Annotated in this window: 48 protein-coding genes, 1 tRNA gene, 1 other RNA gene and 1 riboswitch (1 of these 51 running past the window's edge); of the genes, 7 read left to right on the top strand and 43 right to left on the bottom strand. The window is 58.5% G+C overall.

The window, feature by feature from the left end; translation table 11 throughout:
• The 6 genes from alaS to WMO64_RS06965 form a co-directional block, all read right to left on the bottom strand.
• Positions 1-504, bottom strand: partial view of an alanine--tRNA ligase gene (gene alaS, locus WMO64_RS06990; protein ID WP_349231510.1) — the start only. The gene continues 2,172 nt to the left of window position 1, outside the view; the window shows 504 of its 2,676 coding nt (coding positions 1-504); it begins with the start codon at positions 502-504; its stop codon lies off the left edge, out of view.
• A 51-nt stretch (positions 505-555) separates the two neighbouring features.
• Positions 556-1,215 carry a class I SAM-dependent methyltransferase gene (locus WMO64_RS06985; RefSeq protein ID WP_349231509.1) on the bottom strand — a complete coding sequence of 220 codons (660 nt, stop codon included), beginning with the start codon at positions 1,213-1,215 and terminating at the stop codon, positions 556-558.
• 416 nt (positions 1,216-1,631) lie between these two features.
• Positions 1,632-2,723, bottom strand: coding sequence for a DUF4340 domain-containing protein (locus tag WMO64_RS06980; protein WP_349231508.1), 1,092 nt, complete (start codon positions 2,721-2,723; stop codon positions 1,632-1,634).
• Positions 2,723-4,126, bottom strand: a complete 1,404-nt coding sequence (locus WMO64_RS06975; RefSeq protein WP_349231507.1) for a DUF7088 domain-containing protein — start codon at positions 4,124-4,126, stop codon at positions 2,723-2,725. Before WMO64_RS06975 ends, WMO64_RS06980 begins: the two co-directional genes overlap by 1 nt.
• Positions 4,127-4,130: 4 nt before the next feature.
• Complete coding sequence (locus WMO64_RS06970; protein WP_294517011.1) at positions 4,131-4,835, bottom strand: ABC transporter permease; 705 nt, start codon at positions 4,833-4,835, stop codon at positions 4,131-4,133.
• Positions 4,832-5,821: an ABC transporter ATP-binding protein gene (locus WMO64_RS06965; protein ID WP_294517013.1), complete on the bottom strand. Its 990-nt coding sequence runs from the start codon at positions 5,819-5,821 to the stop codon at positions 4,832-4,834. Before WMO64_RS06965 ends, WMO64_RS06970 begins: the two co-directional genes overlap by 4 nt.
• A gap of 374 nt (positions 5,822-6,195) precedes the next feature.
• On the opposite strand from WMO64_RS06965, the gene WMO64_RS06960 reads away from it, so the two are divergent.
• A complete protein-coding gene (locus tag WMO64_RS06960) occupies positions 6,196-9,864 on the top strand; it encodes an S-layer homology domain-containing protein (protein WP_349231506.1) in 3,669 nt (1,222 codons plus the stop codon).
• 73 nt (positions 9,865-9,937) lie between these two features.
• Here WMO64_RS06960 and pepT read toward each other — a convergent pair whose 3' ends face one another.
• Positions 9,938-11,155, bottom strand: coding sequence for a peptidase T (pepT, locus tag WMO64_RS06955; protein WP_349231505.1), 1,218 nt, complete (start codon positions 11,153-11,155; stop codon positions 9,938-9,940).
• Positions 11,156-11,336: 181 nt separating this feature from the next.
• On the opposite strand from pepT, the gene WMO64_RS06950 reads away from it, so the two are divergent.
• Positions 11,337-12,275 carry an alpha/beta hydrolase gene (locus WMO64_RS06950; RefSeq protein ID WP_349231504.1) on the top strand — a complete coding sequence of 313 codons (939 nt, stop codon included), beginning with the start codon at positions 11,337-11,339 and terminating at the stop codon, positions 12,273-12,275.
• Positions 12,276-12,319: 44 nt separating this feature from the next.
• Here the strand turns inward: WMO64_RS06950 and WMO64_RS06945 are convergent, their stop codons facing one another.
• Complete coding sequence (locus WMO64_RS06945; RefSeq protein WP_349231503.1) at positions 12,320-12,823, bottom strand: SLOG family protein; 504 nt, start codon at positions 12,821-12,823, stop codon at positions 12,320-12,322.
• 162 nt (positions 12,824-12,985) lie between these two features.
• Positions 12,986-13,129: riboswitch (FMN riboswitch) on the top strand.
• Between the two features lie 95 nt (positions 13,130-13,224).
• Between WMO64_RS06945 and WMO64_RS06940 the strand changes: the two genes are divergently transcribed.
• Positions 13,225-13,932 carry an ECF transporter S component gene (locus tag WMO64_RS06940; protein WP_349231502.1) on the top strand — a complete coding sequence of 236 codons (708 nt, stop codon included), beginning with the start codon at positions 13,225-13,227 and terminating at the stop codon, positions 13,930-13,932.
• A gap of 139 nt (positions 13,933-14,071) precedes the next feature.
• A complete protein-coding gene (gene dinB / locus WMO64_RS06935; RefSeq protein ID WP_349231501.1) occupies positions 14,072-15,316 on the top strand; it encodes a DNA polymerase IV in 1,245 nt (414 codons plus the stop codon).
• Positions 15,317-15,374: 58 nt separating this feature from the next.
• On the opposite strand, the gene WMO64_RS06930 is transcribed toward dinB, so the two are convergent.
• The 5 genes from WMO64_RS06930 to ffs form a co-directional block, all read right to left on the bottom strand.
• Positions 15,375-16,505, bottom strand: a complete 1,131-nt coding sequence (locus WMO64_RS06930; RefSeq protein ID WP_349231500.1) for a DUF362 domain-containing protein — start codon at positions 16,503-16,505, stop codon at positions 15,375-15,377.
• A 76-nt stretch (positions 16,506-16,581) separates the two neighbouring features.
• Positions 16,582-17,118 (bottom strand): FUSC family protein, encoded by a 537-nt coding sequence (locus WMO64_RS06925; RefSeq protein ID WP_294517032.1) that lies wholly within the window; start codon positions 17,116-17,118, stop codon positions 16,582-16,584.
• Between the two features lie 64 nt (positions 17,119-17,182).
• Positions 17,183-17,530 carry a YbaB/EbfC family nucleoid-associated protein gene (locus WMO64_RS06920; protein ID WP_349231499.1) on the bottom strand — a complete coding sequence of 116 codons (348 nt, stop codon included), beginning with the start codon at positions 17,528-17,530 and terminating at the stop codon, positions 17,183-17,185.
• Positions 17,531-17,570: 40 nt separating this feature from the next.
• Positions 17,571-19,376: a DNA polymerase III subunit gamma/tau gene (gene dnaX, locus WMO64_RS06915; RefSeq protein ID WP_349231498.1), complete on the bottom strand. Its 1,806-nt coding sequence runs from the start codon at positions 19,374-19,376 to the stop codon at positions 17,571-17,573.
• 101 nt (positions 19,377-19,477) lie between these two features.
• An RNA gene (gene ffs / locus WMO64_RS06910) (signal recognition particle sRNA large type) lies at positions 19,478-19,742 on the bottom strand.
• A 469-nt stretch (positions 19,743-20,211) separates the two neighbouring features.
• Between ffs and WMO64_RS06905 the strand changes: the two genes are divergently transcribed.
• A tRNA-Ala gene (locus WMO64_RS06905) sits at positions 20,212-20,288 on the top strand.
• A gap of 46 nt (positions 20,289-20,334) precedes the next feature.
• Here WMO64_RS06905 and WMO64_RS06900 read toward each other — a convergent pair.
• Positions 20,335-21,933, bottom strand: coding sequence for a recombinase family protein (locus WMO64_RS06900; RefSeq protein ID WP_349231497.1), 1,599 nt, complete (start codon positions 21,931-21,933; stop codon positions 20,335-20,337).
• A 253-nt stretch (positions 21,934-22,186) separates the two neighbouring features.
• The gene (locus tag WMO64_RS06895; protein WP_349231496.1) at positions 22,187-23,263 is read right to left on the bottom strand and encodes an AAA family ATPase; all 1,077 of its coding nucleotides are present in this window, start codon (positions 23,261-23,263) and stop codon (positions 22,187-22,189) included.
• Between the two features lie 122 nt (positions 23,264-23,385).
• Between WMO64_RS06895 and WMO64_RS06890 the strand changes: the two genes are divergently transcribed.
• Positions 23,386-26,415: an RNA dependent RNA polymerase gene (locus tag WMO64_RS06890; protein ID WP_349231495.1), complete on the top strand. Its 3,030-nt coding sequence runs from the start codon at positions 23,386-23,388 to the stop codon at positions 26,413-26,415.
• Positions 26,405-27,289: a hypothetical protein gene (locus WMO64_RS06885; protein ID WP_349231494.1), complete on the top strand. Its 885-nt coding sequence runs from the start codon at positions 26,405-26,407 to the stop codon at positions 27,287-27,289. The genes WMO64_RS06890 and WMO64_RS06885 overlap by 11 nt, the downstream gene beginning before the upstream one ends.
• A 63-nt stretch (positions 27,290-27,352) precedes the next feature.
• Here the strand turns inward: WMO64_RS06885 and WMO64_RS06880 are convergent, their stop codons facing one another.
• From WMO64_RS06880 to WMO64_RS06745, 28 genes are all read right to left on the bottom strand, one after another.
• Positions 27,353-28,519 (bottom strand): iron-containing alcohol dehydrogenase, encoded by a 1,167-nt coding sequence (locus WMO64_RS06880; RefSeq protein ID WP_349231493.1) that lies wholly within the window; start codon positions 28,517-28,519, stop codon positions 27,353-27,355.
• 14 nt (positions 28,520-28,533) lie between these two features.
• Positions 28,534-29,166, bottom strand: a complete 633-nt coding sequence (locus WMO64_RS06875; protein ID WP_349231559.1) for a flavodoxin family protein — start codon at positions 29,164-29,166, stop codon at positions 28,534-28,536.
• A gap of 16 nt (positions 29,167-29,182) precedes the next feature.
• The gene (locus WMO64_RS06870) at positions 29,183-30,316 is read right to left on the bottom strand and encodes a flavodoxin (protein ID WP_349231492.1); all 1,134 of its coding nucleotides are present in this window, start codon (positions 30,314-30,316) and stop codon (positions 29,183-29,185) included.
• A gap of 64 nt (positions 30,317-30,380) precedes the next feature.
• On the bottom strand, positions 30,381-31,232 hold the full coding sequence (locus tag WMO64_RS06865; protein WP_349231491.1) for an aldo/keto reductase: 852 nt from the start codon (positions 31,230-31,232) through the stop codon (positions 30,381-30,383).
• A 17-nt stretch (positions 31,233-31,249) separates the two neighbouring features.
• Entirely contained in the window at positions 31,250-31,648 is a 399-nt protein-coding gene (locus tag WMO64_RS06860; protein WP_349231490.1) for a cupin domain-containing protein, read from the bottom strand.
• A gap of 13 nt (positions 31,649-31,661) precedes the next feature.
• Complete coding sequence (locus WMO64_RS06855) at positions 31,662-32,507, bottom strand: aldo/keto reductase (protein ID WP_349231489.1); 846 nt, start codon at positions 32,505-32,507, stop codon at positions 31,662-31,664.
• Between the two features lie 122 nt (positions 32,508-32,629).
• Positions 32,630-33,163: a flavodoxin family protein gene (locus WMO64_RS06850; RefSeq protein ID WP_349231488.1), complete on the bottom strand. Its 534-nt coding sequence runs from the start codon at positions 33,161-33,163 to the stop codon at positions 32,630-32,632.
• 84 nt (positions 33,164-33,247) lie between these two features.
• Complete coding sequence (locus tag WMO64_RS06845; RefSeq protein ID WP_349231487.1) at positions 33,248-33,949, bottom strand: flavodoxin; 702 nt, start codon at positions 33,947-33,949, stop codon at positions 33,248-33,250.
• A gap of 27 nt (positions 33,950-33,976) precedes the next feature.
• Complete coding sequence (locus tag WMO64_RS06840; RefSeq protein WP_349231486.1) at positions 33,977-35,119, bottom strand: alpha/beta hydrolase; 1,143 nt, start codon at positions 35,117-35,119, stop codon at positions 33,977-33,979.
• 16 nt (positions 35,120-35,135) lie between these two features.
• Positions 35,136-36,146 carry an aldo/keto reductase gene (locus WMO64_RS06835; protein ID WP_349231485.1) on the bottom strand — a complete coding sequence of 337 codons (1,011 nt, stop codon included), beginning with the start codon at positions 36,144-36,146 and terminating at the stop codon, positions 35,136-35,138.
• A gap of 80 nt (positions 36,147-36,226) precedes the next feature.
• A complete protein-coding gene (locus WMO64_RS06830; RefSeq protein WP_349231484.1) occupies positions 36,227-37,342 on the bottom strand; it encodes an iron-containing alcohol dehydrogenase in 1,116 nt (371 codons plus the stop codon).
• Between the two features lie 110 nt (positions 37,343-37,452).
• Positions 37,453-38,349: a LysR family transcriptional regulator gene (locus WMO64_RS06825; protein WP_435412056.1), complete on the bottom strand. Its 897-nt coding sequence runs from the start codon at positions 38,347-38,349 to the stop codon at positions 37,453-37,455.
• Between the two features lie 120 nt (positions 38,350-38,469).
• Positions 38,470-39,618 carry an aldo/keto reductase gene (locus WMO64_RS06820; RefSeq protein ID WP_349231483.1) on the bottom strand — a complete coding sequence of 383 codons (1,149 nt, stop codon included), beginning with the start codon at positions 39,616-39,618 and terminating at the stop codon, positions 38,470-38,472.
• 90 nt (positions 39,619-39,708) lie between these two features.
• Entirely contained in the window at positions 39,709-41,121 is a 1,413-nt protein-coding gene (locus WMO64_RS06815; protein WP_349231482.1) for an S-layer homology domain-containing protein, read from the bottom strand.
• Between the two features lie 39 nt (positions 41,122-41,160).
• Positions 41,161-42,684 (bottom strand): flavodoxin, encoded by a 1,524-nt coding sequence (locus tag WMO64_RS06810; protein WP_349231481.1) that lies wholly within the window; start codon positions 42,682-42,684, stop codon positions 41,161-41,163.
• A 23-nt stretch (positions 42,685-42,707) separates the two neighbouring features.
• Positions 42,708-43,583: an alpha/beta hydrolase gene (locus WMO64_RS06805; RefSeq protein ID WP_349231480.1), complete on the bottom strand. Its 876-nt coding sequence runs from the start codon at positions 43,581-43,583 to the stop codon at positions 42,708-42,710.
• Positions 43,584-43,693: 110 nt separating this feature from the next.
• Positions 43,694-44,371, bottom strand: a complete 678-nt coding sequence (locus WMO64_RS06800) for a DUF4405 domain-containing protein (protein WP_349231479.1) — start codon at positions 44,369-44,371, stop codon at positions 43,694-43,696.
• Positions 44,372-44,402: 31 nt separating this feature from the next.
• A complete protein-coding gene (locus WMO64_RS06795) occupies positions 44,403-45,299 on the bottom strand; it encodes a prolyl oligopeptidase family serine peptidase (RefSeq protein WP_349231478.1) in 897 nt (298 codons plus the stop codon).
• 369 nt (positions 45,300-45,668) lie between these two features.
• The gene (locus tag WMO64_RS06790; RefSeq protein WP_349231477.1) at positions 45,669-45,959 is read right to left on the bottom strand and encodes a DUF6809 family protein; all 291 of its coding nucleotides are present in this window, start codon (positions 45,957-45,959) and stop codon (positions 45,669-45,671) included.
• A gap of 231 nt (positions 45,960-46,190) precedes the next feature.
• On the bottom strand, positions 46,191-47,258 hold the full coding sequence (locus tag WMO64_RS06785) for a recombinase family protein (RefSeq protein ID WP_349231476.1): 1,068 nt from the start codon (positions 47,256-47,258) through the stop codon (positions 46,191-46,193).
• Positions 47,259-47,289: 31 nt separating this feature from the next.
• Positions 47,290-49,929, bottom strand: coding sequence for an ATP-binding cassette domain-containing protein (locus WMO64_RS06780; RefSeq protein WP_349231475.1), 2,640 nt, complete (start codon positions 49,927-49,929; stop codon positions 47,290-47,292).
• On the bottom strand, positions 49,926-50,909 hold the full coding sequence (locus WMO64_RS06775; protein WP_349231474.1) for a TIM barrel protein: 984 nt from the start codon (positions 50,907-50,909) through the stop codon (positions 49,926-49,928). The genes WMO64_RS06780 and WMO64_RS06775 overlap by 4 nt, the downstream gene beginning before the upstream one ends.
• Positions 50,906-51,811 carry an energy-coupling factor transporter transmembrane component T gene (locus WMO64_RS06770; protein ID WP_349231473.1) on the bottom strand — a complete coding sequence of 302 codons (906 nt, stop codon included), beginning with the start codon at positions 51,809-51,811 and terminating at the stop codon, positions 50,906-50,908. The genes WMO64_RS06775 and WMO64_RS06770 overlap by 4 nt, the downstream gene beginning before the upstream one ends.
• A gap of 16 nt (positions 51,812-51,827) precedes the next feature.
• Positions 51,828-52,679, bottom strand: a complete 852-nt coding sequence (locus tag WMO64_RS06765; protein WP_349231472.1) for a DUF4430 domain-containing protein — start codon at positions 52,677-52,679, stop codon at positions 51,828-51,830.
• A 12-nt stretch (positions 52,680-52,691) separates the two neighbouring features.
• Complete coding sequence (locus WMO64_RS06760) at positions 52,692-54,164, bottom strand: S-layer homology domain-containing protein (protein WP_349231471.1); 1,473 nt, start codon at positions 54,162-54,164, stop codon at positions 52,692-52,694.
• Positions 54,165-54,375: 211 nt separating this feature from the next.
• Positions 54,376-54,855 (bottom strand): S-layer homology domain-containing protein, encoded by a 480-nt coding sequence (locus WMO64_RS06755; RefSeq protein ID WP_349231470.1) that lies wholly within the window; start codon positions 54,853-54,855, stop codon positions 54,376-54,378.
• Positions 54,855-57,176, bottom strand: coding sequence for a VirB4-like conjugal transfer ATPase, CD1110 family (locus tag WMO64_RS06750; protein ID WP_349231557.1), 2,322 nt, complete (start codon positions 57,174-57,176; stop codon positions 54,855-54,857). Before WMO64_RS06750 ends, WMO64_RS06755 begins: the two co-directional genes overlap by 1 nt.
• A complete protein-coding gene (locus WMO64_RS06745) occupies positions 57,169-57,501 on the bottom strand; it encodes a PrgI family protein (protein ID WP_346012651.1) in 333 nt (110 codons plus the stop codon). The genes WMO64_RS06750 and WMO64_RS06745 overlap by 8 nt, the downstream gene beginning before the upstream one ends.
• Positions 57,502-57,671: the final 170 nt, after the last annotated feature.

The following is a 57,671-nucleotide window of genomic DNA, read 5'->3' as shown; positions in this document are numbered from 1 at the left end:
GTTGTCCTCCTTGCCGAACTTGAAGATCCGGTCGGCGGGGATGCCGATCTCCTCATTCCAGATGCGGAAGGCCTCATCGTCGGCGGGGGTGGTCTCGTTGCCGGCGAACACGGAGGGATAGAGCCGCTGGGGGTCCAGGCCCACCCACTCGGGGCTGGTCAGGAATTCCCAGGCCCAGTGAATGGCCTCCTTTTTGAAGTAGTCGCCGAAGGAGAAGTTGCCCAGCATCTCGAAGTAGGTGCCGTGGCGGGCGGTGTGGCCGATGTTCTCAATGTCGCCGGTACGGATGCACTTCTGGCAGGTGGTCACACGGTGGCGGGGGGGCTCCTGCTCGCCGGTGAAGAAGGGCTTCATGGGCGCCATGCCGGAGTTGATGAGCAGCAGGCTGGCGTCGTTCTGGGGGATGAGGGAGAAGCTGGGCAGGCGCAGATGGCCCTTTGTCTCAAAGAACTTCAGGAACATCTCGCGCAGCTCGTTAAGGCCGTAAGCCTTGGGGTTTTTCATGGGAATCTACCTCCACATTTGAATTGCTGATTATTTTCAATTCTGATTTTTTCAATTCTGCGGCGGTGGGGCCGCCGAGCCATCTATCTGTGTCAACTCGATCAGACCGGCGCAGTCGGAATGGCGGGTAAAGGTGAGCCATGGAAACTGCTCTTTCAACCGGTCCACCACGAAATAGATCTCGTCGTCGTCCCAGTCGGTTCCGGCCTTCTCCCTGCACCGCTCCAGTTCCTCCTGTGTGGCAAAGGCCACATCGCCGATATAGATACTCCCGCCCGGGTTGAGCAGGGGGAGCAGTTCTCTCAGGAAATTGGCTTTCTGGCCGTCGGTCAGATGGTGTAGGGAGTAGGTGGCAACGATCGCGTCGTATTTCTGTGCTGACAGCGCGTCAACCAGGCCCTTGCTCAGATCGCCCTGATACAGTTCCGCCTCCGGCATCTTTTCCCGTGCCCGAGCAATCATGTGCGGGGAAAAGTCCTGTCCCCAGATTCGGCAGCCCCGGCCATAAAGCCGCGTAGTCAGTGTCCCTGTACCGAACCCCAGGTCCAGCACTCTGGGGGCCTCGTCACCCCGACGGGAGAGGATGCGGTTGTAAATATCGTTCAGTATCTCCCGATATCCAGCAAAGGGATATCGGTCGGATTCGTCGGACAGTCCCACATCCCTGTCATAGTCGTCCGCCCACAGATCAAATCCCTGGCTGTCAAGCATTCATACACCCCCTGTTCGGTCATAAAAAAAGCCCCGCCCCACGTCAGGGGCGGAGCAAATTCACTCCACGGTACCACCCTGATCTGCCCCAAAACGGAGCATCTCATGTCATCCGGTAACGGGGATGAGGCGTCCCGCTCGTCGCGGGCGGCTGGTGAAGTGGCGCGCGGGTCCGTGTCGCGGAGGGCTCTCACCGTCCCCTCTCGCTCGTCGCGGCGTGGCCCGCTTGGCTTCGTCATGGCTTTTAGCTTAGATATTGTATCACAAACTGTCCGTTTGTCAACACCCCCGCCGCCCTCTTCCGCCGCTTTTCGCCCCGGTTTGCCAGGATTTTTTCCTCCTGCCCGGAGAAATTGTCCACAAAAAGGCGGACGCAGTGGATAACCATCGCGTCCGCCTGTGGGATCATATTGGAATCACTCCGCGCCGCCGTCTGTCTCCGCAGGGCTGTCGGTCGTCTCAGCCGCAGCCTCCGTCTCGCCGGAGGTATCCTCCGCCGTCTCAGACTCGGCCGCTCCCGCCTGGGCGGCGGCGTCGGCCTCCGCCTGGGTCTGGGCGGTCAGCAGCCCCAGCAGGCTGTCCGGCGTGGCGGCGTACATCAGGTTCACCTGCTGGGAGCCCTCCAGCTGGGCGTAGTAGTAGCCGTTCTCGTCAGTGCCGCCCAGCAGCAGGGTGACGCTCCCGCCCTCATAGGTTATGGTGATCCTGGCGGCGGTGTCGTCCAGACCGCAGGCGGTCAGGGTGTCCTCGCTGGGCTTCCAGTAGGCGCAGGAGGTGAAGGACAGCCCGGCCAGGGCGTCCACGCCGTCCTCCAGATTGCTGTCCTCACTGTACAGCGCCTCCCCATCCCGGCTCCAGACATAGGAGGTGGTCTCGTTGCCCTCCTCATCGGTATCGGTGACGGTCTCCTTGGTAAACAGGGTGGTGACGCCGCCGGAGGTGATCTCCACCGACTCCACGCTGGACTCGGTGACCGTGGGGATGGTGTCCAGATCGATCATCTCCATCAGACCGTACTCGGTCTGGTTCATCAGCGCGGCGGAGATGGTATACACCTGGGTGTCTCCAGCGGGACGGGCGTAGTAGTTGCCGTCCACCTCGCTGCCCACGGTGAGCTCCACGCTCTCCCCGTCAGCGGTGGCGGCGGTGAGGGTCAGGTCGGGGGCGTCCAGCCCGTAGGAGGAATCCTCCTCCGGGTCCGGGATGACCTTCACGGCCGAGAGCTGGGAGAGGGTGGTCTCCACGGCGGTCAGGTAGCTCTGGTCCAGGGGGAAGTCGGCGTCAGAGGCGTCGTGCCACTGGCCGTCCTCATCCTTCTCAAAGGACAGGGTCTCCCCCGACCGCTGCCAGGCGAGGGCGGTGATGTCCTCCAGCCGGGCCAGATAGGTGCTGTCGTCCACCTCCCGGTCCTCGGCGGTGTCGTTCCACCAGCGCAGGCCCAGATAGGCCGCCATGCACACCACCAGCACGCCCACCAGCACATACATCAGCTTGGTCGCCTTGTTCATTACAGTTTCCTCCTGCGCAGCCAGTACACCAGGCCCACGATCAGGGTGATCACCGGGATGACGGCGATGAAGAGCAGGCTCCAGCTGCCGGCGTTCTGGATGGTATTATAGGTGGTCTCCAGGCTCTTGGGCTCAATGGAGATGTTGTCGATGTCCTCAAAGCCGTCGGTGACCGCGTTCATGAACACGTCCAGGTTGACGCCGTTGGGGATGGTGTTCAGGATGCTCTCGTCCACCAGGGAGGCCGAGGAGATGACGGTGAGCCGCCCGGCGGCGTTCCCGTCCCCGTCGGTCTTCTCGCTCACCGCGCCCAGGAGATAGGTGCCCTGGGTCTGGGTGCCGTCCTCTGTGACGGCCACGCCGGAGGAGGAGGTCTCCAGGAAGGGGGTGACGGTCACGTTGTCGGGCAGGGTCTCCAGCTCGGTCATGCCCCGGACGTTGAGCATCAGGGTCAGGTCGTCGTCCGAGAAATCACTGGTGATGGAGCTGGAGGAGGAGAGCACCGGCGCGATGGCGTAGGCGCTGCCCAGCTGGGGATAGTACCGGGCGGTGTCGGCCACGTAGCCGTCGGCCAGGGTCAGGCCGTACTCCGCCATGAGGGCCTCCCAGTTGGGCAATTTTTCCTCGGTCTTGGCCAGGACAAACATCACCTGTCCGCCGCCGTCCAGATAGGTCTCGATCATGGACAGCTCGTCGTCGGTCAGGTCTTTGGACGCGCCGTAGCTGATGAGCAGGCTGCAGTCCTCGGGCACAGTGCCGGTGAGGAGCAGGCTGGTGCTGTCCAGGGTCAGGTTGGCCTTCTCGATGGCGTCGGTGACCTGGGTGGACAGGGCGGTCTCGCCGTGGTTCTCCATGGTGTAGATCACCGTGTCGTTGTCGCCGGTCACATAGTCCACGGCAGAGGTCAGCTGACCCTCGGCATCAAACTCGGTCTCATATTTCTGGCCGTACATATAGTAGTACATCTGGTCATAGACGATGATGTCGTCAAAGGAGATGGCCTTGGCCTTGCCCGTCTCCTCGCACCGGACCACCAGGGAGTTGACCGCCGCGTTGTAGCTCTCGGCGGCAGAGGGGTGGGCCACCGGGTCCACCTCCGTGACGGTGATATGGCCGGAGAGGGCGGCGTAGTTGTCCAGGAACTTGGAGATGCGCTCATCCACGCTGCTCTCCTCGGCCAGGACCACGATCTCCACGTCCTTGTCCAGCCCGGCCAGGAACTCCTTGGAGGTGTCGCTGACGGTGTAGAGCTGTTTGTCCGACAGGTCGAACTCCAGCAGATGGGTGGGCAGCTGGCCCACGATCAGGTTGATGAAAATCACGATGGCCACCACGATGGCGGTGGTAGCCGCCAGGTAACCGCCCTGGCGGAGCTTGTGATGGTTCTTCTTCAAAGCGGTCACCCCCTCAGTTCCAGCGGCGCTTCTGGAGCGCCTGCACGGTCAGAAAGACAAAGAGCCCGGCCAATGTCAGGTAGAGCACCACGCCCCGCACGTCGAACACATTATAATAGGCGAAGTTGTTCAGCACGGAGCTGAAGGAGAACAGCCCCAGCACATTGGACAGGGCGTCGGGCAGGAACTGCATCAGGCTGTCCCACAGGTACAGGGTCAGCAGGGCGGCGAAGGTGCCCACGGCGGCGATGATCTGGCTCTCGGTGAGGGAGGAGATGAACATGCCCACCGCCACGAACACGCACCCCATCAGGAAAAAGGCGAAGATGGATGCGTAGTCCGACAGGAGCTGGGACGTGCCGTTGGCGGCGATGATGAGGGGGCAGATGCAGGAGAGGGCCATGGGGATGGCCAGGATGGTCACCATGGCCAGATACTTGCCCATCACCACCCCGGTCACGGACACCGGCGCGGTGAGCAGCAGCTGGTCGGTGCGGCTGCGCCGCTCCTCGGCCATGGAGCGCATGGTGAGCACGGGCACCGCCACCAGCAGCACCACCATCACGTTGAGCAGGGTGGTGGCAAAGCCGGGGGCGCCGTAGTACAGGTTGTTGGCCATAAAGTAGATGCCGATGAAGAACACTACCACGGCGATAAAGAGATAGCCCGTCATGCTGGTGAAATAGGAGCGCAGCTCCCGTTTGTACACAGCCTTCATTCCGCCTCATCCTCCTCTTTTTCCCCGCGGGCTGCGGACGGCTCCGCAGGGACGCCGTCGTCGGCGGTGAGCTTGAGGAACACGTCCTCCAGGGTCATACCGGCGCTGCGCAGCCCCAGCAGGGCCACGCCCTCCGCCGCACAGGCCTGGAAGATCTTCTCCCGCAGGTCTCCCTTGCGGCTTTCCACCCGGAAGGTGCTCTCCCCTTCCGCCGCGCCGGGCCGGTAGGACACCGCCCCCGCGCCGGACACGCCCCGCAGCAGGTTCCGGCCCGCGGCCTCGTCCGCCTTCAGGGTGACCTCCAGGGCAGTGGTGCCGGCCAGCTGGCGCTCCAGCTCCTCCGGTGTGCCCGAGGCCACCATCTTCCCGTGGTGGATGATGAGGATCCGGTCGCACACCGCCTGGACCTCGGCCAGAATGTGGGAGCTGAGGATCACGGTGTGCTCCCTGGCCAGGTCCCGGATCAGGGTCCGGATCTCAATGATCTGCTTGGGGTCCAGGCCCACGGTGGGCTCATCCAGGATCACGATCTCCGGGTTGCCCAGCAGAGCCTGGGCGATGCCCACCCGCTGCTTGTAGCCCTTGGACAGGTTGCGGATGAGGCGGCCCGCCACATCGGTGAGCATGGTGCGCTCCATGACCCGCTTTACCTCGCCGCTCCGGCCTCTGGCGGGGACTTTTTTCAGCTCGGCGGCAAAGAGCAGGTACTCGGTCACCGTCATATCCACATACAGGGGCGGCTGCTCGGGCAGATAGCCGATATGACGCCGGGCCTTTTCCGGCTCATCGGTCATGCTGTGCCCGTCCACCAGCACCTCGCCCTCGGTGGGGCCCAGATAGCCGGTCATGATATTCATGGTGGTGGACTTACCCGCGCCGTTGGGACCCAGGAACCCGTACACCTGCCCCTGTTCCACGGTGAAGCTGAGGTGGTCCACCGCCGTGTGACGGCCGTAGCGCTTCACCAGGTCGCGTACTTCTATCATGCCATATCCTCCTTTGCTCTGCCGTCCCGGACAGGGACGGTACTCATGCAGAGCAGAGCATATCAGCCCAAGCTGAAACCAGACTGAAATACCCATGAACTTTTTGTTAAGACTTGCTCCACGCCTCCTCGCAACCTTTTTGACACCTTTCCAGTTCATGGATTTTACAGCTATACCAAACGGAAACACGGTTTTTATTGCAATAGTAATAAAATAGTAATAAATATCGTTTTTTCCTCTTGACCTTGTAACCTTCTCCTGCTATAATCTGTAGCAGCTTTCCAGATGACGGAATTTCAGAGAAACACCATGCTTTCCGGTATATCCCGCATATCCCGCCAATATCTACATTTTTAAAAAGGAGTTGTCTACACTTGAAGAAGAAACTCGCAACTTCCCTTCTGGCCGGCACCCTGGTGCTGGCTCAGGCCGCTCCCGCCTTTGCCGCCGGCGATACCGCGGGCCACTGGGCCCAGGATGCCCTGAACACCTGGCAGAACTACGGCGTTATCAAGGGCGACCAGAACGGCAACCTCATGCCCGACAGCGGCATCACCCGCGGTGAGATGGCCGTGATGCTGGACCGGGTCATGGCCTACCAGCTCAAGGCTCAGAACACCTTCACCGACCTGGATCAGAGCTGGTACACCGACGCCATCCTGGGCGCCAACGCCGCCGGCATCATCATGGGCATGGGCGACGGCACTGTCCAGCCCGGCGCGTCCATCACCCGGCAGGAGACCGCCGTCATGTTCGCCCGCGTGCTGAACCTGGACACCCAGTCCGCCCCCGACGCTGGCTTCCAGGACCAGGCCTCCATCCCCGACTGGGCCGTGGGCGCCGTCAACGCCATGGCCGCCGCCGGCTACATGCAGGGCAGCAACGGCCTGTTCCGCCCCGCCGACACCATCACCCGGGCTGAGGTCGTCACCATTCTGGACAATATCTTCAACGCCAACTACAACGCCTCCGGCGAGTACACCGGCGATGTGGACGGCTCCGCCGTCATCAGCGCCGACGCCGTGACCCTGAAGGACATGCACATCACCGGCGACCTGATCGTGGCCGAGGGCGTGGGCCAGGGCCACGTGGAGCTGAACAACGTCACCGTGGACGGCCGCCTGCTGGTCCGTGGCGGCGGCGCCAACTCCATCGTCATCAAGGGCGACTCCAAGATCGGCCAGATCATTGTCTCCCGCCAGGAGGGCAAGGTCCGCGTGGCCGTGGAGGACGACGCCCAGGTATCCGTGGTGATCGTGGACCAGGGCACCGACTCCGTGAAGCTGGAGGGCGACCTGGGTACGGTCAGCGTGGAGGGCGCCGGCGCCGCCGTGGAGATCTCCGGCCAGGTGGACACCGTCAGCATCACCGAGACCGCCGTGGACGCCACCGTCACCGTGAACAAGGACGCCGCCGTCAGCACCGTGACCACCGCCGCCGAGAACGCCACCCTGACCGTGGCCGGCAAGGTGGAGTCCGTGACCGTGGACGAGAGCGCCGACGGCACCGCCATCAAGACCGAGAGCGGCGCCAAGATCGACTCCGTCATCACCTCCGGCTCCAACACCACCGTGGAGGGCGCCGGTACCGTCAGCAATGTGGAGGCCCAGAACGGCGCCACCGGCACCACCGTCACCACCACCGGCACCAAGGTGGAGAACAACAGCGCCGAGTCCGTCACCACCGGCAACGGCTCCGTGGAGGCCGGCGACACCGCCGTCACCACCAAGCCCTCCACCGGCGGCTCTACCGGCGGCGGCTCCACCGGCGGCACTGTGGACTACGCCGCTCAGGCCAAGGAGGCCCTGAAGAACGCCGTCCAGAACGCCTATCAGTACAAGTATGAGGACGGCTATACTTACGCCGACGTCTACTCCGTGAAGCTGGACGGCGATGCCGCCGTCATCAGCGGCGTCTTCTCCATGACCCAGTTCGGCGACGGCACCGTGGCCATGAACGACGCTGCTCGCTACCTGGGTGCCCTGTACCGCCGGGATAACGGCGCCTCCGTCACCGGCATCGTCTACAACGGCACCGCCTACACCTGGAACGCCCAGGGCACCCTCAAGGGCTCCAACTGGCAGGACAGCGAGGGCAACACCTTGGTCTCCGCCATTGTGAGCGACTTCCAGAGCAAGGGCGCCGTCGGCGCGCTGACCATCAAGGGCAATTACGACACCTCCGTCACCCTGACCCTGGCCTTGGAGGTCACCGCCAACACCGAGGCCGAGCTGAAGGCCATGCTGGCCAGCGGTATGAGCACCGTCAAGCTGGGCGCCTCCTTTGAGGCCTCCGGCAAGATCACCGTCTCCCGCCCCGTCACCATTGACGGCAACGGCATGACCATCACCGCCGCCGAGGGCTGGACCGGCTCCACCAACAGCGACAAGCACCTGCTGGGCATCGAGTCCGACGACGTCACCGTCAAGAACCTGACTCTGAACAGCAGCAGCAAGGCCTACGGCCTGCAGGCCTACTGCGCGGCGGACGTGACCCTGGAGAACGTCACCCTTCAGGGCAGCGTTGGCGCCGGTCTGACCGTCAACAGCTCCTCCGTCACTGCCACCGGCCTGCACACCTCCGGCAACGCCTGGGGCGGCGTGAACATCGACATGAACGTGCCGGATCACGCCACCGTGCTCACCTTTGACGCCACCTCCACCTTCGGCGAGACTGCCGGGGTCTACAGCGACAACGGCGGCGTCACCGTCAACGCCCCCGAGGGCTACGCCTGCGTCCAGAACGGCGGCAAGTACTACTGGAGCCAGCTCTTTGCCGGCGGCTACGGCACCGCTGAGGCCCCCTACCAGGTCGCCACTGCCGCTCAGCTGAGCAAGCTGGTCAGCGGCAGCGACAGCCAGCACCTGGTCTACTACGTTCTGAACAACGACCTGGACCTGAAGGACAGCGTGGACTCCGGCGTGGAGCTGGTGCAGAACATCGTGTTCGACGGCGGCAGCCACAAGATCTCCTCCTCCAGCGCCGGCACCGCCCTGTACGGCGTGTTCCGCACCGTCCGCGGCACCACTGAGATCCGGAATCTGACCTATGATCTCACCAATCTGGACAGCAAGCCCTGGTCCGCCGACCTGGTGCCCCTGATCTACAACGCCGAGGGCACCTCCGCTGACATCAAGATCACCAATGTGCGCATCGAGGGCTCCCACAGCATCGACAGCAACAACGCTCCCTTTGTGATGAACGAGGCCCTGGTCAACTCTACCCTCACCCTGACCGGCTGTGAGATGGCCGCCTCCCTGTCCGGCGACGGCTACAACGCCTGCTTCATCGGCTGGCAGCTGCCCAAGTACGGCGCCGAGACCTGCAACACCAAGATCGTGCTGGACGGCTGCACCGTCTCCGGCGAGCTGAGCTGCCCCCGCGCCTCCATCGTGACCGCCAACGGCTCCAACGCCGCTGCCCGCACCTATGAGTACAAGGGCGACAACACCCTCACCGGCACGGTGCGGGGCACCCTGGTGGCCAAGTACTTCACCGCTGTGTCCGAGACCGACAAGACCGCGTTTGAGGACGCCGCCAAGGCCGGCTTCACCGTCACCGGCGGCCAGCTCTACGTGGACGTGAAGGACGACAACCTGGCCATCTCCATCGAGGAGGATACCGGCAAGCTGGTGGTGACTCCCTCTCAGGACGAGAAGGTGGCCAGCTATGAGATGCGCATCGGCCTGTACACCCACTTCTACACCGCTCAGGGCGCGGAGGGCGGCACCTGGAAGTTCTTCGCCAGCCAGACCGTGGACGCCGCCGACCTGGACAGCCTCGCCCTCTACAACTACCAGTTCGTGGACGCCGCCTATGACGGCCTGGGCGAGCTGACCAAGGACGCCGCCGGCAACGACATCGCCCAGCTGGACGGCAAGACCTGCTATGTGGTCAAGGATTACACCTATCCCGGCGATCCCGACCTGACCGGCTATGTGGGCTCCCCCACTGAGCCCGGCCTGCGCAGCGCCACCATCATCCAGGTCACCGCTTACGACGCCAACGGCGACATTCTCTACACCAGCTCCCTCAAGGGCTGATGCCCAGACAAAAAGCAAGAGGCCGGACCCCTGTGGGGTCCGGCCTCTTTATCGCATTTGCACTGTTGTGTTTTTACTCCTCCACCGTCACCAGGTTGATGAGCACCTCCACCATCTTCTCCAGGCTCTCCACGGGGATATACTCGTGGACGCCGTGGAAGTTGACGCCGCCGGTGGACAGGTTGGGACAGGGCAGGCCCATATAGCTCAGCCGGGCGCCGTCGGTGCCGCCCCGGATGGGCACCACCTGGGGCGTGACCCCCGCCTTCTCCATGGCCGCCCGGGCCCGGAGGATGAGGTACATATGGGGCTCGATCTGCTCCTTCATGTTGTAATAGGAGTCCTTCAGATAGAGCTCCACGGTACCCTCGCCGTACTTGCCGTTGAGATAGGCGGCCACACGGCCCAGGTACTGCTTCCGCTCCTCGAACTTCTCCCGGTCATGGTCCCGGATGATGAAGTGGAGCTCGGACTCGGTCTCGTCGCCCTTCATGGCGTGGAGGTGGTAGAAGCCCTCGTAGCCCTCGGTGTGGGCCGGGGTCTCGGCGGGCGGCATCATGTTCATGAACTCGATGGCCATCAGCAGGGCATTCTTCATCTTGTTCTTGGCCGAGCCGGGGTGGATGTTCACGCCGTGGATATAGACCCCGGCATTGGCGGCGTTGAAGTTCTCATACTCGATCTCGCCCAGCTCGCCGCCGTCCACGGTGTAGGCCACGGCGGCGCCGAAGCCCTCCACGTCGAAGTGGTCGGCCCCATGGCCCACCTCCTCGTCGGGGGTGATGCCCACGGCGATGCGGCCGTGCCGCACCTCAGGGTGGGCCGCCAGGTACTCCACAGCGGTAAAGATCTCCGCCACGCCCGCCTTGTCGTCGGCGCCCAGCAGGGTGGTGCCGTCGGTGACGATCAGGTTCTGTCCCCTGTAGCGGGCCAGGCTCTCAAACTCCGCCTCCCGCATGACGATGCCCTTCTCCTCGTTGAGGACCAGGTCGCCCCCCTCATAGGCCACGATCCGGGGCTTCACGCCGGCGCCGGAGGCGTCGGGCGAGGTGTCCATGTGGGCGATGAGGCCCACGCAGGGCACACCCTCACAGCCGGGGCTGGCGGGCAGCCAGGCGTACACATAGCCGTGGTCGTCCATATGGGCGTTCTGGAGCCCCATCTGGGACAGCTCGGCGGCCAGGGCCGCGCCCAGAATTTTCTGTTTCTCCGTGGAGGGTACGGTGGTACTGTTCTCATCAGACTGGGTATCATAGGCTACGTAGCGGAGAAACCGTTCTGCTGCACTCATGTTTCAGGCTTCCTTTCTGCATCCAGGTGCCCCGTCCGGACAGAGCGCCGGGGTTGTATATTGACGAACGTTCCCGTTCAGGATAGACTGGTATCAGGACCACATTTCTCTCCCGCCCGCCGTTCCTCCGGCGGGATACACAGGGTTGTTCTTATTTTAACACAAAAGGAGTGGATTTTCCATGGCGAATCTGCGTGAATTTACCTACCCCTCCAGCGACGGCATCCACCAGGTCCACGCCGCCGAGTGGACGCCGGAAAACGGCGGCCCCAGGGCGGTGGTCCAGCTGGTCCACGGTATTTCGGAATATATTCTGCGGTACGACGGCTTTGCCCGTTTTCTGGCCGACCACGGCTTTGTGGTGGTGGGCAACGACCACCTGGGCCACGGCGGCACCGCCACCGGTCCCGAGGAGTACGGTTTCCTGGCGGAAAAGGACGGCTGGGCCCACATCACCGACGATGTGCGCCTGCTGCGGGTGCTCACCGGCGAGCGGTACAGCGGCCTGCCCTACTTCCTGATGGGCCACTCCATGGGCTCCTTTGTGGCCCGCACCTACCTGATCCGCTGGCCCGGCACCCTGGACGGCTGCATCCTCTCGGGCACAGGCCAGGAGTCCGCCGCCACCGTGTCCTTCGGCAAGGCGGTGCTGGCCATGTTCGGCGCCATCCGGGGGTACCGCGTGCCCTGCAAGTTCTTCAACGACCTGTCCATTGGGATGTACAATCGGAAGTTCGCCCCCAACCGCACCGGCGCGGACTGGATCTCCCGAGACAACAACGTAGTGGACGCCTACGTGACCGACCCCCTGTGCTCCTTCCTGCCCACGGCCGGCATGAGCCGGGACATGATGGAGGGCCTCCAGTTCATCGCCGACCAGAACAACCTGGCCCGGATGGACCCGGAAACCCCCATCTACCTCTTCTCCGGCGACCAGGACCCGGTGGGCGCCATGGGCGAGGGCGTGCGGAAGGTATACGGCTTCTTCCAGGACGCAGGCGTCCGGGACGTGACCATGAAGCTCTACCCCGGCGGACGCCACGAGATGCTCAACGAGACCAACCGGGACCAGGTCTACCAGGACGTGCTCGCCTGGCTGGAGGACCACATGAAGGCATAAAACAGACAGCGGAGCACCGGAATTCTCTCCGGTGCTCCGCTTTGTCATGTCTCCACGTCCAGAATATTCACTTCCAGGCCCTTTTTCATGGCGTAGGACAGGGTGTACATGGTGCCGCCCAGCACGCCGCCGTATACCGCGATGATCATGGACGACCGGTCCACCATGTACCGGTCCCGCCGGAGCATGCAGCCCCTGTCGTAGTGGTGCTGGACCATGGTCTCATAGTCGCACTGGGCAACCAGCCTGAAATACCGGTTCCGGTCCCGCTCCTTCCAGTGGGCGGCCTGCTCCTCGCAGGGCAGGGCGGCCTCCACGGTGACCCCGGGCCGCCGCTCCCGCAGGGCCAGGACCGCCTCGCAGAAGTAGAAGTCCGCCCCCCGGGCCATGCCGCAGATGAAGTGGCGCATGCCCTTGTTATAGGCGTCCTCCAGGGCGGCTGCCAGCCGCTCCTTCAGCGCCACGCAGCGGGGGTCCCACTCGTCGTCCCGCCAGGGCAGCTTGTCGGGCCGGTGGCCCGTAAAACAGCAGGTGGTCTCTCGTTCCATGGCGCTCTCCTCACTGGCTTCTTCATTTTCGTCGTGTCCATTCTAGTATATCCAGCGGCCCAAGTCAACGCCATATTCGAACACCAGTGCGAAAACTTTTTTCAAAAAAGGCTTGCATTCTGTTTCACACACGCTATAATAGCCTTAGAACAACTGAACAGAAAATGTCTTCAGGGCAGGGTGAAAATCCCGATCGGCGGTATAGTCCGCGACCCGCAGCAATTGCGGCTGACCCGGTGCAACTCCGGGACCGACAGTGACGCGCACAACGCTCCATGCGCGAAGTCTGGATGGAAGAAGATGTGTTAATGCGATGGATGATACACCTCCTCCTTGATTGTATTTAACACCTGAAAGGCATTGCTTTTCAGGTGTTACTTTGCTTTCAGGAGTGTTTTTTTATGTCCGTTATGTCCTCTTCCCTCCCCAATTCCAGCGCCAAGCGGCTGGATGTGCGCACCGTCGTCTGCACCGGTATGCTCTGCGCCATCGCCTATGTGGTCATGCTCGTATCCAAGACCATCTTTGCCCCCCTCACCGTGGTCGGGTTCCTCACCTTCGACATGAAGGACGTGATCATCGCCATCGGCGGCTTCCTGTACGGCCCCCTCAACGCCCTGTGCATCTCCGTGGTCACCTCCCTCATCGAGATGGTCACCGTCAGTGACACCGGTCCCATCGGCCTGCTGATGAACGTGCTGTCCACCATCGCCTTTGTCTGCCCCGCCGCCTTTATCTACAAGCGCCGTCAGAAGCTCTCCGCCGCCGTGGTGGGCCTGGTCATCGGCGGCATCCTGATGACCGCCATCATGCTGCTGTGGAACTACCTCATCACCCCCCTGTACATGAATGTCCCCCGGGACGTGGTGGTCGCCATGCTGCCCACCGCCTTCCTCCCCTTCAACCTGGTCAAGGCCCTGATGAACGGCGCCCTCACCATGCTGCTCTACAAGCCCGTTGTCACCGCCCTGCGCAAGGCCCGTCTGGTCCCCGAGCATGAGAGCTCCGGTCAGGCCCACAAGCGCCGCACCATTGGTGTTACCATTGTGGCCATTATCCTGCTGGCCACTGCCGTGCTGCTGGGTCTGGTTCTGTCCGGCGTGATCTGAGCCCGCTTCTCTCTGCCCCGCCCGATCCTCTCTCCGGGCGGGGCATTTTTATAGGCCGAATATAGAACATAAGTTTGACTTTTTCCATCCCGGAGGTTATACTGTTCTTGAGAAAGGCGGTACGAAAGGGGTGAATGCCATGGACCGGACCATACTCCACTGTGACCTCAACAGCTTCTACGCCTCGGTGGAGCTGCTCTCCCTGCCCGAGCTGCGGGAGAGCGGAAAGCCGGTGGCCGTGTGCGGCGACCCCACCTCCCGCCATGGCATCATCCTGGCCAAGAACGAGCCCGCCAAGGCCATGGGGGTCAAGACCGCCGAGACCATCTGGCAGGCCAGGCAGAAGTGCCCCGATCTGGTGCTCCTCCCCGCCCACCGGGACCAATACCGGAAGTACTCCCGCATGGTCAACGCCATCTACGACCGGTTCACCGACCTGGTGGAGCCCTTCTCCATCGACGAGAGCTGGCTGGATATCACCGGCTCCATGCACCTGTGGGGCGGGGACGGAAAGGCCATTGCCGACCGCATCCGGGAGACGGTGAAGGCGGAGACCGGCCTGACCGTGTCGGTGGGGGTGTCCTTCAACAAGGTCTTTGCCAAGATGGGCAGCGACTACAAGAAGCCGGACGCCACCACGGTCATCACCCGGGAGAACTTCCGCCGGCTCCTCTGGCCCCTGCCGGTGACCGACCTGCTCTTTGTGGGCGGCGCGGCGGCCAAGGTGCTCCGCAGCTACGGCGTCCAGACCATCGGGGATCTGGCCCGGTTCGACCCCCAGGCCCTGGTGGCCATTCTGGGCAAGCAGGGCGCCGCCCTCCACAGCTATGCCGCCGGGACGGAGCACGAGCCGGTGATCCCCGCCCGGGACCTGCCGCCCCCCAAGTCGGTGGGCAGCGGCCTCACCTTCCGGCGCAACCTGCTGGGGCTGGAGGACGTGCGCACCGGCCTGTCCGCCCTGTCCGACGAGGTGGCCGCCCGGCTGCGGCGGCACGGCCTCAAGTGCACCACCGTGCAGGTCACCATCCGGGACCCCGGTTTCCGGGACATCTGCCGCCAGAAGCGGCTCCCCGCCCCCACCTATGTGTCCCGGGACATCGCCGACGCCGCCCTGGAGCTGCTGCTCTCCTCCTGGAACCTGAAGCAGCCTATCCGGGCCCTCACCGTCACCGGCCAGAATCTGGTGGACGAGGCCGACGCCGGGGAGCAGCTGGATCTGTTCGCCGCCAATGCCGCCCCCCACCGGGACAAGCTGGAGCGGCTGGAGCGGGCCATGGACAAGATCCGGGACAAGTACGGCGGCGGGGCCATCACCTTCGCCTCCACCGTCCGGGGCGAGGCCGGCAGCAGCCAGCGCCAGGACGACGTGCCCCCTGTGGACTGACAGAAAAACGCCCCGCCTGCCCGATATGGGCAGGCGGGGCGTCTTGTCTCAGGGGTTTTTACTTCACGGTGATCAGCTCATAGGAGCGGGTACCCAGGCCGATCTTCTCGGCGTGCTCCAGGCAGGCCTTCCACTCGGAGTCGGGCTCCAGGTTCTTGAAGTGGTCGTGGTGGTCGCAGAAGCCGGGGGCGTGCATCTTCTCATCCAGCTCGGAGCCGGGCAGAGGCTCCTGCCGCAGGCAGGCGTCGGCACAGGCCTGGTCCAGGGCCACCGGGTCAAAGGAGGCGAACATGCCCAGGTCGGGCAGCACCGGCACGTCGTTGCTGCCGTAGCAGTCGCACAGGGGGGACACGTCGATGACCAGGCTGATGTGGAAGTTGGGACGGCCGTCCACCACTGCCTTGGCGTACTCGGCCATCTTGCAGTCCAGAATGGCGTTGGTGTTATTCTCCAGGTTGGCAATGGCGTCAAAGTTACAGGCGCCCAGGCAGCGGCCGCAGCCCACGCAGCGGTCGTGGTCAATGCGGGCCTTGCCGTCGGTACCGTCAAAGAAGATGGCGTCCTGGCCACAGCTTCTGGCGCAGGCGTGGCACTTGCGGCACTTGCTCTCGTCCACCACCGGCTTGCCGGCATTGTGCTGCTCCATCTTGCCCGCACGGCTGCCGCAGCCCATGCCGATGTTCTTCAGGGCGCCGCCGAAGCCGGTGGCCTCATGGCCCTTGAAGTGGCTCAGGCTGATGAACACATCCGCGTCCATGATGGCACGGCCGATCTTGGCCTCCTTCACGTACTCGCCGCCCACCACGGGGACGGCCACGTCGTCGGTGCCCTTCACGCCGTCGCCGATGATGATGTGGCAGCCGGTGCTGAAGGGGCTGAAGCCGTTGGTATAGGCGGCGTTCAGATGGTCGTAGGCGTTCTTCCGCTGGCCCACGTAGAGGGTGTTGCAGTCGGTGAGGAAGGGCATGCCGCCCAGCTCCTTCACCACGTCGGCCACCACCTTGGCCCAGTTGGGACGCAGGTAGGCCATGTTGCCCGGCTCGCCGAAGTGCATCTTGATGGCCACCAGCTTCTTCTCAAAGTCAATGTCCCCGATGCCCGCGGTGCGGATCAGCTTCTCCAGCTTGGTCAGCTGGTTCTGGCCGGGCTTGGTGCGCATGCTGGTAAAATATACTTTTGCCTTCTCCATCACAATCTCTCCTTTATATCTCCGCCGGATGAGGCGGTCCCGGTTCCCGCTCCGGACCAGACCCTATCCGGTGTTGTTACTCCGTTTCCCCGGCGTCCTTCCTCCTGTCGGGCAGCAGATGGTTGATTCCCACCGCCACCACAATGCCCACAATGGTCTCCATCACCCGGAACAGGGTATAGAAGTACCGCTCCGGGCCGCCGTGGTTGAGAATCACCACGCACACCAGCACACTGCCGATGGAGCAGGCGCTCGGGCGGCGGATCAGATTGCATATCCACATGGTGAGAACAATGCCCATGCCGATCATGAGCCCCAGAAAAATAGGCTGCTCCACCAGGTCGTCCACAAACAGAATGACCAGGCCCACCAGGCCGCCGATACAGGTGCCGATGACCCGGGACACGCCCTGCCGCACCGACTGCGCCACCGAGCTCTGCATACAGATAACGGCCGCAATACAAGCGTAAAATGGTCCCACGTCTTTCAGCGGGTCATACTCCCCCACCGGCATTCTCAGCCAGAAGGGCAGAAAAATAAAGTAGCACAGCACCACAGCCACAGCGGTTTTCACCATGCGCATGCCTACGCCGGGGACATTGATTTTCTCCACAAAGACCTCCTTGAGAGTGCGCGGAGGAGACAGGAAGCCCCTGTCTCCTCCGTATGGCTCGGATTTAGAACGGCAGGTTCAGTCCGCCGGTAATCTGACGCATATTGTTGGCCATGTCGGTCTCCGCGCTGCGGATAGCCTCGTTCACGGCGGCCACGATCATGTCCTGGAGCATCTCCACGTCCTCCGGGTCCACCGCCTCGGGGTCGATGGTCAGGGACACCAGTTCCCGCTTGCCGGTGACCGTGGCGGAGACCACGCCGCCGCCGGCCTGGGCGCTGTACTCCTTGGCCTCCAGCTCAGCCTGCATCTTCTGCATGTTCTCCTGCATCTTCTGGGCCTGCTTGATCATATTCATGTTGATGCCGCCGCCCATGCCGCCCATTCCGGCGCGTCCAAAGCCTTTCGCCATGGTTCATTCTCCTTTCAGCCCGCCCTCCGGGCGGAAACTGTTATTTGATGATGATATTGTCAAACTGCTGCCCAAAGGCCAGCAGGTCGTCCAGCTTGTCGTGGGCCGGAGGGTCTGCCGCAGGTGCTGCCGGAGCGGCGCTCACCGGAGGCGCCTGGCCCACCGTCACCGTCACCCGCATCTGTCCCCCCAGCCGGGCGGAGGCCGCCTGGGCCACCACGCTGAGGATGCCCGGCTTGTTGATCATGGACCGGGTGAAATCGCTCTCTGCGTACAGGGTAATCATGCTTCCCTCCGCCCGGCCCTGCACCATGGCGGGGTTGGACAGGAAGGTATACTCCCCCATGGGGATGCGCCCCTTCAGGGAGGCGACCAGCTCGGGCCAGAAATCTCCCCCCGGAGCGCTCTGTGCCGCCGGGGCAGTCTGGACCGCAGTGGGCCGGGCCGGGGCGCTCTGTTGGGTCGGAGCCTGCCGGACCGGCTCCGCCGTCCGCTGAGGCTGGGCCGCCGGTCTGGCGGCTTCCTCTTCGGCAACCGGGTTTACCCGCTCTCCCGGCTCCTCCGGCAGAGGCGGGCGCTCCTCCTCCCAGGGAGGACGGTCCTCGCTCCGGGCAGGCGCCGTCTGTTTGGGCGGCTGCTGGGCCGCCGGGGCAGTCGTCTGCTTTGCCGGCGGGCTCTGGACCTGCTGTACGGGGATGGCTTCCCCCGACAGCCGCTCCTCCAGCCGGGTCAGCCGGGCATTCAGTCCGGCCGGGCTGGGGTCCAGGGTCTCGTCGCACAGCCGGATGAGGCACAGCTCCGCGTCGGTCCGCCGGTTGCCGCTGCGGGACAGGTCGGCGCTGGTGGCCTGGAGCTGGGTCAGGATCTGGGCCAGCCGGGCCGGCGTGAACAGCCGGTCCAGACGGCGGAGGGTGGTCTCGTCATATCCCCCTGTCAGCAGGGCGGTCCCGCTCTGGGGCGCGGTCTTGCGGATCAGCAGGTCCCGGGCCAGGGCGGACAGCTCGTTCAGCAGGCTGCCCACGTCCTTGCCTGCGCCGTACAGCCGGGCCAGGGTCTCCAGGGCTCCGGCGGTCTCCTTTTTGGCGATCTGCTCCATCAGAGCAGCCGTCTCCAGGTTGCCCGCCAGGCCCAGGGCGGAGAGCACCTCCGCCTCGCCAATGGTGCCCGAGGGGTTGACGCACTGGTCCAGCAGGGACAGGGCGTCCCGCAGGCCGCCGTCTGCCAGCCGGGCCAGCAGGGCCGCGCCCTCGGCGGTCAGGCCGATGCCCTCCTGCTCCGCCACATAGCTCAGCCGCCGGGCGATGTCCCCGGGCAGAATCCGCTTGAAGGCGAACTGCTGGCACCGGGACTTGATGGTGGCCGGCACCTTGTGCAGCTCGGTGGTGGCCAGGATGAACATCAGGTGCTCCGGGGGCTCCTCCAGAATCTTCAGCAGGGCGTTGAAGGCGGCGGTGGACAGCATGTGGACCTCGTCCACGATGTACACCCGCTTGCGGACTGCGGCGGGGGTGTATACCGCCTCATCCCGCAGGGCGCGGACCTGATCCACGCCGTTGTTGGAGGCGGCGTCCAGCTCCAGCACGTCCAGGATGGAGCCGTTCTCAATGCCCAGACAGGAGGGGCACTGGTTGCAGGGATTGCCGTCCACCGGGTGCTCGCAGTTGACCGCCCGGGCCAGAATCTTGGCGCAGGTGGTCTTACCGGTGCCCCGGGTGCCGGTGAAGAGGTAGGCGTGGGACAGGCGGCCGGTGGCCACCTGCCGCTTGAGGGTGTCGGTAATATGGCTCTGGCCCACCACATCGTCAAAGGTCCTGGGCCGCCACTTGCGGTAGAGCGCCTGATACATGTTCCTCCCACCCCTTCTGCTTTTCAGGATAAAAAAAGAGAGCGAGCGAGCCAAGTCGCTTCGCTCTCCGCACTGCCTTCCGCGTCCGGCGCAAGGCAAGGCCGCACACCGGCCTTTGGAGTCTGTGCTATGCCCGTAACCCTTACAGCCAGCTCGGAAACGGGAATTCCGCGGCACACGGGGCATTCCGTTTAGTGCTGCTCGGTTCCCCGCCTGACACGGTTCGCGGGGCCCCGTTGCGCGGGACCGATTCCTCATCGCCGCTTATAAGGAGCAGACGGCACAGCAGAGATCCGGGGGCCGGGATTCATCCCCGCTGTAGCGGATTGCGGGTACAGGGCACCGCTATCTCCCCGACTAGTGCGGCCTTGCCTTAGGCCGGACGGAGGTCGTCTAGTCATCGGAAGGCTGATACCGATTTATCATACATCATTTTTCCCGATTTATCAATATCCACGTTCCAAGTTTTTTGATTTGAATGAAAAAAATTTTCTTGCATTTTGCGAAATCAGTGCTATAATAATATGCGTGTCTGCCAGAGCTCTTTGCGGCAGTCCGATTCATATGGGCCTGTAGCTCAGCTGGGAGCGCACGCGGTACAGTTATATGCCCCCTCTTTTGGGCCGGTGGCTCACATGGCTCCCATCCGGTTCGCATCCCCTTTTATTAAAACTTCATACCATCATATATTTGGTCCGGTAACTCGCTTGACAGTCAACCGTGACAGATATATGGGCCCATAGCTCAGCTGGGAGCGCAAAGGGTTCGGTTTTCTGCCACATCTATAATTTCATATTGCTTTATTCTTCTGTTCCGCTTTTGGAACTGTTGATTTGGGCCCGTAGCTCAGTCTGGGAGAGCGTACGGTTCGCATCCGTAAGGTCGAGGGTTCGATCCCCTTCGGGTCCACCACACTCGGGAGATCTCGTTTTGAGATCTCCCGAGTTTTTTCATGTTTTCAGGATGCACGATAGTACACACTCTTGTCCCCTTCGGGATACAGGAAGTCGAAGAACTGTGTGACGCTGATTTTAAATTCCACTTCGATTTCAAAATTCTTTCCGATATTCACCCGCTCAATGAGCTGCCGCAGGATCATCTTCTTTCCCTCGATACTACTCCCCGCATATAGGTCGGCCCAGGACATAATCTTGTCATACTCCTTTTGGACGGCAACGGCAGAGCTCTTCAAATCAGCCGCTTTTTCCTTGGCCTGTTCCAATTCCTGGGCCAGCGCCGCCAGTTTGCTTCGGGTGTCCTCTATCATCTCGCCGAGGATATCCGCTCCAAAACTGCCAGTCCCATTGATGGTTTTGATGATCTCTTTCTTGTAGCTCTCCAGCTCCCGTTCTGCGGCGGCATGGAGTTTCTCCAGATTCGCCACTGAACTGTTTGCCAGTTGGAGTTCTTTTTCCCGCTGCTTTTGAATGAGCTGGCTCCTGGGTGCAGTCTTCATCCGCTCAAAGAGTTGAATGACGATCTTATCAATAATGCCGTCCAGTTTCTCGCCGGAATAGCCTGTCTGTCCGTCACAGTCCTGAGGATGGCGGATCTTGTAGTGGCAGGCGTATCGGATACGGGTTTCCCGTTTGGGCTCACCCTTGGCGCGTCTGCCGCTGCTTGTGGTCAGCACCAGCTTAGAACCGCAGTGGGCACAGTAGACCATCCCTGAGAGCAGCGCCTTCCCCTTGGAGTTAAAAGGCACCTCATTGTGGTGCATTGTCCTGGCTTCCATCAACTCCTGTGCCCGCTCATACAGATCCAGAGGAACGATTTGCAGCTCCGGAAAGATTTCTGAGCGTGTTTCCCCACTGCGCAGGATTCCCACATACATGATGTTCTTCAGCATTTTGATGATGGTGGTATTGGCGAAGTTGGTCCCCTTTCGGTTGAGATAGCCGTTGTTATATAGCCACCGGGACAACCGCTGTGCGCCGAATCCCTCATAGACATATTTTTCAAAGATGATGCGCACCACCGCAGCTTCATCCGGGTCAATCAGAATTTCGTTGACTTCGTGATTCTTTTTATTGAAGCGCCCCTGCTTTTCCAGGCGGTATCCATAAGGAACGATCCCGCCGCGGAACCTCCCCTCCTGCACGATTTGCGAAAGGCGTGTCTTTGTTCGGGCAGAGGTTTTGAGGCTCTCGCCGGAGGCCTGCCAGTAACGGATATAGTTCAGCAGTTTGTCGATATGATCGTCCATCTTCTGCTGCCCTTCCATTGCGCTCCACACTTCGATTCCGTTGCGGATGAACCACTCTACTACGAAGGGTGTCTCATCGTCCCGCCGCCCCAGGCGGTCGAACATGAACACCAGCAGGATGTCAAACTTCCGTTCCTCAGCGTCCTGGCGGATCTCTTGAATCGCGTCGCGGTCAGCGGCAGCCACCTTGAAACCCGAGACACCTTTTTCCGCAAATTCTTTGATGATCGTCCATCCCTGGCTTTCCGCAAATTCACGGCAGTATTGTTTCTGCATCGGGATATCATCTTTTTCTACCTGTCCTTTGGTAGAGACTCGATAGAGGCAATATACTCTCTTGTTTTTTTCCATGATTGCACCTTGTCCTTTCTGGTGTAGGACTGCGGTGCATATCTTTTTTCATGTCGTTTCCTCCAAACCGCAGATAAAGTGGGTCCGGGCTTCTGCCCGGAAATTATGCGGAAGGCGGGCGGCGGCTGTGCCGGTGACCAGACAAACGCGATGCTGGCCACCTCCAAGGAGGTGATTCTCCCGCGCCGAACACCCTCACTCCTCCTTCGGCCACAAGCGGCCCAACACGGCGTTTCTTTTGCCTTGCGGGAGTTTACTCGCCGCACCTGGAAACCGCCCGCAAATCGCCACACAGCGCCTTGACAGGGTCGATAGGGACGATTTCTCCGGCACCCTCCAAATCAACACTATCGGCACGACGCAGCTCAATTACTCGTTTTCCATTGCTGCGGCGAACCGTTGCCTGAATGCCGTTTTTTCTTAGGGCCTCAATGCTTTGCAGGATTAATCTTGAAATCTTTTTGGGCGTTACCCCTTCGATTCTGTCAGGGTCGATCTTTTCGGAGAGCTCCGTGGGAGTGCCGATAAATATTGTTCTGCTGCTCATAAACGCAGAGAGGAGAACAACGATTTGCCCCTCCAATTGTTCAGGCTGTGTCCGGCTGTCCGAAACCAACTCCCACACATTTTCACCGCCGCGTTCCAATTCCAACTCCCGGTATTCGATGTCTCGGCCCACGCATGTCAGTCTGGCCCTGCCGCTGCCCCACTTCTCTTCCACCAAGGTAAAGCTGGAATCCACTGCACCGCTGATAGCGGTGGTACCAGAGATCCGGTGGAACACATCCTCCGCCTTTTCCTTGCGCAGATGATGGATGAGCAGGATGGCGATGCCGTGCTTGTCTGCCTGCCGCTTGAGCACAGACAGATCCCGGTAGTCATTGGCGTAGGTGGCGTCGTGTACCGGTCGGACCATCTGCAGGGTGTCGATAATGACCAGCACGGTGTCGGGGTGTGCGGCGACAAATGCGTCCACCTGTTCCTCCAACCCTTGGCCGATGAGGGTGCACTCCGTGCAGAAGTGGACGCTGTCTGGTGCGTCCTCCGTGATTTCAAAGAGTCGATTCTGGATGCGGAGGACGGAATCCTCCAGACAGAGATAGAGGGTGGTGCCCTGCTTGGTGGTCATGTTCCAGACCGGTTCTCCCTTGGCAACTGTCACCGCCAGCCATAGAGCAAGCCAGGACTTGCCCACCTTTGGTGAGCCAGCCAGGATGTGCAGACCCTGAGAGATCAGGGTGTCCACCACAAAATTGGGCGGCTCCAGCGGACGATCCATCAGGGTTCTGCCGTCCACTGTAATCAGGGGATGGTTCATTTTGTTGTTCATGCTTGGTACCTCCATTTCAAGAATTTGAATACAAAAAGCTCCCACCTCAAAAGAAGTGGGAGTAGTATTCATTTTGATTTTGAAATGGTCTGTGGTAGAATAGAGCAAACGGAGGTGAGCCAATGACGACCTATCAGATCTACGAACTCTCTGCCCGGGCAGTGATGAGCTATGCCGCGGAGAAAGACGGCGTTTACACCTTTGCTCTGAACCGCAGTGCCACCGAGCACTGCAAGGTACCGGGTGCCAATCACGAGCAGGACAGCTGCGCCATGTTCCATCAGCTGATGTACCAACTCCACGGGAAGGGCTGGCGGGAGCGTGGCGAGGAGAAGGTAACGGCTCTCTCCGATGTGCTGTTCTACATGGACTTCGCCGGGATCTTTGACCGGCGTGGAACCGGAAGGACGCAGCAGACCCGCCGGGAGAAGGCCAGAGACATGTTCCGTCCCGAGGGGATCACACTGGACTTCGGCAGCGGCCCACACCGCTATGTGGCTTTTGAGCGCTCCGCCAGCATGAGCCGCCAGTCCCGTCTCTCCTTTATCCGGGCGGATCTGTATGAGCCCATGCGCCAACGGATCATGCTAAATATGGAACTGAGACGCTGCCAGCTCAGTAAACTCTACGCCTACAACGGTCTCATGTTCTCCAGCGGAACCCGGGTGGACGGCATCCGCATTGACAAAAATCACCGGGTCATCGTCATAGACAATCCAACCAAGAGAGTGGAGCGAGCCCCTGTCATCACCCTGCGGGAAGACAGAGAGCCGGGAACCTTCTACCGGGCAGATACACTGGAAGATCTGGACATCACCTGCTTTGACGGCGTGGGCCTCATCTCCAAAGAGTATGCGGAGGTAGTGGACAAGGCTTGCTGCGGCAGCCACACCCACACCTCCTTTCAAATCCGTATGCCCTACATCAAGGGGATGCTCCATCAGGTGGACTTCAAGGACTTTTTGAAGAGAAGCGGTACCCAGAGCATCGTAGATGTTTGGGGCAAGGCGCACCCCGTCCGCAGTGTGGACATCATCCTCACTTGCAGTCAGTTCAAGGCATACGGATGGCTGCGGGAGAACGGTATGACCTGGGATGACTATTGGGACGCCTTTCGGGACTACAACCACGCCCTGTACATCACCAACCTGAGCAAGACGGAGCCGGAGAAATTGGTAGAGCTCAACTATCAATTTCTCTCCACCCTCTCCATCCAGCCGGAGGAGTTCCGCCCCGCCGACCTGCTGGAAGGCTGGGACCACAGTCCGGAGGATGACCCCCGGCAATGGCTGACCAAGGCCACCGAGACGGCCTACTATAACTTTCGTGCCAACGAAACATACCAGCAGGAATACTTTCGCCGGGGCCTGAGCCAGCCCATGGGAAGCCGGGCGAACATCATGGCCCGGGTGCTGGAGAAGAACCCGAAGTTTATCCGTGAGTCTATCTACGCGGAACAGTTGGATGGGCAAGCCCGGAAGATCCTCCGAGGCTACGCCGTCGGGCGGTTGCTGGTGCCAGGGGACAACCGTTTTCTCTCCGGTGATCTGCTGGAACTGCTGCGGCAGTTAATTGCACCCCGTGTGTTCCAGATGCCCGGTGAGCGGGACTTCTGCAATCAGGTGATGGGAGATTTCTTTGCGGAGGACAGCTTCTTTGCTCCTGGTGTAGCCTATGACCATGAGGACAGCTGTACTCTGCTGCGCAATCCCCACATCGCCCGGAACGAGGAATTGCAGCTGTCCGTGTACCCAGAGGGAGACGCACTGCGCCAGCATTACCTGGGCCACCTCACCGATGTGGTCATGGTGTCTGCAGACAGTTTGGCAGCGGAGCGGCTGGGCGGTGCGGACTATGACGGCGACCTCATCAAGACCATTGCCGATCCCATCCTGAACCGCTGTGTGAAGCGGAACTATGATTACGATGTCCATCAACAGCTCTCCAACAACGCCAACCTGCCCCTGCTGAAAATTCCATCCTTATCCGCACCCAAGTCCGACGCCAACGACTGGCAGGCTCGTTTTCAGACGGTGGAGAACACCTTTGCTGCCCGCATTGGACAGATCTGCAACGCCGCCCTGGATCGCAGCGTCATCGCCTACAACGAGCACGCCAACCCGGAGGAGCGCAAACGGTGCCGCCGGGACTTGGAAGCCCTGGCCATCTATAGCGGACTGGAGATCGACGCGGCCAAGACCGGTGTGCGGCCCAACCTGGATGAATTTCTGGGCGGACGGAAGGTAAAGCGCACTCCTTTCCTCCAGTACAAATATCTGTTGGAGCGTGCGGAGGAGCGCCGCCGCGCCTGGTACGAGCCCACCCACCGGGAGCGTCTGGATTCCTTCTTTTCCGGGATCGACTGGGACACGGTGGACTCCCCGGTGGAGCGGCTGCCCTGGCTGGCACGCCAGCTGGAGCGCAACACGCCCAAGATTCAGGAGAAACCAGCGAAGGATAGCGAACTATTCACCTTCGCCCAGGAACGAAGTTGGAAGAAACAGCTGAATGAGAACATTCTTTCTTCTGTCTCTGCCTTGCTGTGGGACTACGAGCACTGTCTCTCCCGCATCCGGGCCTGCCGTACCCCCGCCAAGGGGCAGCAGCGAAAAGCGGACATTGACCGTATGCTCTATGCCAGAGGACAAGAGGAACTCTACGACAGCGACCAACTGTACGCCTTCTTCCAGCAGCTTTCATCGGAGCGTATTTCTACTTTGAGAAAGGCGATTGTGGATCAGCAGTGGCACCTGATGACAGAAGCACAGAGAGAAACATTCCTGCGGGAGTGGCTGCCGGAGGGAGCCGACTACTACGATCTCCTGACCGACTTCCGCCACGGCGGGTTCCGTATGCTGGGTGATCTGGTCTGCGATATCGACGATCTGGAGTCTGCCCGGGAGCGGAAGCAGCTCCGCCGCCCGGCGGACTCCCCGGACTTCCAGAAGATGATGGAGGCCTATCTGTCTGCCCCCTTCAGCGGCAACGAGCGGGCCGTGGTGTCCAAGGTCTGCCGCAAGCTGCTGGACAAGATCGTCCGGCCCAGCCTGGCGGTGCCCTATGTGGTGGCCCTGGGCAAGCGAAACCTGCTGTGGGATCTGCTGCCGGATCACATTGAGGAACATGTTCTGGAGGTGGATCATGCTGAATGAGTGGAACGAGTTTCAGGACTACACCGGTGTGGTAAACTACACCGCTCGGAACAAGCAGGACACCACCTATCTGGGCCGCTTTACCTTCGACACCATCCTGGATTTCGAGGGACTCAACCGGGTGCTGACCATCTTGGCAAGAGGATTTCTGTTTCATAATGAGGATGGCAGCCCAGCCGAAGCGCCCCGGGAGCGCATCGACTATGCCAAGCGGGGCCTGTGCGCCTGGTGCAGTGTGCCGGACAGTAAAAAAGCCACGCCTCGGGAGGCGTGGCAGTTTGGCAATGATTTCGGAAAACTCCATGGGGAGTTTCCCGGCCTTGTGGACGAAAATGGCAGCGGATGGTTTTACCGCCATGTACATCAAGTGGTGGATTTTGTGCGGGAAAATCCAGAACGGGTATCCAGCAGCGCCCAGAAGAAGTGTGCTGCCATTGAGAAGGGCTTTGACCGGGCCTGGCGGGACAAGGTAATCCAAATGCAGATCCCTCTGTTTGCTCCCACCACTAAGGGACAGTGGGGCCTGCGGTTTGACAGCTTTCTGGCTCAGGCTTTGGAGCTGGGCCCACTCCGGGATAAGGAGCAGTCACTGCCGCCTGAGTTAGTAAAACAACTCCGCACGCTCACGCCCAAGGGGGTTCCTCTGGATATGGTCACAACTCTGGTGTCCTACTACCTTGCCAACAAGCCAGAGGACTCCGACTGGGTAGTGCTGCCGGTGGCCAACTTTGACGCATACTTCGGCACCACCAGCTTTGGGCGAAAGTATCTCAAACAGATCCCGGAGGCCATTTTGGAGCGATCTGAAACAGGGTTTGGGCTGTGCCGGTATCGGTTAAGGGAATACCTTTTTGTAACGCATGAAGAAACATGACAGAAAAGGTTACCAATTCTGTCAATTCCACATCCAGTTCTGCTTTTGCGCAAGAAGATTTGATTAAATGCACTCCATCAAAATTTCGTAAATCTCATCGTGGGTAAACAGCTTATAGCCGTTGGGCAGCAGATTGGTGCTGTCGGCCACTTGCCGCAGAAGCTCGGGCGTGATTTCCGTTTTGGAGCGCAGCTGTAACAGCTTGGTGGGCAGGCTGCATTCCTGAATGAATCCGGCCAACGTCTGGATGCCAGCCTGGGCGGCCTTCTCATCGTCCACCTCTGAGATTCCCCACACCGTCCTGGCAAACTTGGCAAACTTGGGTACGGCGCTCTTGTAGAGATGCCGATAGTAAGCCGGATGGATCACCGCCAAGCCCTGCCCGTGGTTGCAGTCAGTGTAGGCCCCCAGCTGGTGCTCGATCTGGTGGCATTCAAAATCGGTCAGGCGGCCCACTTTCAAAATCCCGTTTTCCGCCATGGCGGAGGTCCACATCAGATTGCTCCGAGCGGTATAATCGTTGATATCCCGGAGCAAAGTCCGCATATTGACCACCGTGCTCCGCATAACAGCCAGGGCTACCTCGTCCGATACATTGTCCCGGTCGGAGCGACCGAAGTAGGTTTCCATGGCGTGGCTCAGTGTGTCAAAGGCCCCTGAAAGCACTTGCATTCTGGGTAGGGTCATGGTATAGTCCGGGTCCAGAATGGCAAACCGGGGCGCAGCGGCATACATACCGCCCTTGATTTTAACCGCCTCGTTGGTAATAACAGCTCCGCCGTTCATCTCCGCTCCGGTGCCGGAGGCGGTGACCACTGCACCCAGGGGGATGGGTTTGCCTGTGGGGATACCATGGCGCACCATCTCCACCTCCCACAGATCTTCATCGGTGACAGCTTGGGCGCAGATGATCTTGCAGCAATCAATGACCGAGCCGCCGCCCACTGCCAGCACCAGGTCGATTTTGTTCTCCCGAGCCAGCTTGGCACCTTCTCGAACCTTCTCCCAGGTAGGATTAGACATGATTCCGGTAAACTCAGTGACCGTCTTGCCGCTCTCCTTCAAAATGCCAGCAATCTCGTCGTAGACACCATTCTTCTTGATGGAGCCGCCGCCGTAGGCCAGCAAAACATTAGAACCATAGGCGGACAAAATGTTGGAGAGGTGCTGTCTGGCCGCCCCCTTTCCAAAATAGACCTTGGTAGGATATTCGTAAACGAAGTTTTCCATGGAGAACGCTCCTTTCAGCGGATGAAGTTGGTAAATTGAAATGGCTCCTGAATGGGAAGCTCCAGACCGTGGGCCAGAGCGACCTCCTTGCATCTCAGAAAGAACGCCATGTTGCGGCCCAGAACACGCATGGTCTGCATACCTTCCAGGTCCAGCCGGACCTCCTCCGGCACGGTACCGTGAACCATATTCCAGTAGCGAGAGGTAATAATGGGCATCTGCATCAGTCCAAAATATTTGTTCAGTTGATCCCAGGAAGCAGTGGTGCCAGCCCGCCGTGCTGACAGAACCGCAGCGGCGGGTTTCAGGTAAAAGCGATTTCCGTTTCCGTTGAGATCTGCATAAAAAGCACGATCCAAGAAAGAGGTAATGGCTCCGGTTGCTCCACCCCAGTGGACGGGGGAACCAAATACAAAACCATCATAGTCCCCGGCGATGTCCAGAAACTCATTTACCGTGTCTTGAATGACACAGCAATTTTGCTGTGAACACCTGTGACAGGCGATGCAGCCGGACAAAGGGCGATTCCCAATCCAGAACAGATCCGCATCCACGCCGCAGCCATTCAGTGCATCGCCCACTTCGCACAGGGCGGTATAGGTGCAGCCCTCTTTATGAGGGCTGCCGTTGACCAGTAATACTTTCATCATAAAACGCTTTCTCTTACAGCTCCAGGCTGTCGAGCCAGGTCTGGATTTCTGCCTCAGAGGTGCTGCCGCGGAATCGCTGGCCCTCCAGCCAATTCCCGGTGCCGGCCAGTTCCTCCAGCAGGTCTCCACTCTGGCCCAGGCCGGAGCTGGAGGAGGTGCAGAACGGAATCACAGTCTTGCCGGTGAAGTCGTTGGCTTCCACAAAGCTGTCCGTGGGCCAGGCGGCGATGCCCCACCAGATGGGATAGCCGATAAAGATTACATCATACTCGTCCCAGTTGTCCACCGTGTCCTCTGCCAGCTCTACATCGCGTGCCTCCGGGTTTTCATATTCATAGACTACCCGGCTGTTCTCGTCCGTCCAGTTCAGATCGTCGCTGGTGTAGGGATCTGCCGGTGTAATCTCAAAGAGATCGCCGCCGGTCAAGTCTGCAATCGTGTTGGCCACAGATTCGGTATTACCAGTGGCGGAGAAATAGGCCACCAGGACACGGGAAGAATCGGAGGGCTGCTCCGGCTCCTCCGTCCCATCTATAGTCAGGAAGTTACGCAGCATGGTGGCCACCTCTGCCCGGGAAGCGCTGTTTCGAGGCAGGAAACGGTTTCCATCCGCACCATTCACCACACCGTTGGCTCTTGCCCAGTCCACCGCCGCCACAGCATAGGAAGCGATCTCGCTTTCATCTGCGAAGTCCTGCCCGGCATCGGCGCTGGGGCTTCCGGCATACCGCCAAAGGATGGTGGCAATCTGCTCCCGGCTGACCGGGTCATTGGTTCCAAACAGGCCGTTGCCGTAGCCGCTGATGACTCCCTCCTGGGAAGCCCAGAGAACCGCGTCGGCGTACCAGGCGCCCTCCTGGGTATCTGTAAAGGCATCACCGCCGGAGACCGCGAGACTTCCGGCCTCACGGTAAAGCGTGGTGGCCAACATGGACCGGGTCATGGTGTCATTGGGGGCAAATGTGGTGGCGCTGGTGCCACTCATAAGCCCGTTGTCCCGAACATACTCCACCGCCTCAGCATACCAGGCGTCCGCTGCCACATCGGCAAAGCCGGTATCCTCCACAGCAGCAAACGCTGTCACACTCAGACTGAATGCCAGCACCAGTGCCATCATCATGGCACCCATACGCTTCAAATTTCGCATATTGCATTGTCCTCCTTTGTTTCATTCTCATCAATTATATATTACAGGGTCCAAGAGAAAGCGCCTATACCTTCCGAACCAGACCTGCCAGCATCTCCACCACGGCGGGGTCCCGGTGGTCAAAGAACGAGCTGACGCCGCTATCCAGGGCAGCGATCGCATCCATGTCCTCCTGGGACAGGATGAAGTCGAACACATTGAAGTTCTGCTCCATGCGCGCCCGTCGGGTGCTCTTGGGGATGCAGACGATACCCCGCTGGAGCTGCCAACGAAGCACCACCTGGGCTACGCTTTTGCCGTACTTTTCACCGATGGCTGTGAGGGTGGGGTTATGGAACAGATCATTATGTCCCTCGGCAAAGGGCGCCCAGCTCTGCATCTGCACGCCCTTGGACTTCATGTACGCCTGGGCCTTTTCCTGCTGGAAGAAGATGTTGCACTCCACCTGGTTTACAGCGGGGGCAACCTCGTTGAAGGCGATCAGGTCGGCCAGCCGATCGGGATAGAAGCTACACACGCCGATGGACCGGATCTTGCCCTCCCGGTACAGTTCCGTCATCGCCCGCCAGGCCCCGTAGTAATCGCCCAGAGGCTGGTGGATCAGGTACAGATCCAGATAGTCCAGGCCCAGCCGCTCCATGGAAGCGGCAAAGCCACGTTTGGCCCCCTCATAGCTGGCGTCCGAGATCCACAGCTTGGTGGTCACAAACAGCTCTTCCCGAGGAACGCCGCTCTCCCGTACCGCTTTTCCCACTGCCTCCTCGTTGCCGTAGGAAGCGGCAGTGTCGATGAGACGATAGCCCACATCGATGGCATCCCGCACCGCCCGCTCACACTCCGCTGGGTCTTTGATCTGAAAGGTGCCGAAACCCAGCAGAGGCATCTTGATACCGTTGTTTAAGGTCACATAGTCCATATACTTTTCCCCCTGTCTTACTTCAATTCTCGGTATTCTGCATCTGCCACCGGCTCCAACCACTCGGCCTTGGAACCAGGAACAGAGATGGCCACATGGGCAAACCAACTGTCCTGGGCGGCCCCATGCCAGTGCTTGACTTCCGGCGGGATGCTGATTACATCGCCGGGGTGCAGCTCCTGGGCAGGCTTGCCCCACTCCTGGTAGTAGCCCCGACCAGCGGTACACAGGAGGATCTGTCCGCCGTTGTGGTGGATGTGCCAGTTGTTCCGGCAGGCGGGTTCAAACGTCACATTGGAGACGGTGACGCCGCCCTCACTGCTCAGTGGATGCAGGTAACTGGCCCCGCTGAAATACTGACCTGCCGCAGTGTTGGGACCGCCCTGGGGAAACAGGTTCTGAAACGCTTCGTTCATACCAATTACCGCCTCACTTCTGCTTATCTACGGGAGGCACCATTTCTGCGTACTTCTTCAGCATCTCCGGGGTGCTGTGATAATACCGCTGCTTCTTATCCATGGCAGCGATTTTCGCCATTTCCTCGTCCGTGAGGGAGAAGTCGAACAGATTCAGGTTGGCCTTGATGTGCTCCGGGTTCTTGGAGCCGGGGATGACAATGTTGCCGACCTGAATATGCCAACGGAGGATGATCTGGGCGTTGCTCTTACCGTACTTCTTGCCCAACTCGGTGAACAGAGATTCCTGCTGGAGTGCCTTGTCCCCGTGTCCCAAGGGATACCATGCCTGGATGACGATACCTTCGTCGGACAGGAAGGACTTCAGCTCCTTTTCCTGGGAGTAAGGGTGGACCTCCGTTTGGAGAACGGCAGGCTTTACCTCGCAGATGTCCAAAATCTCCTGGATCTGCCGGGTGTTGAAGTTGGACAGGCCGATGGCCTTCACCTTGCCCTCCTTATATGCCTTTTCCATCTGCTTATACCCGGCCACATAGTTGCCGGCGGGCTGGTGGATCAGCAGCAGGTCAATATAGTCGGTATCCAGCCGCTCCAGAGTCTTGTCTACTGCGTCGGCCTGCTCATAGAAACTGGGCCACAGCTTGGTCTCCAGGAAGATGTCCTTGCGCTCCACACCGGACTTCTTCATGGCACGGCCCACTGCTTTTTCGTTCACATAGGCGTTGGCAGTGTCAATGAGCCGATAGCCGCACTGGAGAGCGCTGAGGACGGAGGTCTCCGCTTCATCCGGCGTCAGCAGGAAGGTCCCGATACCCGCCATCGGCATTTTCACGCCGTTATTCAAAGTCGCAAATTCCATACAAGTCATCCTTTCATCTTGGAATTTTGTTGGATCGTTTTTCTTTACCTCGTATCTCTATTGTAGCCGTAGTCTCCCCCTGGGAGAAGTCTCGAAAAGTTTCGCTCTGTATACCTTTGGGTTTACAGTTTTTTACCGAACTGGTAGGCCTCCTGGAACGCCTTCGTGTCCATGACCTCATCTTTCTGATAGACGCCGGAGCCGTAAACAGTACCCTTCACCTTGGCACCGGGCAGACAGTCGGTAAAGCCCCGCATGGCGTCTACGGTGCGCTCCATGGCACCCCGGCCCGCAGCGGCGGTGGCGATGAAGTAGACCTCCTTATCCCGAATCTCCGTGTACCGGGGCAGAGTGCGGTCGATGAGGGTCTTGAGCTGACCGTCCATGGAGTAGAAATATACCGGCGTGGCCAGCACCAGCACATCAGCCTGCACCATCTTGTCGAGGATCTCGGCCATATCGTCCTTTTGGACGCAGATGCCGGTATTCCGACAGCCGTAGCAGGCCAGGCAGGGGGCAATCTTTTTCTCCTGCACCCGGATCTTTTCCACCTTGTGACCCGCCTCCTCTGCGCCCTTGGCAAACTGGTCGCACAGCAGGTCGGAGTTGCCGCCCTTTCGGGGGCTGGCGGACAAAATCAGAACATTCTTAACCATATTTCTCGCTTTCCTTTCTTAAAAACAAGTCGTAAGCAGAGGGAGCCGGAGCCTTCCGCCCCGGCCCCTTGCCGTTTTTTCCGGTTATTCAGACAGCCCCAGGCTGTCCACCCATTCATTCACATCCTCCTGGCTGACACCGGAGCGGAACCGCTGGCCCTCCAGCCAGTCGCCGGTACCTGCCAGCTCTGCCAGCAGTTCTCCGCTCTGACCCAGGCCGGAGCTGGAGGAGGTGCAGAAGGGAATCACGGTCTTACCGGTAAAGTCGTTGGCTTCCACAAAGCTGTCCGTGGGCCAGGCGGCGATGCCCCACCAAATGGGGTAGCCGATGAACACCGTGTCGTAGGAATCCCAGTTCTCCACCTCCGTGGTGGTCAGCTCCACATCCCGCAGGGATTCATCCGCATACTCCTGACTGACCCGGCTGTTCTCATCAGTCCAGTTCAAATCGTCGCTGGTGTAAGGCTCGGCAGGCGTGATTGCAAAGAGATCTCCTCCAGTGGCCTCCGCAATGTATCCGGCAACGGCTTCCGTATTACCGGAGGCGGAGTAATAGACCACCAGAACATTGCTGTCGCCGGTCGGCTCAGCAGCATCCGGAGTCGAGGTGGTTGGCGTCGAAGTGCTATTGCTGGGCTCTTGCGTGGTAGAGGAGGGCGGAGTCTCCTTGCTCTGGCTGGTGGATTGACTGTCATCAGTGCCATTACTTTGCCCACAGGCTGCCAGGGACAGGGCCATCACCGCTGCCAGGGACAAACTGAAAATCTTTTTCCAGGTGAATTTCATAGCGAAGCATTCCTTTCCAAATTAAAGTTACTGATCTACATTTTCCTGAATCCAGTTCTCGATGTGGTCTGCAATCACATCGTTGTTCAGCTCCTGGAACATAAAGTGGGAGTTGCCGGTGATCCCCTCGTCGGGCAAGTGGACCACCGTGCTGCTGCCGTCGGCGGCGTTGTAGGCCTCGGTGAAGGTGTCGGCAGTAGCCGCCATCATAGACCACATGGCCGCAGCAGGTACATCGGTGAACTCCTCGCCGATGTAGTCGCCGTAGTAGAAAGTAACGGGGATTTTCTGCTCCAGCAGAGCGTTGTAAGCCTCACTGTCCACCGTAGGTGCTGCGCCGGGCTCGATGGCCACGATGGCGGCCACGTGGTCGGTGTATCGGGGGACCTCCCAGCCGGGCAGGCCGCCCTGAGAGTGAGTCACCAGTATGGAATCCTGGCCGGTGCGCTCGTAGATTTCATCGATGGCCGCCGCCACCGCCTGAGCTACTACCTCGTTGTCGATATTCTGATCGCCGCCTGCGTTATCCATGCCGGTGTCCGGCGTCATCTGGCGGAAGAACTGATCCAGAACATCCTCCCCTTGGGGAAACTGGGAGCCTTCATTGTAGGTAAACGCGTCATTGAGGTATGTGCCGATGCGGAACTGGGTGTACCAGGTCTGGTCAGAGGGCTCGGTGGAGATGGTGCCCGCCACGGAAGTCTGTCCGGCCTCACCCCGCCGGGGCTGGTCAATGAGCCAGACACTGTGCCCCATTTTCAGAAACATATCGGACCAGCCCTCCCGGCCATCGGGGGTGGTCATCCAGCCCATGCGGGACTGACCATAGCCGTGGAGAAACACCATGGGCAGCCCGGTGGCATCCTCCGGGATCTGGTAGAGCACATTGGCATGGTCCACATGGGAGGTAGAGCCTTCCCGGGAGGTGTAATAATTGGACACATCAAAGGTGCCGTCCGAAGAAATCACCGTGCCGCCGGCGGAAAACATCCCCTGCTCCGCGATCGTCAGCGCGTCAGAATTGGCAGGCTCCTGCGTGCTCTGATCCTCCCCGGTGCCAGAACTGTTGGCGGACGCGCCGAGATTCTGAGTTCCGGCGCATCCGGCCAGCAGAGAGAGGGTCAGGACTCCGGACAGGGCCAGAGTCAGCCATTTATGGTTGAGTTTCATTGGGATTCATCCTTTCTTATTTCGTTTCTCTGGAGACCACTTCTGTTCCGCCGAATACGGCGGACATGGGAATGGAGCTCAATGCCTGGTCTATGGCAGCTACCTCTTCATTGGTCAGAACAATATCTGCCGCTCCGGCGTTCTCCTGCATCCGTTCAGTCTTTCGGCTGCCGGGAATCGGAACGATCCAGGGCTTTTTACACAGCATCCAGGCCAGAGAGATCTGTGCGGGAGTGGCATTCCTTTGCACGGCTAACCCCTGCAGCAGATACAAAAGCTCCTGATTTTTCTTTGCGGCCTCCTGCGTGAACTGCGGCATGGCGCTACGGTAATCCAGCTTGGGATCGAACTGTTCCCCTTTCCCATAGGCTCCGGTAAGCAGGCCGTTGGCCATGGGGGAGAAAGCCACAAAGCCCACATTCAGCTCCTCCAGCACCGGGAACAGGGATTCATGCCACCGGGCCATCATGGAATAGCGGTTCTGCACCGCCGTCACCGGGCAAACCCTGTGGGCTCGGCGCAGGTAGTCCTCACTGACCTCTGAGATACCCCAGTGGGTGATTTTGCCCTCTCGAATCAGGTCGGCCATCACCTGAGCCACTGCCTCCGGCTCCACCTTGGGGTCCACACGGTGCTGGAAATACAGGTCGATGTGGTCGGTCTGGAGCCGCCGGAGGGAGCCCTCCACCGAGGCACGGATAGTTTCAGGCCTGGCATCTGGGATCAGGGGCTTGTTCACCGCCTTGCTGGTCTTATCAAAACGGATTCCGAACTTGGTGACGATCTGCACCTGGCTGCGGACATCCTTCAGCGCTTCGCCCACCAGTTTCTCGTTGTGGTGGGGGTCCTCCGCCGTGCCGTAGGTCTCGGCCGTATCGAACATGGTGTAACCCATGTCAAAAGCAGTGCGGATCGCCTGGATGGCTTCATCATCCTCCGTGGGTGGGCCATAGGCGTGGCTGAAACCCATACACCCCAACCCGATGGCGGATACGTTCAGGTCAGCGCCCAGTGTGCGCGAATTCATGGTCAAATGCCTCCTTGCGGGTATCGTTCTTACAGGAATCATGATAATGCAGGTTGGCGTCCCGCGGAAGTTCCGATTCGTTACGCAGTATATACCAAAAGGTTTTGAGCAGAGGCGGACTCCTTCAGATGGCACCACAGAGCATCGTCCAATTCCGAATACTCCGTGGGTAGCTCCAGTTCCCGCAGAAATTCCACAAAAGCGCGGACACCAGCCTGGGCCGTTTCCTGATCGAAGCATCCCATGTCATCAGTCTCCCACACACGGCGGGCCAACTGAGCCAGAACGGCGGGATGCTGTTCCGCCTCATGGCGGCAATCGGCCAGCAGCAAAACGGACAGCGCCCCTGCGTATTCTTCCCAGGTCGATGCTGCGAGGATGGCCGCCTCCCGCACCGGCAAGGCCGGAAAGGAGAACCGTCGTCCCAGCTGGAAGAACCGGCTCCCCCACAGGGCACATCGCCACATCAGGTTACTCCGGGTATCCTCTTTGCAGGAAGCATTCCGGCAAGCGCGCAGATCCTGAATCATGCCTCGCATCAAAGTCTCCAGCAGTTCCCGGGAAACGTCCATTCCATCCGCCAGCGTCAGGTATGCCTCCAACGCTCCAGCCAGAGCGGAGAACCCTTGAGCAGTGAACGACCGGCGGGATAATTCACGAGTGCAGGACGGGTCCAGCAGGGCAAATTGGGGATCACAAGGAGGGTAGTCCCTCCAGACACATTGGCTCTCATGGATCAACCCCGCCGCGCCGTTGACGGCTCCAACCTCCAGATGGGAGGCCACAAAGCCTATGGGCAGGGGCGGCACATCCACCACGCCCTGCAATTCTCCGAAGTTCTCCCACAGATCGCCTCGGCACACTGCTGCCAGAGAAGTGGACTTGCATCCGTCCATCACGGCGGAGCCGCCCACACCTAAAATCAAATCCACCTGGCGTTCCCGGCACAGCCTGGCCGCCCGCTGCACCTGCTTATACCGGGGGCAAAATGGACCCATTGCGTATTCCGTCGTCTGTTTCCCGCTCCGGCGCAGAATATCCCGCACCTCGTCCACCGCATGGGAACGGTGATCCGATTCCTCCGTAACAAGCAGTACGCTGGGGCCATATCCAGCCAGAAAGCTGGCCAGGTATTCCTTCACACAGCCCCCACCAAAGAGAAACTTGGTTCCGTTTTCAAAGATAAAATTATTCATGGCACACCTCTGCGTTCGCCCCGCGAGGGCGATTCCTTTTGTGCCTTTATTATAAAAAAATCGAGACCTCCGCAGAAGTCTCGAAAAGTTATGCAGTATATACCTTTGTGTTACAGCTCGTACACCGTTTTGACCGCCTTGAGAAATCGCTTCACCGTAGCGGAGGGCTTGGGGGAATGGAACAGGCCGAAAGGAACGGTATAGTCCCAATCCACTGGGATGGTTTTGAGCAGCGGGTGGATATTCTTCCAGTTGTCGATGGTCATGAGAATATCATTGGAGTTTTCGCACTGATTGAAGATGTCGATGCTGAGAAAGTCAAAATCCACAATGTGGACTTGAGGGTGATCCCGCCACAGCTCGTCCCGCATCTGATCCAGATAGTGGTTCCAGCCCCGGCGGATCATCAGGAAGTTCTCCCCATGGAGGTCATCCGCCGTCAGGCACTCTTTGGCGGCCAGCGGGTGGTAGATGGAGACTGCGCAGCGGACTGGCTCGCGGCTTAGTTCCAGAGCGGCACACTGGCGGGTATCCAGCAGATTTTGGTCATAGGGACCGGCCACGATGTCAATGTTCTGTCCCAGATTGCGTAAGATTTCTCTGGCGTTCTCCGGGGTGTTCTCATAGGGCACCAGCTGGAACTTGATGTCCGGGCAATGCTGGTGGAGGCTGGGCCACAGATCCAGCAAGAACTGTCCCGGCGTCATGGGGGAGGTACCGATACGGATGACCTTGTCCCCCTCCTCAGCGGCGTTCTTGGCCCGCACCACCGAGTCCTTGCAGTATTGGATGATATACTGGGCATCCCGGTAGATCGATTTGCCCGCCTCGGTGAGCTTCAGGCCCCGTGGACTGCGGACAAAAAGCTGGAGATCCAGCCCTGCCTCCAAGGAGGTGATCTGCTTGATGACTGCCGGCGGCGTAATGAACAGTTCCTCCGCCGCTTTATTGAAGCTCCCCGCATCCGCTACCCGGAGGAAGGTCTCCATCTGAGGATTATACATCATATACGCCACCGCCTTTCCGCCCATGCCTCGGGCCCTGTTTCAAAATTATTTTACTGTCTTTTGCCTAAAATGGCAAGAAAAATACGCGGGCAGGCATATCGTCTGTCCGCGCATTGCACTTCACTTTCCAAATACCTCTGCCGCCCGGCACATATTCTCTATGACCGGCACCCCGAAGGGGCACCGCTTCTCACAGGCTCCGCAGGATAAGCATTCCCCGCCGTGGTGGGGAAGTACGGCATAGTGTTCCCGCACGGTCTCCGGTGTCTCTCCCTGCGCCTGAACCAGATTCAGGAACTTGGTGACGCTGGCCACATCGATGCCTACCGGGCAGGGAGCACAGTGGCCGCAGTACATACAATGGCCCACCCAGCTGATCTTGGGTAGAGCGGCAAAAGCGGCGGCATAGTCCCGTTCCTCCGCCGGGGCGCTTTCATAGCCGATGCTGGTATTCAGCTCCTCCAGTGTCCGGGCGCCGGACATGACGGAGGCCACACCAGGCCGCGACAGAGCATAGTGGAGACACTGATAGAGGTTCAGAGCCTTTCCTGCCGGGGACAGCTCCGCGCTGAGCAGATCGCCGCCGCCGAAGGCTTTCATCACCGTGATACCCACCCCCAGCCGCTGGCAGGTTTCATACAGCTCCTGCCGCTGAGGGTCCATGTTCACCAAAGGCTGGGCGTAGTTCTTCTCATTCCAGAGCTGCTCTACATCCTCTCCGGCGGGCTGGAGGTCATAGCAGGGATTGACACTGAACATGAGTACCTCAATGGCTCCGCTGTGTACCGCTTCCAGAGCTACCTCCGGGTTGTGACTACTCAAACCGATGCAGCGGATAACGCCTTGTGCTTTCAGTTCCCGGGCGTAGTCCAGCACACCCTTATCCCGCACGGCTTCCCAGTCTGCCATAGAGTCTACATAGTGGATCATGCCAATCTCCACATGGTCTGTCTCCAGCCGATGGAGCTGGTCGTCAAATCCTTCCCGCACCTCTGCCAAATCCCGGGTACGCTTGTACTGGCCATCCTTCCAAATGGTGCACAGGTGAGCCTGAAGGATGAATTTTTCCCGCCGCCCCCGCAGGGCATGGCCCAGATTGGAGCGAAACTCCGGATTAGGCGTATAGAGGTCGATACAGTTGACCCCGCCTGCCTCCATGGCATCCACCATCTTTTCCACTTCCGAATAGGGCTTGCCCACAAAGCCCTCACAGCCCATGCCAATCTCGCTGACCAGCAGGCCCGTCCGGCCAAGTTTCCGATATTCCATTACACACGCCTCCTGCCGCAAAGTGTACCTCAAATGTATCGCATGATTTGTATTTTGGCAACCTGATCCATACACAGCCCAATGTTCTTTTTACCTCTGAGTCAGGTAATTGCACAGCATTACAGCCACCTCTGCCCGGGAAGCGCTGTTTCGGGGCAGGAAGCGGTTACCGTTGGCGCCATTCACGACGCCGTTGGCTCTTGCCCAGTCCACCGCCGCTGCGGCATAGGATGCGATCTCGCTTTCATCCACGAAGTCCTGCCCGGCATCGGCACTGGGGCTTCCGGCATACCGCCAAAGGATGGTTGCAATCTGCTCCCGGCTGACCGGGTCATTGGTTCCGAACAGGCCGTTGCCGTAGCCGCTGATGACTCCCTCCTGAGAAGCCCAGAGAACCGCGTCGGCGTACCAGGCGCCCTCCTGGGTATCTGTAAAGGCATCACTGCCGGAGACCGCGGGACTTCCGGCCTCACGATAGAGCGTGGTGGCCAGCATGGACCGGGTCATGGTGTCATTGGGGGCAAATGTAGTGGCGCTGGTGCCGCTCATAAGCCCGTTGTCCCGAACATATTCCACTGCCTCAGCATACCAAGCGTCCGCTGCCACATCGGAAAAGCCGGTACCAGTTTGACTGCTTCCTGTGGATTTCTGAGCCGAAAGAATCCAGTTCAGAATGTTTTCATCATCAAAAAGCACATTTCCTCCACTGTGATAATTGTAAATGCCCAGACCATTAAAATAGTCATCCCCTGGGATTTCCAGTCGTAAAAGCCGCTCTATGATCTCCGGTTCCACGCCTGCTTCTCTGTAAGCGTCAGTTAAATTGCGGTAAGCATCCCGGGCTTTTTGAGAACCGTAATATTCATCATGTTCCGCCATAAAAATGTAAACTGCCACCTGCTGCTCCGCCAGAGGTGCGTAGGTCCCGTCCCACTGGGAGGCTCCATGCAGATAGGCGGCATACAGGTCGGGGCGCATGGAAACTGCCTGAGACATGGTTTCACCGCCCGCCGAATACCCTGCGGCATAGATCCGGTCTTTATCCACGGCAAAGTTTTGAACAAAGTACTCTGTCAGCTCAATGGCCTGCCGTGCGGACTTCTCACCCCAGTCGGTAAGCTGGGCTGAAACTACGATCATATCTTCATCCAGTTCCGTCCAGGCCAGGAATCCGTTCCAGTTCAAATTGCTGCCGGAGGATTGCTCGCCAAACCACATCATATCATACCCAGGCATGGCTACCACCAAGGGATAGGCACCGTCAGCACGATAGTTCTCCGGGAGGTAGTAGCTGTAATGAATGTCTCCGTCCGCACCGCTCAAAACCTGCTCTGTCAAAAAACCGCCATGATGTTCCGGCTCATTGACAGATTGGGGTACAGATACCTCGCCCGCAGCAAAACAAGTGAGAATCAAACATTGTACCGCAATCAAACCACATATCATTTTTTCGCAAAGCGGATGGCGCCGGACCGGGGTGCAGCACTTCTTTTTCTTGTGCATCGTTATGTTCACACCTTCGTTCTATCAAAAACAGTGGATTCAGTTATTCTGGAATATATCGCTCAAAAAGAGGTCATAGGAATCAATCCAGCCCCCCTGATCCCCAAACCCGTGCGGCATTCCGTCCAGCTGCAGGCGCTCCACCGTTATTCCCGCAGCCTCAGCTGCATCTGCGTTGGCAAGGAACTGCTCATAAAAAGGGTCTCTTGTTCCATAGCAGTAAAAGGTCGGAGGCAGATCTGCTTCCCGCAGAGACTCCACATCGGTTGTCCCAACGCTCAGCCGGCCATAAAAAGCGTAGATCATACCATCTGCCGCTGCATCGGCAGACACTGCGTCCAACTCGTCAGGTATGTAGTCTGGGGCGAGCACGGCAGGGCTGATGGTACCATCAAAATTACGGAGCATTTCACCTGCCAGGATACCGCCTGCGGAAAACCCCATAACCGCGATGTCTTTTTCATCAATGCCGTATTCTTCCGCGTTGGCACGCACGAAGCGTACCGCACGGGCCAGATCAAGCGCTCCTTCCTCCTGTGTATAGGGCCGGAGACGATAATCCACCACAAAGCTCTGATACCCCAACTGGCTCAGGGCTTCCGCAACCGGCGTTCCTTCAAACTGGTCGCTCCGGTACTGGAATGCTCCTCCCGCGCAGATCAACACCGCGCCTTTGATTTCGGTCCCATCCGGCACGGGAAAGGAGGTCACATAAGGGCGAAAATCAGGATCATCAGAGTAATTTCCGTTGTTCACGGTATATTCCGTAACGGCAGGTACATTTCCTTCTTCCCACAGATAAAATACCTGTTGGCTATGGGGGTCCACCGTAGCTGTCAGGACGGTATTTCCGTCTCCTGTGCCGGGTAGGCCAGAATCAGAAACGAGGTCAAGACCCAACACCCAGTCGGATACTGTCCCTATGCTGCCGGCAACATCGCCGCGAGAGAGCACCAGGGCGTTATCCCGAATCAGCGCTCCCGGCTGGAGTTGAGAAATAGTATCTATGGTGCCGACCGCACCGCTGCCTCCATGTGTGATAAAAGGAATGATGACCTTTGCTCCAAAATCATATTCTTCCAAAAATGAATAGACAGGCATTGGCATATCCCCCCACCAAATGGGGTAGCCCAATAAAATGACTTCATACTGCTCGAAATGATCCACATGGGAAGTAAGCTCCGGGCGTACTTGGTTGTCCCGTTCCTCCGAGGCCTGATCCACAAGTGGCTCGTGATCCAATGGATACGGCTCCGCCGCTTCTATTCGGAACAGATCGCCGCCGATGGTTTGCTGAATCACCTGCGCCACATACTCTGTACTCCCCAGCACTTCATCATTGTCCACAACGATGCTTGCTCCGGAGACTGCGTCTACACCATCGGTGCTTACATTTTCAGGGACAGAAAAGTATGCAATCAAAATGTTGCTGCCATCCGCTTCCTGCTGATTAGAAACTACACCTTGCGAAGGCTGAGAGGTCGATACGGATGGTTCCGCCTCGCCGCAGGCTGACAACCCCAGTGTCATTGCCAGGGTCAAAAGAAGTGGTAAAAGTCTCATAGATCCTCCTTCTAAACGCTTTCTCAATCCATTTGCCGACTCCAGAATGCAATAGCGTCATCAATCCACCCCTCCGCAGAAGTGCCGTTTCCCAATCCGAAGCCGTGGCCCAGTCCCTCATACACATGGAATTCCGTGTCGATACCAAGGGCTGACAGCGCATCCAGCCGCGCTTTCATGACGCGCCAGCTGGCGATCCCATCCTGATCTCCCACACAGGCATAGGTGGGCGGGTCGCTGGGGGAATACTCGCCCAGCCCTGTGTACTGCATGATGACCGCTCCAGGCTGGGGCAGGTCATCGCCGCCAAACGCCGCAGGGCCATAGGTGCCAAGCCAGGCCGCCATCCGTGCACCCGCCGAGCCGCCCCAGAGTGAGTAGCAGCTGGTGTCCACCTCCAGCTCCTCGGCATGATCAAAAATAAAGGTGATGGCCCGGGCCAGATCCTCACATGCTGTCTGTGCACCCGGGCGGTAGATCAGGGCAAAGGCGTTGTAGCCTTGCTTGGATAGCTCCAGGGCGTGGGGGAAGCTGTCGTGCATGGCGCCCACATAGGCAAAGGCGCCGCCTGCATTACACACAGCAAAACGCGCTCCTGGGTCTCCCTTGAAAAAGAACAGCCCGGTATCTTCCTTGTCGGGATCGGCTGCCTTTTCCTCCTCGGTGTAAATATCGTAGAAAATCGTCTCGCCAGCCAGAGCCCGCTCCTTCAGAGTGTTGACGATCTCAACGGTCTCGTCAGGGTCAATGTGGCTGTAATAGGTCAACCGCAGGTCCCCCAGGGTTTCGCCGCTCCAGTAGCCTGTATCCACAGGAAAAAGCAGGCGGCCATAGTCGTCAAACACCGGGTCATCCATGACTGTCTGGATGGGGGTATCTACGGTAAACTCCGTTTCCATGGCCGCTCCTCCTTGTTCCTCCTGGCCGGACGGCACGGTATGGCCTTCTCCGCAGCCGGAAAGCGCCAGCGCCAATACAAGTGCACCAGCAGTCAGTACTTTGCTGATCATCATTTTTCCTTCTTTCTGCCTGAAAAGCGGCGCAGGCCCATCCCGCCGTAGTGAGCCGCATATGCGAATAAGCCCATCACAGCAAGGTGATCCACCACAAACCGCGTCGCTGTCTGATACGGGGCAAAAAATATAAAATGGGTCCGCAAAAGCAGGTAATCAGAAAACCTGTAATGTGCAAACGCATAGAGGCCATAGCCCACAAGCACCGCAGCCAGCAACCGAAGGAGCAGCACCCGGTTTCTGGACGCGTCCTGTATATGCAGGCGTCGGCGGACTGTATTCATAATGCCGCTCCAATGCAAGCCCAGGTGCAGACTCATAAGCAGAAACCCCCAATAGGAAAGGGGCAGATGGAGCGTCCGGGCAATGGTTTCGCCACGCTGCAAGGGCAGAAAATCCAAAATGTGCTGGGACAGAATCAGGCCACTGAGGAGCATCCCCAGCACTACCGCAAAAAGCAAAAGATTCAGTGCGGTCTGGACTGCTCGATACGGAGATGGCCTGCCTCGTCCAATGCTTTTATACCAGGCTCGATTCCAGATATGGTGGAGAAGGAACAATACCAGCATGGTGATTCCCATCCACTCATGCAGGACTTCCCCCACCAGAGAGTAGGCCATCAGCAGTAGTAGAAGGACTGTCATCGCCAGATCCGTAATCCATTTCTTCGCCACAGGGTCACCTCCTTTGGATTATATTGTTACATTACTGTTTAAACAGCCAGCCCATGATCTCGGGGTCTTGTGCAAACAGATTTCCACCTCCGTGCTGATTCGGTGCACCTCCATCGCGGAAATAATCCGCATCTTTGATGTCCAGAACCAGAAGTTGATCGATCTCCGCCTGGGACAGACCTGCCTGTTCGTACAGCTCACGCAAGGAATCGTATGCCTCCTGGCTCGGCCCGGAACCGTAATACTCGTCGCTCTCCCCGATGACAAAATACACCGGAACCCTGGCCTCCACCACCGGCTCGTAGGCCCCGTCCCACTGAGAAGAACACTGGAGATAGGCAGTAAATAAATCGGGCCTCATCCCCATGACCTGCGACATAGTCTCTCCACCGCCGGAGTAGCCCTCTGCATACACCCGTTCCTGGTCGATGTTGTAACGCCCCAGCAGATACTCCGTCAGGGCGATTGTCTGCTCAGCTGAAGTCTCCCCCCAGTCGCTGAGCTGCGGGGCAACCACAATCATGTGGTCGTTATAATTCAGTGCCTCGAAAGCAAAGTTCTCGCTATATAGGTTTTGCCCCATGCCCTGGAAGTACAGGCCCTCGTAGCCTGGCAGGGTAAGGAAAAGCGCATAGGGTTCGCTGCCATCATAGCCGTCCGGGACATAGATGTGATAATGAATGGCCCCCTCCGGAGCGTGTAGTACATTGTCCATCTGGAAACCCCGGTAGGTCTCTGTCCCCTCCGTTACCTCCAACTCTGGTTCCGGGGATGGCACAGGTGCAGGCTCCGGTGTTTCCTGCACCTGTGTCGGAGGTTCGGGCATTTCCGGGGTGGGTTGTGTTGTACCCTCCGTCCCGCAGGAAGCAAGGCTCAGTTCCATAGTCAGAATCAGAAAAAGTGTGAGAATCTGTTGACCGGAAAACATAGCGGCACCTTCTTTCAGAGCTATTGTAGTCCCGGTACGCCATCAGCGGAAGTTCCGATTAGTTGGTCGGTGTTAACCAACAGGTTAATACCACCGCGATTGACAAAATTGTATTCAATATCGTCGACTTCAAAACGATGCTGAACAGTTTACCCTCCAGCATTCTCAGTCGCTGCCTCTCCGTGTGCGGCTGCTCCAGCAGCCGCATATGGCTGCGAAACCACTTCCACGACGAATCATTCATCTTACCCGCAGAAGGCTTACCACTGGACAGTCACCTCGGTTGATGCAACGGGAAAAACGAACCAGTCACCAGAGGCAAGAGAGCAGCAACACTTTCAACAGCAGCGAACTCCAATTTTCAAAAAATCAGGCATCCTTTTCCGCTTCTTCCGACGGAAAGGGATGCCTGTCCATTTCAAAGTGATTCAGTTCGTATGCCAGTTCCCACGCCAGTTTAAACCCACAGAGAAAACTGTCCAGGGAGCGTTCCTCAGTGATGAGATTCTGGGCATCCATGATCTGTAGCACCAGTTTTCTCTCCGGCTTTTCCAGTCGCCCAATGAGTCGCCGGTGGCAATCTTCAATTTCCTGCTCACACTCGGCCATGGACAGAGGCGTGTAAAATCTGTTGTAGAGTTGATTCAGAGTGTCGTTCATGTGTCCTACCTCCTTGCAGCAAGACAACATACCACAGGTCAGTTTGAAAAGCCACCGAAATATTTTTCTCCAGCAAATGCGTTATAATCAATTTTTGCAGACCATACACCGCAGTCCGAGGGCAGAAAACTTACCACTTTGCGAGAGCGTACGGTTCGCATCCGTAAGGTCGTCGGTTCGATCCCGATTGGGTCCACCAAAGACAGGCTTGTTCGCGCAAGCCTGTCTTTTTTATGCCGTGATATATACCAAAGGCTGCTCACTTGTTCCCTGATCCTGGCACTCTGTTGCCATTGTGCGGAACTCCTCAAAGGAAACATTAAATTCAATCTCCAGTGTGTAATCTCGATAGACATAAACAGATTTGATAAACTGGGAAATAATCATCTTCTTGGCAGCAAAATTACAGTTGTCATAGAGGTCAGCCCAGGTCTTTATCTTCTCATACTCTTTCCGCTCTACATCAGCGTTCGCAAGATGAATGTCCAGTTCTTCCCTCGCTGCCTTTACCGCGGCCTCAAGCTCTGTTATCTCGGCCTTCGCTTTGCTGACAAGTTCGTTCAGAAACTCCATATCAAACTTGCTCTGCCCGCGAATGACCTTGATTCCTTCATTTTGGTAATCAACCAGTTCTCTTTGCTTTTCTGCTAACTGCACCGTTGCCAGACGGTGTCTTGCTTTTGCCAATTCGATGGCTTTCCGGTTCTGTTTCGCAACAATATCTTCCCCGGACGCGGCACTGATTTTAGAAAGTTGATAGCGCACGATCCGGTCTATAATCCCATCCAATTTCTTTACTCCATAGCCTGACTGTCCATCACATTCTCCCGGATGACGGACATTATAGTGACACTGATACCTGGCGCGAACATCATGGTAAATACTTCCGTCCTTTCGCACCCGGTTCCTGCCTCCAGTGGTTAAGGTCAGCCGATTTTTACAATGGCCGCAAAAAATATTCCCTACCAGGAGAGATTGTCCTTTTAGGTTCAATGGAGTTTCTGCATGGTGTGTCGTTCTGTCAGACATGATTTTCTGTGCCCGGTCAAAAGTTTCCTGGTCGATGATCTGTAATTCTGGAATAAAAGCCGATTGTGCATCCCCATTCCGTATTACTCCCGTATAGATAGGATTCTTGATGATACGGTTGATGGAGGTATTCGGAAAGTTCTTTCCGTTAGGCTTGCGGATTTTCTTTTCTTCCAGATACCTGGAAAGACGCTGGGCACCATATCCCTCGTTCACATACTTGTGAAAAATCAGTTGAATGATTTTCGCGGCGTCTTCGTCTACCGCCAAATCAAAGACTTTCTGATCTATGTACATGGCATTACGATATCAAACCATACTTGACTTTTATCCGATCCAGCTTTTCCAGCATCGGCTCGGCACCGAACCATAGAAACAGCCAGGTGGCCATGGCGTGGATGCAGTCAAAGGGCATTCCTACGACATAACTGCTCAGCAGAATGCCGCCTGTCAGTTCCCGGTTTGCCGTCAGAGCCGAAGCCGGATTCATGATACCACCGTAAATCAGAATCGCGCAGAGAGCACCAAAGACACACAATGCACCCCGGGTTCTCATCAAAAGTCCTTTGCGGAACAGGATACCGGCGAGAAAGCCGATGATACCCATGGAAAACATCTGCCATGGTGCCAGGGGGCCTTGCCCGAACATGACGTTGGAAGCCAGCATCGTCATGGCTCCCACCAAAAAGCCGGTTTCCCCTCCAAAGGCCACGCCTGCGATGATGGTCACCGCCATCACCGGCTTGAACTGGGGCAGCATGAAAAAGAATGCCCGGCCCGCCACGCCAATGGCGCACAGCACCGCGATGATGACCAGCTCCCGTGCCTGTGGCTTCCGGCCTTCAAAGACCAGGAAAAAGGGAAGCATGGTCTCCAGCAGGATCAGGAGGGAGATAAAATAATACTTCTTCCCGCCCAGATAGGTGATCCCCACAAAGAGCGTCACCGGAATGAGCAGCAAGATCAGAACCGTTGCCACCAGTGTGCGTTTGGCCAGCTTCCGCTGTTCCTTTGGTGGCTGCCTCAGATAGTCTGGCCGGTGGCTGCGGCGTGTAATACACACGGCAAACACGATCAAGGAAATGCAAAAAACCAGGTATAATAGCAGTTGCTCTCCCGCCAGGGAAGTCAATCCATCGGTAGTGACCAGCGCGGTTAAATCTGTTACGCCCATAAAAGAACAAAACAGAATCAGCGCAATCCCGGCCGACAATGCGGCCAGCAGCTTGCGCCACCAGGGTAGTTTTTTTGGTTTTTCCGCCGGACTTCCTTCTTCCGGCTCCGGCAGGGGCGGGATATCATCCGGCAGCTTCGGTACGGGCGGCAGATGACCACCGCACAGGGTAATTACATCCTCCGGCGTCACAGCTTCAGGCTCCAGCTCCCGCGCCATACGGTTGGCAGAGGTAGTATAAAAGCTGTTGCCGGAAAAGAAAGCCCGGGGCGTACCCTCTGCCACGGTACTGCCGTCAAAAAACAGAGCGCAGCGATGGGCATAGAGGGCACAGAATCCGATATCATGACTGACCATCAGGATCGTAACGCCCCGCCGCAAAAGCACCTGCAGAATCTCCGCAAGCACCTGTTTGAACTCCGCATCCAGCCCCTTTGTGGGTTCATCCATCAGCAAAATGTCAGGGTTCAGCAGTAAGACCTTGGCCAAAGCCGCCCGCTGCTGCTCGCCGCCGGACAGGTCGTAGGGGTGACGATCCAACAGCCCTTCCAGCCGGCACAGGGCTACCACATGGGCAATCCGCTCCGCCTGTTCGGCTTTTCTGCCGCCCAGAATCTCTTCCAAATCCTCCCGAACCGTTTTCTTTACAAAGAGGGCCTGGGAATTTTGGGGCAAAACACCGATTGTGCCCCGGCAGCTTACCGTGCCCCGATAGGGCTTCAAAAGCCCGGCCAGCAGCTTTAGAGACGTGGATTTACCTGCGCCGTTTCCGCCCAGAAGGGCGTAGAACTCCCCTTTTTTCAGGGTAAGGCTCAATCCTCGCACCACATCCGGGCTGTCTTTCTCATACTTGAACCACAGCTCCGATGCCTCCAGTACAGGATCTTCCGGATATACCCGTGACGGTTCCGGCGGTATTGGATGCAGCGGATGCTTTGCTCCATAGTCTGTCAGCCACTCCCGGCCTTCCCGAACAGTAACGGGGCATAAACCGTTCTGCTCCACTGCCGCCCACACCCGCATAGCGGTAGGCATGGCCAGGAACATGGTATGCCCGCTCGTCCGCAGGGCTGCGCCCACCTCCGCAGGTGTGCCGCTGCACAGCAGCCGCCCTTCCTCCATGACGGCCACCCTGGTGGCCAGGGGAAACGCATCTTCCAGACGATGCTCGGTCAGAATGATGGTTGTACCCAGCTCCCGGTTGATCCGCCCAAGGGTGGCCAGAAAATCCGACGCTGCGATGGGATCCAGCTGGGAGGTGGGCTCGTCCAGAATCAGTACCGAGGGCTGCATGGCCATGACGGAGGCCAGATTGAGCAGCTGCTTCTGTCCGCCGGACAGCTCGCTCACATTTTTGTAGAACCAGTTTTCGATGCCGAAGAAGGCCGCCATCTCTGCCACCCGCTGGCGGATCACCGGCGTCTCATAGCCCAGGCTCTCCAGCCCAAAGGCCAGCTCATGCCAGACCTTATCGGTAACGATCTGGTTGTCGGGACTCTGCTGGACAAAACCGATTCGCTCCGTCTGCTGCCGCTGATCCATGGAATCCAGCGGCTGCCCTTCAAAGAGAATAGTGCCGCTTCGGCACCCGTGGGGCGCAAGAACTGTCTTGAGCTGCCGCAGCAACGTGGATTTTCCGCAGCCGGAAGGGCCGCAGAGTACCAGGAATTCTCCGCGCCGGACAGTCAGGTTCATATCATGAAGGATGTCTTTGGATTGTTCTGGATAGGAAAAGAAAAGATTTCTAATTACAAAGGTGTCTGTCATGGGGCGTTCTCTCTCTTTCGCAGCAGAGCCTGCTGGCTTGCGATAGCCCTTGTCCGCTCCGCTCTGGTACGGGAGGTCAATTCGTGGGTCAACCAGGCCGGTTCAATTCGCGCAAGAATGGGCAATATGGCAGAGTCTGTCCACGGGCGGTGCTGATCGATTTGCAGGACATGGGCATAATTGACGGAAAAGCGTTGACCAAATTCCTCCGGCCATTCTTCCGGCAATCGGCCCGTATGGCTTTGGACATAGGGGCCGCTGAGGGATTGATGAAAATGAATGCCGCGGATCATAGCGCTGAGACTGCCGTGTCGATCCAGCATAGCGCCGATGTAGGCTGCGCCCTCTGCCTGGTTGCGCAGGCCGGTACAACAGTTCATCAGATGGCCCGTGTCCAGCAGGATACCCTTGTTGTCATAGCGGATGCCGTCCAGCAGCCGTTCGGTCTGTCTGGGGTCGGTGAAGGTAAAGCCCGGCCACCACTGGTTCTCCACCAGAAAGGCAAACGGCCACGCCTTCCCTTGCAGGAGTTCGTTGATCAGCTCCAGGGCAGCGGTGATGACCTGATCGTTGCTGTGAGAAAACCGATAGGCGAAGCACTCCTCCATGGAGACATCTGACACATGAAACACCACATATCCGGCGCCCAGCCGCTTTGCCCGCTCCAGGTCTTCTCTGTACTGCCGCAGCAGTGTCTCCCGTCCCAGTCCTCCGTAAACAGAGGCAGCTTGTTCCAGAGAGCCATATTTCTCCTTCAGCGCCGTCCAGTTTCCGTTCCAGAGATCCACCCAGTCGTGGAAAAAGATGAGGTGATATCCTTGCACCAGCCCGGCCGGAAGATCTTCCGGAATGGGTTCGCCACCCCATATGGCCTCAATCCCATCACAACCCAGGGTATGTACTTCCTGCTGAAGATCTGCCCAGTCCTGATACTCCCGCAGTGTGTCGGAATAGAGCGGCAGGCTCATACTCTGAATCATTTTGCAGCCTCCTTTCCGTGCAGTGTGCGCCACGTGCGGTCTGCATGGATGTTGATAGCCATCGGCGTCAGGCACAATCCCGTCCAGCAAAGCAAAAGACAGGCTGTCAGTGGCGTCAGCAGCGCGCCTTTTACGGTTGGATAATACCGCCAGGAAAGGCATCCGGTAAACGCACCGCAGCCCAGGACAAGCCCGCAGAAGCAAAGCCACAGCAGAATTGTCCGATCTCTCACATCAAAGCGGTAGATGGAAAATGCCGTTCTGCCCGGCAATCCGTAGCCCCGGCTTTTCATGCTGTCCGCCGTCTCAATGGCGTTTTCCAGTGTCCAGGTGACCATGATGGAGAAAATCGTCACCGCGTTTCGGGTTCGCCGCAGGAGACCGCCGTCAGAGATGTCTCGTCCCACACAGCGCTGGGCTTCACTGACCACATGAAGCTGCGCCTTGAACTTGGGTACAAAGCGCAGTGTCATGGACAGCACCAGAGAAAGGGCCGGAATCACTCTGCCAAACAGATATACGAATTTGTCGGAGGTCATGACGGCGGTATAGCAGGAAAACCAGGAGATCACGGCGGCCAGCATGGCGGCGGCGGAAACGCCGTAAAGAATGCTCTCCAGCGTCAGGGGGTTACCCGTGGGCAGATAGGTTAGGATCGTAATGCCCTGGTGATTGAAGGCGGGATTGATTATCAGTGTCAGGAGCATCATGGGCAGGAGAAACGCCAGGGAAAACCGCACCGCCTTCCGGCCGTTGAGATATACCGCATAGACCACGCCGCCGGCCAGGGAAAGCCCTAAAATGACAGGGTGCAGGCAGAACATGGTCACCAGCAGAACAAGCGCAAAATACAGGAAATTGATGACTGGGTGGCAGCTGGAAAAGGTATCTCTATTTCGCAAGGAATTCTCCTTTCCGTTACGTTACCGGTCTGCCGACATCAGCTCCATAATCGCAGGTATACACCCACTCCACCACATCGCCGTCCTGCAGCTGATAGCGGCTGCATCCGTAGTTGGGGAACCAGTCGTTGACACTGTACATCCAGCCGGACAGCTCGCCCACATCGAATTCGTAGAGGTTGTGGATGCCTTCGATATAGGCGGAGTTATACATAGGCGTATCCTCAAACTCCATATGGATCTTCTGCTGCTTGCAGGTGCGCTGGAGTACGTTGAAGACGCTTTCCCCCTCATAGAAGGTAACGGTCATGGGCTCCAGGATCCATCCGTCCTCCGGAACCAGTTCTTTTTTCTCCGGATCACAGAGATCCAGATTATCCAGGATGGTCGCACAGGAGATGGAAATGGTGCAGCTGTACGCTGTTGTGCCGATGGTCACATCCTGAGGCTCTACCGGCAGCGGTTTGCCTTCCGGCACCGGATCGGTCAAATACTGATCCTTTCCCGTCTCCGGGTTAATGGCCATCTCCGGCTGTTCGGATGGCCGGGGCTGTTGAGAAGCGGTCGGCGCAGGAGTCTGCTCCGGCGTGGCATTTGGCGGCTCTTCCGTTGCATCGGGTGTATCGGGTTCCGGTGTATGTTCCACAGGCGTCTCTTCAGGTTCCGAAACTGCCGGGGGCCCCTTCGTCTGGGCCGGTTCCGGCGTATCGTGCAGATCACCTTCCAGCGCAGGCTGGGACGCCTCGTTTGCCGGGACAGTCCAACCCCGTGCGCCGGGAGCATTACCCCCATACCAGAACGCGCCGGCCAGCACTGCCGCGATCAGAACCGGTATGAGTACCTTCCATTTATGCTGTTTCCACCACATGACGGATTCTCCTTACAGCAGTTTGGCGCTGTCCAGCATACGATACAGCATTTCGGCGATCTCACAGCGCAGGATCGCACGGGCAGGCTCCACATTCAGGTCGCTCTGGTTGAGGATGTCCTCGCCATAACAGAACGCAACGCCCTCCTGAGCCCACTGGGCAATGGTCACATAGTCGGTAAACTGTGCCAGAACATTGAGGATCTCGTAGTTTTCCAGCTCCGTATCCATACCGCAGAGCTTGGCGGCACGGGCTACCATGACGGCGGCTTCCTGCCGGGTAATGGTGCCGTCGGGATTAAAGCGCCCATTGCCTGCTCCGGTAATGATGCCGTAGGAATAGGCAGTCCCCACATAACCGGAGTACCACGCGTTGGAGGACACATCGGTAAAGGCGTTGGTAGCCTTGGGCATCAGCCCCAGAGCCCGCACAACGATGGCGGCAAACTCCGCACGGGTCATGGTGGCATTAGGGTCAAAGCGGTTGCCGCCCTTGCCGTTGATGATGCCCCGGGAAGCCAGCGCCTCGATGGCCTTCTGGTTGGCGTGACCGGCCACATCGGCAAAGGAGACACTGCCGCTGACGGGTACCAGCTTGACGTCGGCGTGCTTGCCGGGCAGGCCAATGGTTTCCTTCGTTACGCCAGTCACATGAATGGTCACGTCATCCATGTGGTAGAGCGTGCTTTTTCCAGCAGCGGCGCGCTGGGCTGCCACCAAGCCGTAGAGGCCCTGCTCACTGGCCATCTGGCTGTCGCCGTTTCCGGCAGAGGTATGTAGGAAGCTGCCGTTGTCCTGCCGGTAGCTGAGCAGGTTCTCCAGCAAGGTATGGCCATTTTTTACAAAGCGGGCATCATTCAGATCAATGCCCAGGGCGCACAGGCCCACGATAACCTGTACCACGCTTTCGGAGCTGCTGGTATTATGGCTGGCATAGCCGCCGTTGCTCTCCTGGGCTGCGCTCAGGTAATCCAGCGCCCGGTCAATAGCCGCCTTGACCTCGGGCTGGGACTGATAGCCGGCCAGAGCCTGGAGGGCCATGCCGGTGATGTCGGGGTCGCTCTGACCGGCACCGCCCTTGTCGGTCAGGTTCCAGCCACCGTCGTTAAGCTGCCGGGCAAGGATCTCGTCCACATACATCTGCCGTGTGGCCTGGGTTTTGGCGTTCTGGTTCCGGGGCATATCATAATTTCCTGCGTCCAGCGCGATCAGCGCCCAAATCGGGCCGTTGATGCCCTGCCAAATGGTCTTGTCAAAGTCTCCCAGAGGGGTGAGCAGGTTATAGCCTGCCACATCGGAGGGATCGGCGCCGATGGCGGTGAGGGCCACGATCAGGCGGGAATATTCGGTGTACTTCTTGTCGTGGAGGTTACCTTTGTGTTCCTCCACATAGTCCTCCACCGTGGCGTAATAATCATCCCAGTATTTCTGGGGTACGTCGTAGCCGGAACGGGCCAGGCCGATGACAGCCCATTCGCCGCCCACGGATCCCACCCGAGGTTCACGAACGGTGTTGAGCATATACTTTGCGCTGCCCTGCACTGCGGCGGTCAGATCCGTCTCCGCTGCAAATGCGGGGACACTCAGGCTGAGCAGTAGCATAAAAGCCAGGAGAAAGCCTGTTCCGCGTTTGAAAACCGTTTTCATAGGAACTCCTTTCCGTGCCGGGGCGTCTTGCGCCCCGGCACGCCGTTTGTTATTTCGTCAATTCTGTGAAGCGCATGAGGATGGTCGCCACTTCGGCACGGGTGGCCGTACCGGTGGGGTCAATGACATTGGCGATTTTGCCGGAAATCAGTCCGGCACCCACCGCCCACGCCATGGCATCGGAAGCCCAGGCGGCGATCTGATCGCCGTCAGCGAATTTGCTCAGGTCGCCTTTGGCGCTGGTGTCCAATTTGCTGTACTTGGCGTAGCGGTAAAGCATGGTAGCCAACTCTTCGCGGGTAATCGCCTGCGTGGGTGCAAACTTGCCATCGCCGACGCCGCTGACGATACCGTTGGCGCTGACCCAGGCCACGGCAGAGGTATACCAGGTATCCGGTGCCACGTCCATAAATGTTTTACCTTCACCCGTTGCAGCAGGCTCGCCGGACAGACGATACAGGATGGTGGCCAGCATGGCCCGGTTCAGGTACTCGTCAGGAGCAAAAGTAGTGTCGCTGGTGCCGTTCATCAGACCGTTTCCATAGACATAAGCCGATAGAGCTCGGTATCCTTGGGAATGGAGTTGTTGAATGGGACCAGGGAGCCGCCCATCTTCAACAGGCCGTGTCCGGGCTCCGCATTGGTGATGTAGCCCATCTGTGTATCGGAGATATGAAGGAGCTTGCCTAACTCCGCCCGGTCGGTGGCCGCCTGATTGAACAGCAGGAGAAATTCAGAGTTTGCCAGCATGAGCCGGGCCGTTTCGGACTTTAAGCACTCCTCCACATTCTGGGTCGCCGCCGTCATAATACCTGCGTACTTTCTGAACCGTTTCCAGGCACGGTACAGAAACTCGCCGGAATAATGGTACTTGAAATACAGATACACTTCGTCCAGGAACACCCAGGTGTACTTGCCGCGTTTTCGGTTTTCCATGACACGGTTCTGGATGGCCTCCAGCGTGACCACCAGGGCGGTAGGACGGAGCTGTTCTCCCATTTCATAGAGGTCCAGTGTGATGATCCGGCTATTCATATCAACATTTCCGGGATGGGCAAAGACATTCAAGCTGCCCTCGGTAATAAGCTCAGCGGCCAGGGCGATTTCGCGGGCCTCCGGGTCTACCTGTTTCAATACCTCGTTGCGCCAGTCGGTCAAGAGCGGCATAGGGGCCTTGCCACGGCTATGGAAATAGTTCTGATAGACATTGGCGGTACAGCGGTCAATGATGGATTTATGGCTGCCGTTGACACGTCCCACACCCATCTGCTGCTCCAAAATACTGGTGATAAGCTCCGATTTCATGGCGATGGGGTTTTCTCCATCGCCGTATCCATCCGCTACCTCCATGGGGTTGATGTGATGGGGACTGCTCGGGGAAATTTCCACCACTGTTCCGCCCAGGGACCGGGTGATGGGGCCATACTCGCGCTCGGCGTCGATGATGATAATATCATCATTGGTAGCCAGGGCCACATTTTCAATCGTAGACTTCATAGCCACCGATTTGCCGGAGCCGGAAACGCCCAGGTAAAAGGCATGGGGAGAAATGAGCCGCTTGCGTTCACATATCAGCAGGTTCTTGGAAATGGCGTTGACACCGTAAGGCAGGCCGCCGGGGTCCTGGATCTCCTGGACCCGGAAGGGCATGAGTACGGCGGCGCTCTCGGTGGTCAGCGTGCGCAGGGCCTTCACCCGGCGCAGGCCATAGGGCAAAACCGTGTTCAACCCGTCCTCTTGTTGATAGCGCAGGGTGGAAAATTGGCAAAGGTGCTCCCGGCCAATAGAAAGCAGTGCCTCGGTGTCCGCGTCCAGTTGCTCCAGGCTATCCGCAATATGGACCAGTGTAACCACAGCGAAAATCATCCGTTGATCTCGCTCCGTGAGGTCGGAGAGAAATTCCTTGGTCTCTCCCCGGAGCTGTTCCAGCTCATAGGGAATGGATGCGGTAAAGTTGTTCTTGTCGTTCTGCCGCTGCTGCCAGCGTGTAATATCCGTCTCAATGCCCAGGATACGGCTCTGTACCTCCCGCACGGCCTCATCGGTGGGAATGGGCAGAATATCAATAGAGAGCATGAGGTTTCGCGGGAAGTCGGACAGGTCGGCAATCATCTCATCTTTGATGTAACTGGCATAGTCCTTCAGAAACAACACCCGGCCCACCTTGTCACCCATCTCAAAGTGTCCGGCCTTGAAGGCAAGTCCATCCGGGCAAATGAGGTCCCGGAAGTCGAGCCCACGGCGGATGGCCGCTGTCTGGTCAAAGGTAAAATATTGCTCCTCTCCGGGCCGGAAAAAGTCATGGAGGATACGGAGCCTGTCGTGGGTGGTAAGAGGCTTGGCCCCGGAGTCCAGCCGTCCAAAGCCCTTGGACAGATTGGCGTCCACCCGCCGGAAATAGGTCCGGGTCTCCTCGATTTTCCGCTGCGGTATGGAAAGGGTGATGTATTTCTCCTGAACCAGATTGTTGCTTTCGGCGGCCCGTCTGGTCAGGATTTGATTGGATTCCCGACGATAGCGGTCCAGCTCGTCCCCGCGCTCTTTCATCAGGATTTGCCGCTGGAAGTCCACAGGATTGATCCGGCGATTGATGATGGTGATTTTTGCGGCGGCGTCAGTAGGCAAGGAGTTGAGCACCGCGCAGTAGGAAAGGAAAATGGACCGGCGCTCCTCCTCTGACGCGGCAGCATAGTTAATATCCGCAAAGCGCCATGTACGGCTATGTTTCCGGCCAGTATGCCAAATTCCGTCCGAATAGACGCACCGAATGGGAATGGATTGCTGGACGCTGCGGGGGATTACGAAACGGTCTTTTTCACTCTTGTTGGCAGCCAGCAGGGATTTAATCAAAGTCGTCACGCTCCTTTCTCCCCAGGCAGACATAGTAGAAGTTTTCTGATACAAAGCGCCGGGGCTTGGCACAAAGAATTTGAGACTTGATGACAGCCCATAGGAATTGTTCCAGGGTCATGCCATTGAAATGGAAAAAACCGGCCACAGCCACCGGCGCGGCTGCAAGGATACAGAACCAGCCTGCCGTCTCTTTTCCTATTTTGGAGTTAAGGCACAGGTAGACAAACACAGATAATCCCACAGCTACTACCGAACAGAAAAACTGCCGTGCGGACAATCCAAAAAAGATCGTCTCCTGGTGCTTGCGCACCTCCTTTGGAATTTTGATTTCGATAATATTTCACCTCGTATTCCTGCAAAAAGTTGACTATTTTAATTGAAAACGGTATAATATAGACAGAAAATAAGCGATAAAATGTGTTTGTCAAACGAAAATGTGAGCAAAAGGGCCCCAAAAAAGTGAGCACCTTCAGCACCAGATTTCATGTCGTG

It is taken from the genome of Pseudoflavonifractor intestinihominis, assembly GCF_040096055.1.
Classification (GTDB): Bacteria; Bacillota; Clostridia; order Oscillospirales; family Oscillospiraceae; genus Pseudoflavonifractor; species Pseudoflavonifractor intestinihominis.
The sequence above is the reverse complement of the archived record's forward strand: the minus strand, read 5'-3'. Positions and strand labels throughout refer to the sequence as shown.

What these genes read in the sequence shown, in the direction of transcription:
- WMO64_RS06985 (WP_349231509.1), bottom strand. Translation starts at nt 1,215, where the DNA reads ATGCTTGACAGCCAGGGATTTGATCTGTGGGCGGACGACTATGACAGG.
- WMO64_RS06980 (WP_349231508.1), bottom strand. Translation starts at nt 2,723, where the DNA reads ATGAACAAGGCGACCAAGCTGATGTATGTGCTGGTGGGCGTGCTGGTG.
- WMO64_RS06970 (WP_294517011.1), bottom strand. Translation starts at nt 4,835, where the DNA reads ATGAAGGCTGTGTACAAACGGGAGCTGCGCTCCTATTTCACCAGCATG.
- WMO64_RS06965 (WP_294517013.1), bottom strand. Translation starts at nt 5,821, where the DNA reads ATGATAGAAGTACGCGACCTGGTGAAGCGCTACGGCCGTCACACGGCG.
- pepT (WP_349231505.1), bottom strand. Translation starts at nt 11,155, where the DNA reads ATGAGTGCAGCAGAACGGTTTCTCCGCTACGTAGCCTATGATACCCAG.
- WMO64_RS06950 (WP_349231504.1), top strand. Translation starts at nt 11,337, where the DNA reads ATGGCGAATCTGCGTGAATTTACCTACCCCTCCAGCGACGGCATCCAC.
- WMO64_RS06945 (WP_349231503.1), bottom strand. Translation starts at nt 12,823, where the DNA reads ATGGAACGAGAGACCACCTGCTGTTTTACGGGCCACCGGCCCGACAAG.
- WMO64_RS06940 (WP_349231502.1), top strand. Translation starts at nt 13,225, where the DNA reads ATGTCCGTTATGTCCTCTTCCCTCCCCAATTCCAGCGCCAAGCGGCTG.
- dinB (WP_349231501.1), top strand. Translation starts at nt 14,072, where the DNA reads ATGGACCGGACCATACTCCACTGTGACCTCAACAGCTTCTACGCCTCG.
- WMO64_RS06930 (WP_349231500.1), bottom strand. Translation starts at nt 16,505, where the DNA reads ATGGAGAAGGCAAAAGTATATTTTACCAGCATGCGCACCAAGCCCGGC.
- WMO64_RS06920 (WP_349231499.1), bottom strand. Translation starts at nt 17,530, where the DNA reads ATGGCGAAAGGCTTTGGACGCGCCGGAATGGGCGGCATGGGCGGCGGC.
- dnaX (WP_349231498.1), bottom strand. Translation starts at nt 19,376, where the DNA reads ATGTATCAGGCGCTCTACCGCAAGTGGCGGCCCAGGACCTTTGACGAT.
- WMO64_RS06900 (WP_349231497.1), bottom strand. Translation starts at nt 21,933, where the DNA reads ATGGAAAAAAACAAGAGAGTATATTGCCTCTATCGAGTCTCTACCAAA.
- WMO64_RS06895 (WP_349231496.1), bottom strand. Translation starts at nt 23,263, where the DNA reads ATGAACAACAAAATGAACCATCCCCTGATTACAGTGGACGGCAGAACC.
- WMO64_RS06890 (WP_349231495.1), top strand. Translation starts at nt 23,386, where the DNA reads ATGACGACCTATCAGATCTACGAACTCTCTGCCCGGGCAGTGATGAGC.
- WMO64_RS06885 (WP_349231494.1), top strand. Translation starts at nt 26,405, where the DNA reads ATGCTGAATGAGTGGAACGAGTTTCAGGACTACACCGGTGTGGTAAAC.
- WMO64_RS06880 (WP_349231493.1), bottom strand. Translation starts at nt 28,519, where the DNA reads ATGGAAAACTTCGTTTACGAATATCCTACCAAGGTCTATTTTGGAAAG.
- WMO64_RS06875 (WP_349231559.1), bottom strand. Translation starts at nt 29,166, where the DNA reads ATGAAAGTATTACTGGTCAACGGCAGCCCTCATAAAGAGGGCTGCACC.
- WMO64_RS06870 (WP_349231492.1), bottom strand. Translation starts at nt 30,316, where the DNA reads ATGCGAAATTTGAAGCGTATGGGTGCCATGATGATGGCACTGGTGCTG.
- WMO64_RS06865 (WP_349231491.1), bottom strand. Translation starts at nt 31,232, where the DNA reads ATGGACTATGTGACCTTAAACAACGGTATCAAGATGCCTCTGCTGGGT.
- WMO64_RS06860 (WP_349231490.1), bottom strand. Translation starts at nt 31,648, where the DNA reads ATGAACGAAGCGTTTCAGAACCTGTTTCCCCAGGGCGGTCCCAACACT.
- WMO64_RS06855 (WP_349231489.1), bottom strand. Translation starts at nt 32,507, where the DNA reads ATGGAATTTGCGACTTTGAATAACGGCGTGAAAATGCCGATGGCGGGT.
- WMO64_RS06850 (WP_349231488.1), bottom strand. Translation starts at nt 33,163, where the DNA reads ATGGTTAAGAATGTTCTGATTTTGTCCGCCAGCCCCCGAAAGGGCGGC.
- WMO64_RS06845 (WP_349231487.1), bottom strand. Translation starts at nt 33,949, where the DNA reads ATGAAATTCACCTGGAAAAAGATTTTCAGTTTGTCCCTGGCAGCGGTG.
- WMO64_RS06840 (WP_349231486.1), bottom strand. Translation starts at nt 35,119, where the DNA reads ATGAAACTCAACCATAAATGGCTGACTCTGGCCCTGTCCGGAGTCCTG.
- WMO64_RS06835 (WP_349231485.1), bottom strand. Translation starts at nt 36,146, where the DNA reads ATGAATTCGCGCACACTGGGCGCTGACCTGAACGTATCCGCCATCGGG.
- WMO64_RS06830 (WP_349231484.1), bottom strand. Translation starts at nt 37,342, where the DNA reads ATGAATAATTTTATCTTTGAAAACGGAACCAAGTTTCTCTTTGGTGGG.
- WMO64_RS06825 (WP_435412056.1), bottom strand. Translation starts at nt 38,349, where the DNA reads ATGATGTATAATCCTCAGATGGAGACCTTCCTCCGGGTAGCGGATGCG.
- WMO64_RS06820 (WP_349231483.1), bottom strand. Translation starts at nt 39,618, where the DNA reads ATGGAATATCGGAAACTTGGCCGGACGGGCCTGCTGGTCAGCGAGATT.
- WMO64_RS06815 (WP_349231482.1), bottom strand. Translation starts at nt 41,121, where the DNA reads ATGCACAAGAAAAAGAAGTGCTGCACCCCGGTCCGGCGCCATCCGCTT.
- WMO64_RS06810 (WP_349231481.1), bottom strand. Translation starts at nt 42,684, where the DNA reads ATGAGACTTTTACCACTTCTTTTGACCCTGGCAATGACACTGGGGTTG.
- WMO64_RS06805 (WP_349231480.1), bottom strand. Translation starts at nt 43,583, where the DNA reads ATGGAAACGGAGTTTACCGTAGATACCCCCATCCAGACAGTCATGGAT.
- WMO64_RS06795 (WP_349231478.1), bottom strand. Translation starts at nt 45,299, where the DNA reads ATGTTTTCCGGTCAACAGATTCTCACACTTTTTCTGATTCTGACTATG.
- WMO64_RS06790 (WP_349231477.1), bottom strand. Translation starts at nt 45,959, where the DNA reads ATGAACGACACTCTGAATCAACTCTACAACAGATTTTACACGCCTCTG.
- WMO64_RS06780 (WP_349231475.1), bottom strand. Translation starts at nt 49,929, where the DNA reads ATGACAGACACCTTTGTAATTAGAAATCTTTTCTTTTCCTATCCAGAA.
- WMO64_RS06775 (WP_349231474.1), bottom strand. Translation starts at nt 50,909, where the DNA reads ATGATTCAGAGTATGAGCCTGCCGCTCTATTCCGACACACTGCGGGAG.
- WMO64_RS06765 (WP_349231472.1), bottom strand. Translation starts at nt 52,679, where the DNA reads ATGTGGTGGAAACAGCATAAATGGAAGGTACTCATACCGGTTCTGATC.
- WMO64_RS06755 (WP_349231470.1), bottom strand. Translation starts at nt 54,855, where the DNA reads ATGAACGGCACCAGCGACACTACTTTTGCTCCTGACGAGTACCTGAAC.